The organism is Nocardiopsis listeri NBRC 13360, from assembly GCF_001570765.1.
GTDB classification, from domain to species: Bacteria; Actinomycetota; Actinomycetes; order Streptosporangiales; family Streptosporangiaceae; genus Nocardiopsis; species Nocardiopsis listeri.
Window position 1 is genome coordinate 1 of sequence record NZ_BCSH01000043.1, and the last position, 56451, is coordinate 56451.

Below are 56451 nucleotides of genomic sequence, written 5' to 3' on the forward strand. Positions count from 1 at the left end.
CCGGTAGGTCGGGCGACCGTCGTGGGCAATAGTGCCGGCGGCGCCGGTAACGCCCAGAGGTGCTACTTCAAGGTGTGGACACGCCGATACCCCCACCCCGCCCAACAATCCCAAGAACCAGAGACCCCGGCCACCCGCCTCCAGCCACCTCCACCCCTGGAATCACTCATCTAGATGTGGCGGCGAACCCGTTCGGCGGCGGTGGTGTCACCGATCCGCTCGTAGAGTCGTTCCGCCTGCACGAGATGCCCGCGCCAGTCGTCCTCCCGGTTCAGCTGCCCCAGACCCGCCAGGAGCTCGCACACCCGAGCGAACGGCGATACCTGGTCGTACTTCTCGAAGTCCTCGCGCGCCTCGTACAACTCCTCACGGGCCTCGGCGAAACGGCGCGCGGCGATGAACGCCCGGCCACGTTCCGATCGGACCTTGGCCGCGTTCACCTCGTCCGCTACGGTGCCCTCACCCGTACCGTCGAAGACCGCCATGGCCACGTCCAAGCGCTCCATGGCGTGCTCGAACCTGCCCGAGTTGAGCAGTGAGCGACCGACCAACAGTTCGAGGACGGCGATCCCATGCGGCCACTCCAACGCCTCCTTGAGTGGCCGGACGCGTTCGAACAGGGCCAGCGCCTCATCGTCCCTGCGGTCCCGCTGGGCGACGATGCCCCGTCCCTCCAAGGCGAAGGCGCGTCCGCGGTCGTCCCCATCGGCCTCGGCCAGTGTCAGGGCGGCCTCGAACTCCCGCTCGGCGCCGGTGAGTTCCCCGGTTTCGAGCAGCGTCAGTCCGAGCAGGTAGCGCGTGCGGGCCTGCCAGACCGTGTCCTCCATGTCGCGAGCGGAGGCCAGCGCGGCGCGCAGCAGATCCACCAGTTCCGGTGCGCGTCCGGTTCCACGCAGGTGGGCCTCCAACGACTCCGTGATCCGGCAGACCGTCAGATGGTTTCGGCTCTCCTTCGCCCCACGGGCGCAGGAGATCAGGGCTTCGGTGTTGGCGGCCATCCAGTTCCCGGCGTCCTTCGCGTCCGTGAAGACGGGAAGGTCGAGGTGGGTGGATTCGTCGGGCAGGGCCAGGTTCCATCGGCCGTGGACGAGGGCGGCGGCACGGACCGCGGCCTCGGTGAGGTGGTCCGCGAACACGGATTCGAGTGCCTCCCGGTCCACGGTCGGCTCGGGGTCAAGGCTCATCGGGTCAGGTCTCACCACATCGTCCCCCTTCAATGGTGAGCGCAGAGCATGCGGGGTGCGTCGGACCACGGAAAACGCGGATCCGGTGAACTTCGGGGAGTGTTCATCGACAGTGGACAGGCGGGAACGCCGCGCTCGGCGTGGGTGTCCCCCGCCGCACGCTTCCCTCCCTCGGTCCGAGGTGGGCCGGCTCCCTCTTTCCGGCCTGCGCCTCGGCGCTCGGTCCCAGAGAATCCATGATGGTGGAGGAGAAGGGGTTCCACCAGGGGATTACGGAATCCGTACCGGGCACCGCGATGACCATTCGTCGACCAAAGCCCGAACGACCTGTGGATTCGTCGATGGCGGCATCGGGGACGGCGTCCGCATCCGGCCACGTCAGGTGCGGGTCGCACCCTCGCCGAGAAGCCCTTCGACGGCGTCGGCGGCGGTCCCGACGCCGCCCGCCTCGTCGATCCGATCACGCATCCACCGCAGGCGTTCTCGGACGTTCGGGTCGTGGGCGACCTCCTCCACCGCCTTCCACAGGGAGTCGCCGTCGACCGTGTCCGGGTTCAGGGCGCGGCCGAGCCCGAGCTGTCGGATCCGATCGGCGTTGGCGCGCTGCTCGGCCATCTGGGGCAGGGCGACCAGGGGCACCTCGTTGACCAGTCCCTCCATCGTGCCGCCCATGCCGGCATGGGTGACGAATACGGTGGCGTGCCGCAGGATGGAGAGTTGGGGCACCTGGGCGTGGACCTCGACGTTGGGCGGCAGGTCGCCGAGTGCGTCGGGGTCCGATGCCCCGATCGACATGACCACGTGCCAGGGACGCCCTTGCGCGGCACGGGCGATCTCCCGGTAGAGCTCGGGGCGCTCGTTGTAGGCGGTGCCCAACGAGACCAACAGGACCGGGTCTTCGGTGGGCGGGGTCCACTCCCGTTGGAAGGAGCGGTCGGTCAGGGTCGGGCCGACGAACAGGTGGGTGTCGGCGAAGGATTCGCCCTCGTACTGGAAGGCCTTGGGCAGGGTGACCAGGCGCAACGCCGCGTTGGTACCCGTCATGAAGGCGCCCCCGTCGGTGTACCCCTGGGAGCGCGCGTAGCGGATCATCCGGAACACGGTGAGCAGGAAGCGCGGGTTCAGCGGGTTGATCCTGGTGTGGTCGTGGTGCAGCGCCCAGTACTTGTTGCTCACCAGATTGGGCCAGTTCTCCACGGCCGGAACACCCCAGCGGTGGGCGAGCAGCCGCCCCCACCAGGCCAGCGTGGCGTCGTGCACGACCAGGTCGGGGGCCTGCCGGTCGATCTGGTCGGCGTGGACGACCTTGATCTCCGTCAGCAACGATCCCATGGCACGGATCAGCTCCGCGCCGTGCATCTGGGGTGACTCGCCCTGTCCCTTCCAGGTCGTGGGGGTGGGCACGTGCTCGGCGCCGGTCTCGGTGATCGGGTCGGCGAATGCCTCGGGGGCGGCGAAGGTGATCCTGTGTCCGCGCCGGACGAGCTCGGTGGCCAGACCGAGGAGGGGGTTGACGTGTCCGTGACCGTTGGGGGCGAAGAAGGCGATGTGGGCCATTCGGCCAATTTACCCCGCTCCTTGTCGGGAGCCACTTGTTGGCAACACCGTGATGCGCCAGGGTTCTCAGGGTGGATTCCTGAACTGGGAGGGACGCATGGGATTGCGATTCGGACTGCTGGGCACCGGTTACTGGGCCCGCGAGACACAGGGCGCGGCGTTGGCCGCGCACCCGGAGGCGGAGCTCGTCGGGGTGTGGGGGCGAGACCCCGCCAAAGCCGCCGACCTGGCCGAGCACCTGGGCGCCCGACCCTACGACGACGTGGACGCGCTCATCACCGATGTCGACGCCGTCGCCATCGCCCTGCCGCCGAACGTCCAGGGGGACCTCGCGCTGCGAGCGGCCAGGGCCGGCCGCCATCTGCTGCTGGACAAACCGGTGTCCCTACGACTGGACGTGGCCGACGCGCTGGTGAGCGAGGTCGAGTCACGCGGACTGGCCTCGGTCGTGTTCTTCACCAACCGCTTCTCCGACAACGTTAACGAGTTCCTGCGCACCGCGACCACCGAAGGTGGTTGGCACGGCGCCCGGGCCACCCTGTTCGCCTCGATCTTCCAGCCGGGCAACCCTTACGGTGCCTCGCCCTGGCGTCGGGAGAAGGGCGGCCTGTGGGACGTGGGACCGCACCTGCTCTCGGTGGTGCTGCCCGTGCTCGGGCCGGTCGTGGAGGTCACCGCGTTGAACGGCCCCCGGGACAGCGTGCACCTGCTGACCCACCACCGGGACGGGGCCGTCGGATCCTTCTCGGTCACCCTGGACGCGGCCCCTGAGGCCAAGGCGTTCGACATCGACCTCTATGGGGAACCCGGTTGGCGTCCGGTCCCCGGAGGTGACCGGAGTGCCGTTGAGGCCTTCGGATCCGCGATCGACCGACTACTGACCCAGGCGGCCGGGGATCGGGGCGACCCGTGCGACCTGCGGTTCGGCCGCGACGTCGTGGCGGTGCTGGCCGCCGCCGAGGAGTCCGCACGCTCCGGTCGGACCGCACACGTGACCGAGGCCACCGGATCGGATCCGGTGACCTCGGACTGAGAATCGCGGGTGAGCGCGGGTGAGCGCCACCGGTCAGGCGGTCTTGCCCGCGTTCTTCGTGTACATCCCGTCGGCGAGATAGACGATCCCCGCCGCCACCAGTACCTGAATGATCAGGACCAGGAGCCAGGCGGAGGTGAAGAAACTGGCGATCCACCCGCCCAGGAAGGCGGCCACGATGCCCAGGACCAAGGTCAGCCAGATGGGCAGGTGCTGTTTACCGGGAACGATGAGCCGCCCCAGGGCACCGATGATGATGCCGACGATGAGTGCGCTGATGATGCCGGTGATCTCCACAAGACCTCCCACAGTTGGACGCACCCCCGTCGTTCCCGAACACACCGGAAGAACACTGATTCTTCCTCCCTGATTCGAACCCTTTGCCGCTTTTTGGACACTCCTCTTCACTTTTCCTTCTCCCGGGGAGCACAGCCCGCACCCGCCCGATCCCCTCTCCCCCGTTACGTGCCGTCCGTTGACCTCCACCGTGGCCGTCAGCGTGTTCGCCGTGCGGCTCGATTCCACCCGGACCCGCCGTGCCGACGAGTGCCGTAGCACGTTGCCCAGGGCCTCCTGGAAGATCCGGTACACGTCCACTCCCACCCGCGCCCATGCGCCCATGCACACGACCACACGGCCCTCCGAATCCGCTCGCACACCGCTCCGGGAGGGGCTGCAAACCCTGTTCCTCGACGGCAGGTTCTTCGCGATGCTCACCCCGCTGTTCGGCGTGGGCCTGGCCATCCAGTACAGGGCCCCACGGAGCGCGGTCGCCCTTGGCCGGGTCGCCGGCGTCGTCGTGCCCTCCTTCTGCTGATCGAGATGGTGGCCGCCTGGGCGGTGATCGGTCTGATTCTGGTGGCGAGTTCTCGCTGGTGGCTGTCGCGATTCTCGCGAGGCCCCATGGAGACCTTGCAGGTCCGGATCCTCGTTCTGGGCACCGAGGGCAGACGCGCCTCCGGACCTTCCCCCGTCAAGGGGTGAGACCCGCTTCGACGGGGCCGCTCGCGACTTCTGCCGTCCGCATAAGGCCACGGACACCTCTCCCCTTGGAGCGTTCGGCGGCGTAGTGTCGAGAAATCGGAGATCTCGACGGGGGAGGCATCAGATGAGCGAGAGCGTCCTACGCTCCCTGGAACAGGCGCGCAGGGGCCCGTCCGCCGCCGAGTCGACGAGCGAGCCGCTCATGCGCGACCTCATCGGTGATCTACTGCGTCGCACCCGTGTCGAACAGGGCCGAACCCTGCGCGAGGTCGCCGAGGACGCCCAGGTGTCACTCCCCTACCTGTCCGAGATCGAACGCGGGCGCAAGGAGGCCTCCTCCGAGCTCCTCGCCGCCGTGTACCGGTCACTGGGCCTGAGCATCACCGAGGTGCTCGGCGAGCTGTACCAGCGCACCACGCTGTTCCGCATGGAGCGGGCCGGTTCTCACCAGCCCCGTCTGGCCACGGCCCCCACCGCCCCGACCCAGCAGGCCCGCGTGCTCTCCCTCGCGGCCTGACCTGCCGTATCCCCCCACACCAGACGGCACCGCGTTTCAGCTCATCCCAAGGCGCGCGGCGCCCGGCGGTGGTTCCGGGGCGCTCTACCCGGAACCACCGCACCCCCGCTTCACGTTCCGCTAAGACTGTGGTCGTCACGTGTTCCGGGTGTAAGGGGACGGGAGAGAAATGACGGGCGACCTCGAAACGCTCCACGCCGCGCTGGTGAAGCGTCTCGACACCGATGAGACGATCCGTGCGGCGTTCGCCGTTCATCCCCGGCATCGCTTCATCCCCGACATGGTCTGGACCGACGCTCTCGGGCTACCGCTCCATCGGGCCTCTGATCCCGGCAGATGGGCGCGGCCGGTCTACGACTCCGACGCCGTCACCACCCAGGCCAACGACGGTGGTTCCGGTCCTCGCAACGAGCCCAGTTCATCGTCGTCCGCGCCCCAGGTCATGGCGGACATGATCGCGACCGCCAAGATCGACGAGGGCACGCGGGTGCTGGAAATCGGCACCGGAACCGGGTGGAACGCCGCGATCCTCTCGTCATTGGTAGGTGAGAAGGGGGCCGTCACCAGTGTGGAGATCGATCCGGGCGTGGCGGCCCTGGCCCGGGAACGTCTCAGCGGAACCGGTGTCACCGTCCGCACCGCCGACGTTCCTCCCACCCGGGAGGTATTCGACGCCGTCATCGCGACCTGCGCGACGACACGGATCCGGGAATCGTGGTCGGGTGCTCTGGCCGAAGGCGGCTCACTCGTGCTTCCGTGGAGCCCGAACCCCGCCGCGCACAGCACACCGATCGTCGCCCTGACCAAGGCCGATGGGCGATCGGCCGGTCCCTTCGTACGCGAAGCGGCCTTCATCCGCGACCGTGGTCAGCGCGCCGGTGATCTGCCGTTTCCCGGACCCGGTCGGCCGCCGACTCCGGCGGGCACCCTCCCGGTCGGCTCGGTCGACCTGATCGGCTCGGGGATGATGACCCCGCTCCTGCTGATGATGCCCGGGGTGCGCCTGGGCACGGGGGTGCGTCCTTTCCAAGGTGGACATGGGCGAATCGTGTGGATGGGGGCCGGGGAGTCGTGGGCGTACGTGTGGCCGGATGGTTCGGTCACCGGTGAGGGTGATCGTGCTCTGGGTTCGGAACTGGCCGACGCATACCGATGCCTGTCAGACGCGGGCCTGCCAGGACTGAGCGCCTTCTCGTTGGAGGTCGGCCCGGATCAAGGTTCGTACAAGGTCGAGTGCGCCCTGTCGGGTCGGCACTGGAACCACCCCATCGACTGATCGTCGCTTGCCACCCGGAGTTGTCCACAGGCTGTGGAAACCAGAGGTGACAAGCCCTACTCCGGTGACGCATCGTTGCTGTATCGGGGGAGCTCGATCTTCGCCGGCATCGTGCTGCCCACCTTTCGGTCAGCACGCGGTCACTACGGAAAAGCTTGCTGAACTTCGCCGCTTGGCGTGTACGGAGTAAACTCGTCAGTGGATGAGTACTCAGGTACTACAGATGAGGCCCCGGGGAGGGATACCCGGGGCCTCATCTGGTTCTTTCTCAGCGCTGATGCTGAACCGTCGCAAGGAACGCTCCCCATTCGGAGCCGGGAAGAAGGAAGTGGCCCTGCTCAGGGTTCTGGGAGTCACGCACTGCGGCGGAGCCTCCCCCTGCATCGGCGTACTCGACGCAGTTGTTCGGGTTGCTGTAGCTCGACTTGCGGAAGCGAAGCTCGTCGGTGGATGGGTACATCGGGTGTTCCTAGCTGATCAGGGACCGCAAGTAGGCGGAGACGCCATCCGGGTCCACCGACACCGCACGTAGGACACCCACGACCCCCGCGCGCCCGGGCCCTCCACCGACCCGCCCCGAGCACGCGGGACCCACCGACCTCGAATCAAACCGCGAGAGGTGCGAGCTCCCTCGTCGTGATCACGTTGTCCACCAGCCCGTACTCCTTCGCCTGCTCGGCGGTGAAGATCTTGTCCCGGTCGGTGTCGGCCCGGAGCCGCTCCTGGGTCTGGCCGGTGTGCCGGGACAGGATGTCCTCCACCTGCGCCCGAACACGCAGGATCTCCGTCGCCTGGATCTCCAGGTCGGCCGCCTGCCCCTGCCCCTCCGTGGAGGGCTGGTGCAGCAGTACCCGAGAGTGTTCCAGCGCGGAGCGCTTACCGGCCGTCCCCGCCGCCAGGAGCACCGCCGCGGCGGAGGCCGCCTGGCCCATGCACACGGTCGCCACGTCCGCCTTGACGAACCGCATCGTGTCGTAGATGGCGGTCAGCGCGGTGTTCGAGCCCCCGGGCGAGTTGATGTACAGCTGGATGTCGGTCTCGTGGCTCTCGTAGTCCAGGTGCAACATCTGAGCCATGATCACGTTGGCGACGTCGTCGTCGATGGGCGTGCCCAGGAAGATGATCCGTTCGGACAGCAACCTGCTGAACACGTCGAACGAGCGTTCCCCGTTCGGGGTGCGTTCGACCACCATCGGCACCGTGTAGCGCCCGCTCATCGCTTTCCTCCCCTCGGGCCGGCGAACCCGGGCGTGGCACCGCCCAGACGCATGCCGCCCTCCATCTGGTCCACGGTCTCCACGACGTGGTCGACGAACCCGTACTCCCGTGCCTCCTCGGCGGTGAACCAGGCGTCCCGGTGCTGGTCCTTGGCGATGGTCTCCTCGCTCTTTCCCGTGTGTTGGGCGATGAGCCGCACCATGGTGCTCTTGGTGTGCGCGAGGTTCTCGGCCTGGATGGCGATGTCCGCGGCGGTCCCGCCCAGCCCACCGGAGGGCTGGTGCATCATGATCCGCGCGTGCGGCATGCTGTACCGCTTGCCCGGAGCCCCGGTGCAGGCCAGGAACTGCCCCATGCTGGCGGCGAACCCCATGACCAGTGTGGACACGTCGTTGGGCACGAAGTTCATGGTGTCGTAGATGGCCAGACCGGCACTGATCACTCCGCCGGGGCTGTTGATCGCCAGGGTGATGTCCCTGTGCGGGTCCTCGTCGGCCAGCAACAGGATCTGCGCGCACACACGGTTGGCGCTCTCCTCGTCGACCTGGGTCCCCAACAGCACGATCCGGCTGCGCAGCAGGCGCGCGGCCAACTGGTCGTCGAACCCACCACCGGGCGCGTACTCGGTGGCGAGTGTGGGTTGTGGTGTCCGCATCGGTCCTCCTCATCACCGGTGTTCGTACCGGTGACCCCAGCCTGCGCCGGGCGGGACCTCGACCGCCACGATTTCGCCCGGGGGCAGATCTGCCAACGGCAGAGCCACCCCCGACCAACCTCCGAACATGACGAAAGGCCCCGGGCGGGGCCTTGGAGATGCGCGGACTCGGGGTCTTGGAGCCCTTGACGGCGGGGGGTGGGGAGGAGAGGGAAGGGGGATGAGGCTGGTCGATCAGGTGTCGTCTATGGCGGCGCGCAGGTCACGGAGCACGTCGAGCACCAACGGCCGAAGGGAGGGCCTTATGGCGTCGAAGACCTGCTTCTGTTTTCGCTCCAGGTGCTTGCGGCGCTCGGCGAGGACTCGTTCGCCCTCCGCCGTGACGGTGACCACGGTGCTGCGTTCGTCGCGTTCGGACCGGCGCCGGGCCACCATGCCCTTGCGTTCCAACTGTTGGATCATCCGAGTGGCGGACGGCGAGGAAACACCCACGATGTGAGCGACCGCACCGACACTCGGGTTGTCCATCCCACGTACCGCCTCCATCAGGAGCGACTGTGTCAGTGTGATCTCCTCTGCACCACGATGCCCATGCCCACCCCGAGAGCGGGCGTGTAGCGCCGCGTTGATGAGTTCGGTCCAGACGCGCTGGAACTCCTCGAGTTCAGCCGCGTTCGGATGAGCGCATTCCTGCTGCTCAGAGCAGGAATCGGGGGTCTCTTCGAGCAAGAAACGGTCCTCGCTGGATGGGCTCTGCGCACGGGTCCCCGACCCGCGCGGTGGTTTGACGTATGTGTAGTCTAGCTATTAAATAGCTTGCGCACGCAAGTTCAAGTAGATCCATGCCCCACCAAAACGGAAACGACACTCCCGTCCTCTGATCTGTTCCTGGACGGTCTCGTTCTCCACCGGGGTGGTGGACGTCCGCCCGGGCACGTCGGGCGGGCCCGGACCGGTCCGGGAGGGGCGCATTGACGACAGTGCTGGTCGCGCATTTCATAACAGCTGCGGTCGCGCCCTTAGTGATACGCCAGTGGGGCCGTAACGGTTTCTACGCGCTGGCGATCGTCCCCGGCCTGGCGACCGTGTGGACCCTGTTCCAGCTCCCGACCATCCTCAACGGCGGCACGCTGTCGGAGTCGGTGAACTGGGCCCCGGAGTTCTCCCTCCGGCTCGGCATGCACATGGACGCCCTCGGTCTGGTCATGACGCTCATCGCCGCGGGCGTGGGCACCCTGATCCTGGCCTACTGTGCGCGCTACTTCAGTGACTCCGACGAAGGTCTACCGCGCTTCGCGGGCGTGTTCGTCGCGTTCGCCGGCGCGATGCTGGGGCTCGTCCTCGCCGACGACCTCATCCAGCTCTTCATCTACTGGGAGCTGACCACCGTCTTCTCCTACCTCCTCGTCGGTCACAAGGCCGAGTCGAAGGACAGTAGACGGGCGGCGATGACGGCCTTGGTCGTCACCACGTTCGGCGGCCTGGCGATGCTGGTCGGCATGATCATGCTCGGCGAGACCGCCGGGACCTACGTGATCTCCGAGATCGTCGCGGACCCGCCCACGGGCGGAGCGGTGGTCAACTCGGCGCTCGCACTGATCATGGTCGGCGCGATGTCCAAGTCGGCGTTGTTCCCCTTCAGCCTGTGGCTGCCCGCGGCCATGCAGGCGCCCACCCCGGTCTCCGGTTACCTCCACGCCGCGGCGATGGTCAAGGCCGGTGTCTACCTGGTCGCCCGCCTCACCCCCGCCTTCGGCGACGTGACCGTGTGGACGACGATGGCGCTGTTCTTCGGTGTCATCACCATGGTCTTCGGCGGGTGGAAGGCGCTGCGCCAGTTCGACCTCAAGCTCGTCCTGGCCTACGGCACCATCAGCCAGCTCGGTTTCCTCATCGCCCTGCTCGGCACCGGAACCCGCGCCGGGGCCCTCGCCGGCATCGCGATGCTGGTGGCGCACTCCCTCTTCAAAGCTCCCCTGTTCCTCGTCGTCGGCATCATCGACCACAGCACGGGAACCCGGGACCTGCGCGAACTCTCCGGCCTGCGCAAGTCCATGCCTGGCACCTTCTGGATCACGATCGTGGCGCTGGCCTCGATGTCCGGTCTGCCGCCCACCGCCGGGTTCGTCGCCAAGGAACTCGCCTTCGGGGCCTACGAGGGCGGCGGCGTCGACACCCTGGTCCTGGCGGGCCTGGTCCTCGGTTCCGTCTTCACCGTGGCCTACAGCCTCCGTTTCCTCTGGGGCGCCTTCCTCGACAAGGAAGGCGTGCAGCCCAACGAGGTCCACTCCCCCGGCCCGCTCTTCCTCGCGCCCGCGGTGGTCCTCGCCGCGCTGAGCCTGGTCGGCGGATTCTTCTCCGGAGGGGTCGACCGACTCTTCGCCACCTACGCGGACACCGTCCCCATGGGGCCCGGCGAGGAGTACCCCACCTACCTGGCCCTGTGGCACGGCTGGGAGCCACCACTGCTGCTGTCCGCGATCTGCGTGGTCGGCGGTCTGGTGCTGTTCTACTTCCGGCACCGGGTCGCCTGGCTCGGCAACCGGCTGGCCTACGTCAACCCCGAGCGCAACTACCGGCGGCTGATGGCGGGCCTGGAGACCCTGGCCCTTCAGGTCACCGGTAGCACCCAGCGCGGTTCGCTCCCGGTCTACCTCGGCACCATCCTGGTGTTCCTGGTGGTCGCCGCCGGAATCCCGATGATCACGGGGCGCCTGTGGGAGGGCGACTACCCGACGCTGCGCCTGTGGGACACCCCGGTGCAGCTCATCCCCGCCCTGATCATCGTGATCACCTGCCTGATGATCCTGTTCGTGCGACGCCGCCTCTTCGCGGTGATCCTCGTCGGCATCGGCGGTTATGGCGTGGGCGCCCTGTTCTACCTGCAGGGCGCGCCCGACATCGCGCTCACCCAGTTCCTCATCGAGACCGTCAGCCTGGTGGTCTTCGTCCTTGTGCTGCGCCGCTTCCCGTCCCACTTCTCGGCGCCCGCGCTCAAGGGCCGCCGGATCTGGAACATGGTGATCGGCGTCGCCACCGGCCTGCTCGTGTCGGCCATGACGTGGTTCGCCCTGGCCGGTCGACAGGAACCCTCCATCGCGGTGGGCGGACCCGAGGGACCCTCCTACGTGGAGGCGGCGGAGGAGGCCGGCGGGGACAACCTCATCTCCGTACTGCTGGTCGACGTCCGCGCCTGGGACACCATGGGTGAGATCTCGGTGCTGGCCGCCGCCGCGGCGGGTGTGGCCAGCCTGATGTTCGTGCGACGCCGGGCCCAGCCCCGCAAGGCCCCCGGTGGTGTGATGGCCCTGTCCGTCACCCGGACACCACCCGAGCCCTCCGACGGGCATGACCGGCTGGACCTGGGCGACCTGAAGGTCGCTCCCCAGAACATGCACGTCAAGCCCAAGTGGAACCGTTCCTGGTTGCCCGCCGCCGAGGCGATGCCCACCGAACGCAGGTCGATCATCTTCGAGGTGGTCTCCCGCTTCCTCTTCCCGGTGATCATGGTGATCTCGGTGTACCTGCTGCTGACCGGCCACACCGACCTCGGTGGTGGTTTCGCCGGCGGCATCGTGGCGGGCCTGGCGTTCATCGTCCGCTACCTCGCTGGTGGTCGCTTCGAGCTCTACGCCACCGCGTGGGTGCAGCCGGGCGCTCTGATCGGTGCCGGCCTGGCGCTGGCGACGGGCACGGCGATCGGCGGGGCGATCTTCCTCGACGACGTGCTCGCCGGGGCCGACTACTACCTGAACTTCGGGATTCTCGGCGAAGCGCACGTCACGGTCTCGATGCTGTTCGACATCGGCGTGTACCTGCTGGTCATCGGACTGATCCTGGACATCCTGCGCAGTCTCGGCGCCCGCATCGACGAACAGATCGAACGAGACACCGCGCACTCGGAGGCCGTCGATCCGGGTACCTCCGCACGAACCGAGGAGGCCACCTCGTGAACGAGTCGCCAAGTCTGACACTCGTCATCGTCGTGGGTATCCTCGTCGCGGTCGGCGTCGTGCTGATGTTGGAGCGCAGCCTCACCCGTGTGCTGCTGGGCTTCATCGTGTTCAGCAACGGCGTGAACCTGATGATCCTGGCGATGGCCGGAGAACCGGGCGGTCCTCCGATCCGGTGGTTCACCGAAGACGTCAACGAGATGACCGACCCGTTGCCACAGGCGATGATCCTGACGGCCATCGTCATCACCCTCGGCATCACCGCGTTCCTGTTGGCGTTGGCCTACCGGAGCTGGCAGCTGGAGGGCAACGACGAGGTCCAGGACGACGCCGAGGACCTCCGTATCGTGCAGGGCGAGGGCCGTCGCGCCGTGCGCCAACGCTTCCTGCAGGAACGTCGCCGGCTGCGCGCGGACATCCGTAGGCAACGGGCCGAACTCCAGGCCACCATCGCCGCGGCCGACGCCCAGGAGCTGGCCGAACAGGCCCGCATCAAGGCGGAGATCGCGGCCGCCCAGGCCGAGCTCGCCAGGTTCGAGGTCGAGGCCGAGGACGGCGACATCGACGAGCAGTCCCAGGAGACCATGCGTCGTCTGACCCACCGTCGGCAGAGCATGGTCAACCAGGTGACGGAACTGCGCGGCCGGATCCGCATGGGGCGCAAGCGACTGCGGGAGCACAGGCGCGCCGACCGCGCCGCCGAACGCGAACTCTGGCGCGAGCTGCGCCGCCGCATCCGTTCGCAGCGGCGTCAGGCACGTCAGACCATGCGGGCCGAGCGTGAACGCTTGGCCCGCGCGGAAGACAGCGACCTGCAAGGGAACGACTGACCATGGAATGGGACTACCTCGCCGGAATCCTGCACTACCTCGTTCCCCTGCCGGTGGTGTTGCCGCTCTTCGCGGCCGGTGTCAAGCTCGCGATGGGTATTCGTTGGCCCCGTTTCCAGCAGTGGCTGAGCGTCATCGCGTTGACGCTGGTCCTGCTGATCGGTGCCGCGCTGATGGTGGGCGCCGACATGTTCGGACCCCAGGCCGTCCAAGTGGGCGGTTGGGAGACCCCGGTCGGCATCACGCTCGTGGCCGACCGGCTGTCCGCGCTGTTGGTGACGGTCTCCTCGGCCATCACCCTCGCCGTGCTGGTCTACTCGATCGGTCAGGGCATGGCGGGCAAGGGTGAGGTCGCGCCGCTCTCGGTGTACCAGCCGACCTACCTGATCCTGGTGGCCGGTGTCTCCAACGCCTTCCTCGCCGGTGACCTGTTCAACCTGTACGTCGGCTTCGAGATCCTACTGACCGCCAGCTACGTGCTGCTGACGCTCGGCGGTACGCAGTCACGGATGCGGGCGGGCGCCATCTACGTGGTGGTGTCGCTGGTCTCGTCGGTGCTGTTCCTGATCGGTATCGCGCTGGTCTTCGGCGCGACCGGTACCGTGAACATGGCGCAGCTGGGCGAGCGACTGCCCGAGATCTCCTCGGAGTTGGCGCTGGTCCTACAGGTCATCCTGTTGGTCGCCTTCGGCATCAAGGCCGCTGTCTTCCCGTTGGCCGCGTGGCTGCCGGACTCCTACCCCACCGCTCCGGCCCCGGTCACCGCGGTGTTCGCGGGTCTGCTCACCAAGGTGGGTGTGTACGCGATCATCCGGACGCAGACCCTGTTCTTTCCCGGCGAGCAACTCAACGACGCCCTGATGTGGGTGGCCCTGGCGACGATGATCCTGGGCATCCTGGGCGCGGTGGCACAGACCGACATCAAACGTCTGTTGTCGTTCACCCTGATCAGCCACATCGGCTACATGGTGTTCGGTGTGGCGCTCGGTAGTCAGTTGGGGATGACGGGCGCCGTTTACTACATCGCCCACCACATCACCGTGCAGACCACGTTGTTCCTGGTGACGGGGCTGATCGAACGAAGGGGTGGGTCGACGGCGCTGGACCACCTGGGTGGTCTGGCGAAGATGGCGCCGCTCCTGGCCATCCTGTTCTTCATCCCGGCGATGAACCTGGGCGGCATCCCACCGTTGTCGGGCTTCCTCGGCAAGGTCGGGCTGATGCAGGCCGGTGTGGACGCGGGCACCCCGTTGGCGTACGTGCTGGTCGGCGCCTCGGTGCTCACCAGTCTGCTGACGCTGTACGTCATCGCACGGGTGTGGAACTACGCGTTCTGGCGCACCCCGTCCGAGGGCATGGTCGCCGAGCCCGGCACGATCCTGGAGGACACCGAGGAGGAGGACGACTCCACCGCGGCCCTGGGCCCGGGTGAGGCCGTCGGTCCGAGCTCCCGGCTGAGCGACACCTCGACCGCGGCCACCCCGGTGGTGACCTCGGTGGTCCTGCCCAAGAGCATGGTGGGCGCCACGATCGGCCTGGTCGCCTTCGGTCTGGCCATGACCGTGTTCGCAGGACCGCTCATCGGCTACTCGTCGGACGCCGCGACCGACCTGCAGGAACGTACGCCCTACATCGAGGCGGTCCTCGGAGGGTCCCGATGAACGCTCTACAGATCAAGAAGAAGATCGGTGCGCGCGCCCTGCGCAGTCGCATCGGCAAGGTGCAGATCCCCGTCGCCCTCGGGATGACCGTGGTCTGGATGCTGCTGTTCGACGCCTTCCGGCTGCGCCCGGAGACGTTGGGCATCGCCGTCCTGGGCTTCGGGGTGTCGGTGCTCATCATGATGGTCTTCCCACTACCGCCGATCGTTCCGGGTTTCCGGTTCTGGCCGTTGCGGGGGCCCTACATGGTCCTGTACATCCTGGGCCAGATGTTCGTCGCGAGCCTCCAGGTGAGCTCCTGGGTGCTGCGTCCCGGGCCGCCGAAGAGCTCGGTGGTGGCGGTGCGCATGCGCACCGAATCCGACTTGATCATGGTGTGCGTGGCCATCGCCACCTCGATCATCCCGGGCAGTGTGATCGTGGAGGCCTCCCAACCCGAACGCATCCTGTACGTGCACGTGCTGGGCGCGCAGAACGAAGAGGAAGCGGTCGAGGCGAAGAAGGGCATCTACGTACTCGAGGAACGCATCGCCCGCGGAATCGGCACCCGGGAGAACATCGCCGAGTTGGAGGCCGCCTTGGCCACCGAGCGGAGGAACACGTGAACACTCTGTGGACCGTCATCGCCGTCCTACTCGGTGTGGCCGCGCTGCTCGGCACCATCCGGCTCCTGCTGGGACCGAGCATCCTCGACCGGGCACTGTCCGTCGACGCCCTGTTGGCCTTCGCGGTGACCGGCCTGGGCGCCTACGCGGCGTTCAACCGGGACCCCACGGTACTGCCCACCCTGTTGGTGCTGTCCCTACTGGGTTTCGTGGGTTCGGTCAGCGTCGCCAAGTTCGTCGCCCGCCGCACCCAGGAGGACGACGACGATGAGCAGATCGTGCTCCCCGTCGTCGAGAACACGGTCGAAGGGGAGGGGAAGAAGTCATGAGCGATCAGATCGTCCAGATCATGGACTGGGCCGGAATCCTGTGCATCCTGGCCGGGGCGCTGTTGTCCTTCATCGCCGGCATCGGTCTGGTCCGTTTCCCCGACCTGCTGTCCCGCATGCACGCGGCTTCCAAGCCCCAGGTGTTGGGTTTGCTGCTGGTGTTGGTGGGGATCGGGTTCCGGCTCCTTCCGGCGGAGGCGACCGGCATCTTCAGTCTCGGCACGCTGCTCCTGGTGGGACTGTTCCAGGTGGTGACGGTACCGGTGGCCGGGCACATCGTGGCCCGGGTGGGCTACCGGACCGGTCGGATCCGCCACGACCTGGTGAGCACCGACGAGCTGGCCGAGCGGCTGGCCACCCGACGCTCCGCCCCCGACACCTCCGAGGACACGGTTTCCTAGGCATGACCGGGGCCGGTCGGGTCCCCTCCTCCCGACCGGCCCCGGTTCCCTTATTCGGTAGTGGTCTGCGTGTCCGGTCGAATCGCCTCCTCGTCGCTCATCAACCGGGACCGGATCAGGAACCGCTGTCCGGTCGGGGCCTCCACGGAGAACCCCGACCCCCGTCCGGGAACGACGTCGATGGTCAGGTGGGTGTGGCTCCACAGCTCGAACTGCGAGCGGGACATCCACACCGGCACCGGCTCCGGCAGCCCCACGTCCAGGTCCGCGAGGTGCACGTCGGAGGCTCCGGTACGGAACTCCCCCAGCGGATAGCACATCGGTGAACTGCCGTCACAGCAGCCGCCGGACTGGTGGAACATCAGCGGACCGTGGTCGGCGGTCAGCTCCCGCAGCAGGGCCGCCGCGGGGTCGGTCACCGCCACCCGCTCCCCCGTGGTCTCGCCGCCGGAGGTGCCCATCAGAAGAACCCCATCGCCTGATCCGAGTAGCTGACCAGCAGGTTCTTGGTCTGCTGGTAGTGGTCGAGCATCATCTTGTGGTTCTCGCGCCCGATCCCCGACTGCTTGTAGCCACCGAAGGCGGCGTGCGCCGGGTAGGCGTGGTAGTTGTTCACCCACACACGACCGGCCTGGATGTCGCGGCCGGCCCGGTAGGCGGTGTTGCCGTTGCGCGACCACACGCCCGATCCGAGCCCGTACAGGGTGTCATTGGCGATCTTGATGGCGTCGGCGTAGTCGTCGAACCGGGCCACGGAGACCACGGGGCCGAAGATCTCCTCCTGGAAGATCCGCATGTTGTTCTGGCCCTCGAAGATCGTGGGGGTGACGTAGTAGCCGCCCGCCAGGTCGCCCTCCATCTCGGCCCGGCCGCCACCGGTGAGCACCTTGGCGCCCTCCTGACGGCCGATGTCGATGTAGGACAGGATCTTCTCCAGCTGGTCGTTGCTGGCCTGAGCGCCCATCATGGTGTCGGTGTCCAGCGGATCGCCCTGCTTGATGCGCCCCACCCGTTCCAGGGCGTCGGCCATGAATCCGTCGTAGATGGAGTCCTGAACCAGCGCACGGGACGGACAGGTGCACACCTCACCCTGGTTGAGGGCGAACATCGTGAAGCCCTCCAGCGTCTTGTCGTAGAACGCGTCGCGCTCGGCGGCCACGTCCTCGAAGAAGATGTTGGGGCTCTTGCCGCCCAGTTCCAAGGTGACCGGGATGAGGTTCTCCGACGCGTACTGCATGATCAGCCGGCCCGTGGTGGTCTCACCGGTGAAGGCGACCTTGCGCACGCGCGGGTTCGAGGCCAGCGGCTTGCCCGCCTCCACACCGAAGCCGTTGACGACGTTGAGCACGCCCGGCGGCAACAGGTCACCGATGACGTCCATCAGGAGCAGGATGGACGCGGGCGTCTGTTCGGCGGGCTTGAGGACGATGGCGTTGCCGGCCGCCAGGGCCGGGGCGATCTTCCAGACCGCCATGAGGATCGGGAAGTTCCAGGGGATGATCTGGCCGACCACGCCCAGCGGTTCCTGGAAGTGGTAGGCGACGGTGTCACCGTCGATCTGGGAGCTGTGGCCCTCCTGGGCCCGGACCGCGCCGGCGAAGTAGCGGAAGTGGTCGATGGCCAGCGGTATGTCGGCGGCCAGGCACTCACGAACCGCCTTGCCGTTCTCCCAGGACTCGGCGACCGCGATCCGTTCGAGGTTCTCCTCCATGCGGTCGGCGATCTTGTTGAGGACCAACGCGCGCTCGGCCGCGCTGGTGCGGCCCCACGCGGGCGCGGCTCCGTGCGCGGCGTCGAGGGCGAGTTCGATGTCGTCGGCACCGCTCTGGGCCACCTCGGTGAAGGTGCGCCCGGTGATCGGTGTGGGGTTCTCGAAGTAGCGTCCCTTGACCGGCTTGACCCACTCGCCTCCGATCCAGTTGTCGTAACGCGGCGCGTACTGGACGACGCTGCCGGCCTCACCGGGGGGAGCGTAGATCGCCATGGGTGTGCCTCCTTCGACGTGGGAGCGCCGGTGGTCCCCGCCCCGGCGCGGAATTCCCAGGGACGGTCGAGTGTGACGCTAGTTACGTCGAGGTTGCGACCACGTTGCAACGGTGCGCGAACCCGCGTTCAGCTTCCCGACCTGCGCAGACGGACCCGCAGTGTGGCGTGCCGGGGCGATCCCGGGTCGGTGGCGCGCAACGCGGCGTCGAGCACCCGAGGGTCCTCCCGCCACTCCGGCTGTTCCGACCACACCAGCAGGGTCCGCGGGTCGGCGTGCGTGGCGAGCACCTCGCACACCTCCGCCTGGAGTTCGTCGCGCTCCTCCACCACTCCCGGGGCCTCCGAACGCGGCAGCACGTGCCCTTCGTAGACGTTGACGGCCTGGCGGTAGTCGCCCTTACCCAGGTGTTCGCGCACCTCGTCCAGGTCGGTGCGTACCGGCCGGAGCAGCCGGTAGGGGCGGGAGGCGAGCAGGTCGTTGCCCAGCAGGCGGCGCATCCTCGACATCTCCGCCCGAATCGTCACCGGGGAGGCGTCGCGTTCGTTCAGCAGGACGCCGAGGGCGTCGCCGGTCAGACCCCGTGGGTGGCGCGTCAACAGCAGGAGGATCTCGGAGTGGCGGGTACTGAGCTCGACGGAGCGGCCGTCCACTTCGAGGAGTCCCTGGTCACGGCCGAGCACCCGGAATCGGGCCGGGGCGCGCGGGTCACGTGGAGTGGGTAGGAGCCCGCTGAGTCGACGGGCCCGGATCTCCATCTCGGCGGCGGCCGCCGCGGCCCGGACCAGCGCCAACGCCTGTGGCGAGGCCAGGTGGTCGCCGCCGGTGAGGTCCAGGACTCCCAGGAGCCCGCCGGTGTCGGGGTCGTGCAGGGGCGCGGCGGAGCAGCTCCAGTGCTGCACTCCCCGACTGAAGTGCTCGCTGGCGAAGACCTGCACCTCGTGGTCCAGGGCCAGGGCGACCCCGGGGGCGTTGGTACCGGCCGAACGTTCGTGCCAGTTCGCGCCCGCCATGAAGTGCATGTCCTCGGCCCGGGTGCGCAGCCCGGAGTCGCCCTCCACCCACAGCAGGCGTCCGGACACGTCGCCGACCGCGAGGATCTGGGGGCCCGGGGCGCCCTCGAGTAGCAGCCGTCGCAGCAACGGCATGGTGGCGGCGAGCGGGTGCGCGTCGCGCTGGTCGTCCAGGGCTGGTCCGGTGACTTCGAGCCGGGGAAGTGTCCGGTCCGGGTCGACCCCGTGTCGGGCGCTGCGCCGCCAGGAATCACCGACCACCGAGCGCACGCGAGAGCTGAGTCGGCCGGAGTCGGTGAAGCGTTCGTGCGCGACGGCCACGTCCCGGCGCACGCTGTCCGGGTCGGTCTCCCATGACCACGCGTTCCATGCCCTGGACATCGGTGGGTCCCTCCGTCGCGGTGGCTGCGCTCCCAGCGTCCATTCGCCTCTGGACCCTGATTGAATCCCCAGGTGAGGGTCTTGACAAGGGGTTCACCAGAACTACTGACGAGTTGCCCCGCTCACGACATGTATGTACCCGCCAGGCCCCACGTCCCACGGAGACCAAGGCGCTCGATTCCGCTTATGTCAGGGCGTTCTGCCACACTTCGTGTATGCCCAATCCCCCTCAGCACCCACATGGGAACCCCGTACCACCCGCGCCTTTCGCCGGCCCTGGTCACCCGGGTGGCCCCTCACCGGCACCGGCACAGAAGACGTCCGTTGTACGCGACTACCGGTGGTCCATCGGCCTCGCGATCGCCGCGGTGTTGTTGTTCGGTCTGTCCCTCCTGCTGAACGCGAACCCGATCAAGGTCTCTCCGAACATCACCGAACGGTTCACCAGCGACGACGACATGATCGAGCTCGAGATCGAGGAGGGAGACACCAAGACCTGGGCGCTCTTCTCGAGCAGCACCGATGAGTCCAGAACCTGCATTTACTACGATCCGGACGGAGAGCTGAACGGTCCCGATACGTGGTATCTCAATGCGGAGGGTTATGGCGATTGGGACACCCTCGGCCCTTTGGACACCTCCGAACCCGGTATTTATTGGATCACCTGCACAGATGGCGCTGACGAGTACGTTCTCGCGGGCGCGGGCCCCCTTCACGCCGTGAAGGCCCAGCTCTACGTGACCGCCGTCATCATCTTCTTCGTCGCCCCGCCCCTCCTCCTCGCGGCGATCGTGGTCGCGGGGGTCACCACCGTGCGTCGCCGTTCCGCCGCCCGACATCCCTGATCCGAACCAACAGGTACCCCCATGTCGCAACCATTCGAACCGTCGTCCCGCCCCGATTCCGGGGAGGAACGGCGACCGACCGGCCCACCACGCCTGGCCCCGCCCGCCCACCCGCGAGCGATGGCCCCCTGGTCCCCCGTTCAGCCCCCGGCGGCACCGCCACCTTCGTACGCGCACGGCGGGACGTGGGCTCACCCGGGACCCCCGCAACCACCGCCTCCCATCGCGTACGAGTACGGTCCGTCGCGCACCTGGTACTGGATGGTCCTCTCGGTCCCGCCCGGGTTCCTGGTGCTCGGCGCCCTCTCGGTCCTCCTGGGCGCCTCCTCCGAGACGGTCGGTCAGGCCTGGGCCGCGCTCTTCGTTCTCATCGGTTTCATTTCGACCGCGGCCCTCATCACGCTGTTCTCCATCCGGGCCCACAACAGGACCAGGAGGCAACGTTTGCACGCCCAACACCTCTGGCACGAGGCCTGCCTGCGCCGTGACCAAGCGATGCCGTACCCGAGTCCTCCGCTTCGGCCCGCCGCAAAGGACGTCCGACCCCGGCGGCTGTGGATCGTCGCGGGAGTGGCGCTCATGCCGATCGCGACGGTGCCGCTTCCCGGATACGGACAGTGGGCACCCCTGATCCTCTCCTTGTCTCTGCTGGTGTCCATGCTCTTGGTGTTCGGCACCGTCATCGCCCGCGCGGGACACCGCGGGCGCGCGGTGACCGAGCACATGGTCCGCGAGATGGAACAGGCCAGGGGACGGAGGCCGGTCCAGCCGTGACGCTCCTTTTGGAAACCACCGAGGCTCCCGAGGCCCTCGCTCCGGCCCTGGCCGGCCCTCCTCCCGGGTCACCACCGCCCGCACCACCCACCGGGCCACCCGGACCACCTGATCCCCCCGGCCCTCCCGACCCTCCCGGTCCGCCGCCTCCTCTTCCGTCGGGCCCACCACCCCGGCCGACTCCGCCGATCCCTCCGGTGCCGGACCCGAAGACGATCCGTCCGAGTCGGCGCTGGTACTGGGTCGGCGGCTCCCTGATGCCCGCGGCGATCGTCTTCATGGTCGTGGTGCTGACCCTCACCGAGTGGTTCGAGGTGCCCGCTTGGGTGGGCGTGCTGACCGTCCTGGTGCTGGTCCTGGCCATCTTCGCCACGTTCGGCATCGTCCTTGGCGTGTTCATCACCAGGTCCACGCGTCTGGCGCGGCTGAACGCCGTGCGCCACCAGGCGATCATCGCGGCCGAGCAGGCGCGATTCGGTTTCCGTCCCATGCCCGCGCCACCGCCGCGAGCACCCGCGACCCCGGCCAAGGACCGCCGTCCCCGACGCAGGTGGTTCTTCCTCGTCCCGCTCATCCCGCCCGCCTTCGTCGGCGTCGGGTTGCTGCTCTTCCACCTGTTCGGCGGCGGGCTCTCAGGCCTCGAAAGGACCCCCGAACTCGTCTCCGACGTGGTGGAGGGGAGCGGGTCCACCGAGTTCTACGTCCAGCCCGAGAACGTCGGGGAGCTCGGCCTGTACGCCTCCCCCTCGGAGCTCCACGTGGGGAACTGCGCCATCGACGGCCCCGAGTACCCCCGGATCACCGAACGCGAGGTCGGCCACGGCTGGGACGACTGGCGACTGGAGTACTCGGTGAACGTCCACACATCGGGCCTCTATACACTGACCTGCGACGGAGCCCTCGAACAGTCGCATGTGATCGCGGAGACCCGGACCGCCCACGAGGCCGATCGGCGGGGCATGCTCCTGGCGTTGACCGTCCTCGGGACCATCCTCCTCGGAGTCGTCACGATGATCGCGACGCTCGTCACCCTCGTGATCCGGCGGGCGACCTACACGGAGCGCATGGCGAGACGAGCACGCGGGGCGGCCGTCCGAAACGGTTGACCGGGTTCGTGCAACGAAGTCCGACCGGCGCGCGTCTCAACGAACAACCGCCGGCGGACCGCCCACCGGCGCTTTCACACCCGGTCGAGGTAGAACTGCGATGAGTCAGCACCCGCCTTACGGTCACCCCGGCCCCCACGGCCGACCGAACATCCACGTCGACGCGCGCGAGGTCCGGCCCGGAAGGGGCTGGTTCGTCATCGGCGCCCTCGTCATCGCCGGCGGCATCGCGACCGCGATCGTGGGTTTCGTGCTCTCCCTGGTATCCACGGTGAGCATCCCCGAGTTCGAGGCCCGGGTGACCTCGGGTCAGGAGAGCTCATTCACCGTGGCGGACCCCGGATTCCAGCTCGGTCTGTACTCGTCCTCGGGCGGCGGCGGACGAGCGTGCGTCCTGCTGCTGCCCGACGGCGGTGAAGCCGGCTTCGACAACCCGGGGTACAGCCACAACGTCGACACCGGCGCCGAGAGCTGGTCCCTGGTGGGGACGTACGAGCTCAGCGAGGCGGGCGAGTACACCCTGTCCTGTTCCGATGGCTCCACCACCACCGAGTTCGCGGTGACCGACAACGGGGACGGTGGCGCCGAGATCGTGCGAGGCGTGGGCTCGACCCTCCTGTGGGCACTCGTCCCGTCCTTCCTGGGCCTGGTGATCGGGTTGACGATCATCATCACCACGGCGGTGCGACGCGGCCGGTTCCAACGTCGCCTGATCGCCGAACGACAGCAGTGGTACTACGGTCACGGGCCCCGCTAGGACACACCCGCTCGCGCCGCGCACACCTTCGCATCCGCATCCCCCGGGAGTGCCCGTGACCACCGACGTTCCGTCCTTTCCTCCCCTGAAGCCCCGCGATCCCGTCGAGATCGGCGGGTACCGGACCGTGGGGCGCCTCGGCGCCGGAGGCATGGGCGCCGTGTACGCCGCTCGATCCCCCGCCGGTGAGTTGGTCGCCGTCAAGCTCGTCCACGGTGACCTGGCCACCGACCCCGAGTTCCGGGCACGGTTCCGACGTGAGGCCGACCTGGTCGGTCGGGTCGTCGGCCCGTGCGTGCCGAGGTTCCTGGCCCAGGACACCGCCGCGGACCAACCCTGGTTGGCCACCGAGTACGTGTCGGGGCCGACCCTGCGTCAACACGTCCGCGAACACGGCCCCCTCACGGGGGCGTCCCTGCACGCCTTCGCGACCGGTGTCGCCGAGGCGTTGCGGGCCATCCACGCCGCCGGGATCGTGCACCGCGACCTCAAACCGGGCAACGTCATCCTCGCACCCGACGGGCCCAAGGTGCTGGACTTCGGCATCGCCCGGGCCATCGACGAAACCGCCATCACCCGCACCGGTGGACTGTTCGGCACCCCCGGCTGGGTGGCCCCCGAACTCCTCAAGGGCGCCCCGCCATCGGTCGCCGCGGACGTCTTCGCCTGGGGTGGGCTGGTCGCCTACGCGGCCACCGGGCGTTCCCCCTTCGGGACGGGGTCGGCCGAGACGATGGCGGTGCGGGTACTGGACGGCAAACCGGACCTGGCGGGGGTTCCGGACTCGCTGATGCCCCTGGTACGAGCCGCGACCGGGCAGGATCCACGGCAAAGGCCCACCGTGGAGCAGACACTCGCGGAGCTGCTCGGCACGGACCGGGCCACGGTGGTCGATCCGGGATCGGATGCCACCGAACTCGTCACCCGGGTGCTGCGGCAGGGGTGGGAGGCACCGCCCCCGCCCACCGTGTTCACCGGGGACCCGGTCCCGCGTCGGCGTCCGAGACGGCGTCGGCCCCGACTCCTGTCGGGGGCCGCCGTGTCCGCGCTGGTGTTGGTGGCGTCGGCCGCGTGGGTGGCGGGCGACCGGTTCTCGCAAGAGCCGGTGGGAACGGACGTGGGGGCCGACGGAGGGGCCACCGAAGAAGTCGGTGACGGAGCCGGCGACGAGACCGGCGAACAGGTGGCGGTGGAGATCGCCTCGAACGGTCTGTTCATGGTGCACTCCGATCCCGATGGGACCCTCGACCTCACCCCCGGGTTCGACGGAGCCGGCTCCGCCCTGCCGGAGGGGGTGGACCGGGCGGAGTTCGTGGTGGCGAGCGTCGACGTCAACACCGTGTACGCCGACGTCCAGCGGCAGAGCGGCGTCAAGGTGATCGGTGAACTGGAGTACCTGGCGGACGAAGGCGAGTTCACCCTGCGGGCCGGCGACTTCGTCCTCCTCGAAGTGGGAGACGAGTGGGATCCGCTACCGGACGACCCCACCGTCGACGGACGTCCCGCGCACACCGCCCCGGGTGACGAAGTGGTCGCCACGGTCTCCACGGACACACCGAACGCGGAGTTCGAGGTGGACTTCGCCGACGCCCCGCAGAGCGGGCTGCTGACCTACCGGCCGGCCGCGAACGCCGTCGGCGGTACGGCCGAGGTGGCCGGTGTCTACACCTGCTACATGAACTGGCACCCCTACCCCCCGGTCGACATGACCGACGAGGAGTACGTGCCCTGTCCCACGGAGCGACCCGAATGAGCGGCCACACGACCACGGGCTTCTCCCCGTTGCGCCCCGACGACCCGGAGACCGTCGGCGGCATGCGCGTCGTCGGGCGGATCGGTACCGGTGGCATGGGCACCGTCTACGCCGGGATCGGGAGGCGGGGCCGGTACACGGCGATCAAGGTCATCCGCGAGGAACTGACCGAGGACCCCGGGCTGCGCGAACGGTTCACCCGGGAGATCCGGCTGCTCGGGCGGGTCGAGAGTCGTTGCGTACCGGCGCTGCTCGGGTCCGGTCGGGACGGCGGCGTGCCGTGGCTGGTCACCGAGTTCGTGCCCGGGTCGTCGCTCTCCGCCCACGTGCGAGAACACGGACCGCTGCCGCCGAACCTGCTGCGCGGGTTGGCCGGCGGGGTGGCGGAGGCCCTGGTCGCCGCGCACATCGCGGGGATCGTGCACCGCGACCTCAAACCGGGCAACGTCATCCTCGCACCCGACGGGCCCAAGGTGCTGGACTTCGGCATCGCCCGGGCCATCGACGAGACGGCCCTGACCCGTACCGGTGGGCTCGTGGGCACACCCGGATGGATCGCCCCGGAGGTACTGCGGGGAGCGCCGGCCACGCCCGCCGCCGACCTGTTCGGCTGGGGTGCCCTGGTGGCCTTCGCCGCGACCGGCCGGCCACCCTTCGGCGCGGGCTCCACCGAGTCCCTGGCGCACCGGGTCCTGGACCGGGCGCCCGACCTGGCGGGACTCCCGGAGGCTCTGTCGCCCCTGGTGACGGCGGCCCTGGACAAGGACCCCGCGCGCAGGCCCACTGCGGCGTGGCTCGCGGCGACACTGACCGGTCACCCGGGTGGGGAGGGGTTGTCGGACGCGGTGGGCGCGCTGCTGGACCGGGAGTGGACAGGGGTGGCCGCGGAGCCACCGGCTCCCCCGGCTCGTGGAGGCCGGAAGGTGCTGTTGGCCGCGAGCGCGACCGTGCTCGTGCTCGGTGCGGCGGGTGGTGGGCTCCTGGCCGCCCGGGCGCTCACCGACGAGGGAGGCGAAGGCGCGGCGGGGAACGAGTCCGCGGAAGGGACCGAGGTCGACGGCGAGGGGGCGTCCGAGGAATCCGGGTGGGAGCCACCGGCGCCGACCCCCTTCGGCACCAACGCGGAGTGGGAGGTCCAGACCTTCGTCTCCCCCGACGGGTACACGACCTTCCAGGCGACCCCGGACCGGTTCGAGACGCTCACCTACGTGTCGGTGACCTCCGTGGAGGACGTCGCCGAGGGGGTCCGGTTCTCGGTGAGCGTGCTCAACCTGGTGGAGGGGCACGACGTCCCCGCGATGCTCACCATCACCACCCCGACCGCTCCACTGGCACCCCTTGAATCACCCGGTCCGGTGGAGATCGGCGACGAACTCGACCTGACCTTCCCCGACGCTCCCGACCAGGGACGACTCACCTTCTCCGACGCCGACCACGCCCCCGGGGTGTCCGGGTTCCCACCGATCAGCCTCTGCTACGACGCCCCGGCCGGCACCCTGTCGCCCGACGCGCGGGACTGCGCCTAGGGTTCGGCGACCGGATACGGGGAGACGGTGCCGGCGTTCTCGTTGACCAGTAGCGCCCGACCCGCCGGCGGGAAGGCCCTCTGCGGGCAGGCGGGGCGTTCGCAGACCTTGCAGCCCAGGCCGATCGGGGTGGCGGCCGACGGGTCCTCCAGGTTCAGGCCGGTGGAGTAGACCAGGCGGTGGGCGTGCCGCAGCTCGCAGCCCAGGCCCACCGCGAAGGTCTTGCCGGGTGCCCCGTAGCCGCCATAGCCACGGGTGACGGTACGCGCGACCCAGAAGTAGGTGCGCCCGTCGGGCATCTGCGCGATCTGCCGCTGGATGACGTCCGGGGCGGAGAACGCGGCGTAGACGTTCCACAACGGGCACGTGCCGCCCGAGCGGGAGAAGTGGAAGCCGGTGGCGGACTGACGCTTGGACATGTTGCCGGCACGGTCCACTCGGACGAACGAGAACGGGACGCCCTTCAGGCCGGGGCGCTGCAACGTGGACAGGCGGTGGCAGACCGTCTCGAAGCCCACCCCGAACCGGTCGGCGAGCAGCTCGACGTCGTAGCGTTCCTGTTCGGCGGTCATCCGAAAGTCCCTGTAGGGCAGGATGAACGCGCCCGCGAAGTAGTTGGCCAGACCGATCCGTGCCAGGCGGACCGCCTGTTCGGTGGTGAGTTCCTCGCTGCGGGCGAGTTCGTCCAACAGGTCGCCGTGCTCCAGGAAGGCGAACTGGGTGCCGAGCTGGAAGGCCCGCTGGCCGGGGCGCAGGTGCCCCGCCAGTGACAACACGCGTCGTTCGGGGTCGAACGTCCGGTTCCTGGACGATTGGTCGACGGTCTCCACTCTGACCCCGTGCCGTTCGGCCAGGAGTCGGCTGAGGACCAGGTGCGCCTTGCCCGGTTCGACGCCCTCCCCGTGGGCCGGTTCCTCGGCGAGCTCGTCCAGTTCCCCGATGTAGTTGTGGCGTTCGTAGAAGAAGTCCCGGACCTGTTCGTAGGCCATGGGAGCCACGGATGTGGCGCCGCCGTCCCTGCCCTCCGCCAGCGCGGCGGCCTGACCGGCGACGTCCCGATAGCGACGGTGCAGGTCCACGAGGGCTCGGGCGACCGAGGGCATGGCGGAGGCGAGTTCGTCGAGTTCCTCCGTACCGACCTGGTCCCCGGTGGGCACGTCGGTGAGGGCTTCACGGAGTTCGGCGATCAGACGCGAGGTGTCGCCGGTCGCGAAGAAGCTCGGGTCCACCCCGAAGGCTTCGGTGATGCGAAGGAGGACGGGCACACTGAGCGGGCGTTGGTTGTGCTCCATCTGGTTGAGGTAACCGGCGGAGATGCCCAGCTCACGGGCGAGTTCGGACTGTTTGAGCGAGTGTTCCTGCCGCAGCCTGCGCAACCGCGGCCCCGCGAAGACCTTGCGCACGGCGATCGCCCCCTTCCATCCCCGCCAGACTAACCCGAAGGTGTCTCACCAGGCGTTAGCAGACTTAGCCGGAACGGGAGGAGGCCTTAGCCGAACTCAGCACACCGGACCACGGTGGCGAGGTCGTGCACGGCGTCACCCCGGCTCGACTCGGACCGGTCGGTGATGCCCGTGACCTCGTCGCCGTCGAGGAAGACGTGCGCGCTCCGCGGGCCTTCGTGCGTGAACGCCGCGGTCCAGGGCCGCGGCGCGGCCTCGCGAGGGGGTCGCACCCTTCCGGGAACCGATCGGATTCGGCGGGAACTCACCCTTTCCGGGATGACCTCCACTCGTCGGCGAGGAGGCCGAGCACCACCTCGTCCAAGAACTCGCCCAGCACCCAGGCCGACGAGCGCGTGACGCCCTCGCGCACGAAACCGTTGCGCTCGGCGGCGAGCAGCATCGCCGTGTTGTCGGCCAGCGTCTCGGCCTGGAGCCGGTGGAGGCCGCGCAGGACGAAGCCGTAGTGGCACAGCACCGCGACGATGTCGGTTCCGTAGCCCTTGCCACGGGCGGAGGACAGCACCCCCAGGCCGATGTGCGCGGACCGGCTGTGGTCGTCGATCCCCCAGAAGGTCGCCGTCCCGACCAGCGCGTCACTCTCCAGGTCCACGACGGAGAACGCGACGTACCCCTGTGCGCTGTCGTCCACCACGACCGGGGAGCTCCGCGAACCGGGCATCGTCGGCCGCCAGGGGCTGCCCTGGGCCCGTGAGTGGACGACCGGGTCGTCGTAGAGATCGGCCTGAAGGACCGGAATGTCTTCCTCGTGCCGAGCCCTGAGCCCGACCTTGTTACCTCTGAGCATTCAAGCTTTTCTATAGGTTCGAGCCGCCCAAGGGCAACTTCATTACTCGAAATTCCTTAACAGGATTAGCGAAATCACCCCCTCGACTTAGCGGAACTCAGCAGGTTTAAGGCCTTCCACCCGCATTACGCCCGTGCCAATCTCGGCTGCACAACAACCGCGTCGAGGGGATGAACATGGTGCAGCATCGCATCCGGACCCACCGGAGCTCCGAGGGACCCGCCAAGGAGGAACAGCTGGCCCACCGGATCGCGTCCGTGGCGACCGACCCGGTCGAGGTCGAACCCTCCGTGGTGGAGATGGTCGGTAACCGGATCATCGACAACGCCGCCGTGGCCGCGGCCTCCCTGCGCCGACGCCCCGTCCGCAGCGCGCGGGCGCAGGCCACCCGGCATCCGCTGGACCCGGGCGCCACGATCATGGGCACTCCGACCCCCACCCGGGTCTCACCGGAGTGGGCGGCCTGGGCGAACGGGGTCGCGGTTCGCGAACTGGACTTCCACGACACGTTCCTGGCCGCCGACTACTCGCACCCCGGCGACAACATCCCGCCGATCCTGGCCGTGGCCCAGCACCTGGGCAAGGACGGCCGCTCGTTGGTGCGGGGCATCGCCACCGGCTACGAGATCCAGGTGGCACTGGTCAAGGGCGTCTGCCTGCACGAGCACAAGATCGACCACATCGCCCACCTGGGCCCGTCGGCCGCCGCGGGCATCGGCACGCTGCTGGAACCGGACACCGAGATCGTCTATCAGGCGATCCAGCAGGCCCTGCACGTCACCACCACCACGCGCCAGTCCCGCAAGGGCGAGATCTCCAGTTGGAAGGCCTACGCGCCCGCGTTCGCCGGGAAGATGGCCGTGGAGTCCATGGACCGGGCGATGCGCGGAGAGGACGCCCCCTCACCCGCGTACGAGGGCGAGGACGGCTTCATCGCCTACCTGCTCGGCGGTCCCGACGTCGAGTACGTCGTGGAACTTCCCGCCCCGGGCGAGGTGAAGCGCGGCATCCTGGAGACCTACACCAAGGAGCACTCCGCCGAGTACCAGAGCCAGGCCCTCATCGACCTGGCCCGCCGGCTCGGCCCGAAGGTCGGCGACACCTCGAAGGTCCGCGCGATCACCATCCACACCAGCCACCACACGCACTACGTGATCGGCACCGGCTCCGGCGACCCGCAGAAGATGGATCCGAAGGCGAGTCGGGAGACCCTGGACCACTCCATCCCCTACATCTTCGCCGTGGCCCTGCAGGACGGGGAGTGGCACCACGAGCACTCCTACTCCCCCGAGCGGACCCAACGCCCCGACACCGTCGAGCTGTGGCACAAGATCTCCACGGTCGAGGACCCTGAGTGGACCGAGCGTTACCACGCCACCGACCCGAACAAGAAGGCCTTCGGCGGCCGGGTGGTCGTGGAGATGGCGGACGGAAGCGTCATCGAGGACGAGATCGCCATGGCCGACGCCCATCCGCTGGGCGCCCGTCCCTTCACACGTCCGGACTACGTCGCCAAGTTCCGCGCGTTGGCGGACGGCGTGGTCTCCCCGGAGGAACAGGATCGTTTCCTGGCGCTGGTGGAGCGACTCCCCCAGCTCACCGCCGAGGAGGTCCATCGGCTGTCCTTCACCGAGGACGCGGCCACCGTTCCGCGCGACCTGCCGACCTCCAAGGGGATCTTCTGATGTTGAACGCCACCGCCACACCGAACGCCAAGCGCCGCCGCCTGCGCGAGGACCTGGCCTCGGGCCGGTTGCTTCGGGTCCCCGGTGCGATGAACCCGCTCACCGCGGTCCTCGTCCAGGAGCTCGGCTTCGACGCCACGTACGTGTCGGGCGCGGTGATCGCCGCCGACCTGGCCCTGCCCGACATCGGCCTGACCACCCTGTCCGAGGTCGTCGGTCGCGGGCACCAGATCGCCCGGGTCACCGATCTGCCCACGATCATCGACGCCGACACCGGTTTCGGTGAGCCGATGAACGCGGCCCGCACCGTGCGGTCCCTGGAGGACGCGGGGATCGCCGGCTGCCATCTGGAAGACCAGGTCAACCCCAAGCGCTGCGGTCACCTGGACGGCAAGACCGTCATCGACACCGAAACCATGGTCCGTCGGATCCGCGCAGCCGTCAGCGCCCGCCGCGACGAGGACTTCGTGATCTGCGCCCGCACCGACGCCGCAGGCGTGGAGGGCTTGGACGCCGCCATCGAACGAGCCAAGGTCTACGTGGACGCGGGCGCCGACATGGTCTTCCCCGAGGCGATGCGCGGGCCGGCCGACTTCGAGGCGTTCCGCAAGGCCGTTGACGTCCCGCTGCTGGCCAACATGACCGAGTTCGGCAAGAGCGAGCTACTCACCGCCGAACAGCTCGCATCGCTCGGGTTGAACCTGGTGATCTACCCGGTCACCACGTTGCGTCTGGCCATGGGCGCCGTCGAGGACGGGCTGCGCACCATCCGCGACGAGGGCACCCAGGCGGGTCTCGTCGACCGGATGCAGACCCGCAAGCGCCTCTACGAGCTGCTCGACTACCCCGCCTACAACGCCTTCGACGGCGACGTCTTCAACTTCACGATCTGAACGGATGTGGTGAGCATGGCCGACACGGCGATTCGCAAGGGATTGGCCGGGGTGGTGGTCGACACCACCGAGATCTCCATGGTCGACGAGGCCTCCAACTCGCTGACCTATCGGGGGTACCCGGTGCAGGATCTGGCTGACTCGTGCACCTTCGAGGAGGTCGCCCACCTGCTCTGGTACGGGGAACTGCCCACGGCCGGACAGCTGCGCGAGTTCACCGCGCGTGAGCGCGCCAACCGCGCCCTGGACCGGCACACGCTGGAGCTGCTGCGGAAGCTGCCCGAGACCGCGCACCCCATGGACGTGCTGCGCACCGCCATCAGCTACCTGGGCGCGGACGACCCCACCGAAGACGACGGCTCGGTCGCCGCCAACCGGGTCAAGGCCGAGACGATGCTGGCCAAGCTGCCCACGGTCGTGGCCGCCGACCATCGACGACGCCGGGGCCTGGAGCCGATCCAGCCGGATCCGGGGCTGGGCTACGCGGAGAACTTCTTCCACATGTGCTTCGGGAAGGTGCCCGAGGCCGAGGTGGTGCGCTGCTTCGAGGTCTCGATGATCCTCTACGCCGAGCACAGCTTCAACGCCTCCACGTTCACCGCCCGGGTGGTGACGTCGACGCTGTCGGACATCTACAGCTCGGTGACGGCGGCGATCGGTGCGTTGAAGGGGTCCCTGCACGGGGGTGCCAACGAGGCCGTCATGCACATGCTCGACGAGATCGGTTCCGCGGAGCGCGCCGCCGACTGGCTCGACACCGCCTTGGCCGAGAAGCGCAAGATCATGGGTTTCGGGCACCGCGTGTACAAGCACGGGGACTCCCGGGTTCCCACCATGCGCGACGCACTGGACGAGATGGCCGCGATCAAGGGCGCCGACGAGCTCATGGAGCTGTACGAGGCCCTGGAGAAGGCGATGGTGGAGCGCAAGGACATCCATCCCAACCTGGACTATCCGGCGGGCCCGGCCTACCACCTGATGGGCTTCGAGGTCCCGACCTTCACGCCACTGTTCGTGATGGCCCGGATCACCGGGTGGACGGCGCACATCCTGGAGCAGCAGGCGGCGAACGCGCTCATCCGTCCGCTGAGCAGCTACACGGGTCGTGAACGCCGCCCGGTGCCGCTGCCCGCGCGGCGTCTCGCCGGCTGACCGGCGGCAGCGCCCACAAGATCGGCCCCGTCCTCCTCTGGGCCGGGCCGGGCCTTCAGGAGGGGACCGCCGGTTCCTCGGGCGGGGGATCCACGAGTATTGACCGGAAACGGTCACCCTTCGCCGGTCGTCCGCCACGGGCCGGGACCGCCGGATAGCCTCCCCGGAGAGTCGCAGCGGCATCACGAGGAGGTACCGATGGGTGAAGGGCACGGGAGCACCGAGGCCGCAAGGGATGCGGCCGGGCGGCTCTGGGACCTGGCCAGTCCGGTGACTCCGATGGCCATCCGGGCCGTGGCCACGCTACGGGTCGCCGACCACCTGGCCGAGGGGCCCCGCACCGCGGAGGAGATCGGCGCGAAGGTGGGCGCCGATCCGGACGGCCTGGCCCGGGTGCTGCGGTACCTGGCCCGACGAGGGCTGTTCGACCTGGAGGGCGACCGTTTCGCCCTCACCGAGGTGGGCGCGACCCTGCGCACGGACCACCCGTACTCGCGGCTCGGCTGGTTCGCGGGGGACGGCGCCCACGGACGGGCCGACGAGTGTCTGTCCGAGTTGGCAGAAGCACTGCGCACGGGCAGGAGCGCCTACTCACTGCACTTCGAGGGGTCGGACTTCTGGTCCGACCTGTCCGCCGATCCGGCGCGGTCCCGCTCCTTCGACGAGCTGATGGGAACCCGCATGGTGGAGAAGGCCCACACCCTGGCCGGCATGTTCGAGTGGAACGCCTTGGACCATCTGGTGGACGTCGGTGGTGGGGACGGCACCCTGCTGCGCACCCTGTTGGAGCGATTCCCCCGCCCCCGCGGAACCGTTCTGGACCTGGCCGGACCCGCCGAGGCCGCCCGTGCGAACTTCCACGCGGCCGGTCTGGACGGGCGGGCCGACGCGGTCCAGGGCAGCTTCTTCGAGCCCCTGCCCGAGGGCGGGGACGCCTACCTGCTGTGCTGGGTCCTGCACGACTGGGACGACGCTTCGGCCGTGCGGATCCTGCGTCGCTGCGCGGAGGTGACGGGGGCGGACGGCCGGGTCCTGATCGCCGAATACACCGGTGGTGACGAGGTGGGCGAACTCGACCTTCGCATGCTCGCCTACTTCAACGGCCGGGAGCGGGACACCTCGGCACTGGTGCGCCTCGCCGAACAGGCGGGACTCGGTCTCGCGGGGAACCATGTCTCGGAAGGCGTCTCCTTGCTGGAGTTCACCAGGGGCCAGCCTGTGTGATCTACGTCACCACCCACCCTCGTCACCACCGGTAACGCGCGCACCACTCGAACGACCGCACTCCACCCATTGACGCGCACTCACCTCCCCTGGCTCCATGGGTCCACCTCTTCAACCCGCTACTGAGGAGAAGTACGACTCATGATCAATCGCAGGCTCTTCCTGGGCGGGGCGTCGATCGCCGCCGCCACTCCCCTGCTGAGCACCGTCGGCTGCGCCGGACAACCTCAGGCGGCCAGACCGGTCAACAACGCCGCCAATGTGGGAGCGCTCCCGGTCAGCGTGACCAACAACAGCGGTCGTTACGGAGACGACGAGGTCCTCCTGTACATCGTCGGTACGGACCTGACGACCGACCAGCACTGCTGGGTCGACTCCAGTGGCACGCCCCATCCCGTCAGCGTCGACGACAACACCGACGACGGCTACACGGACTACTCGATCCCCCTGGGCGCCCTTCCCGCCGACATGACGCTCCCGTACATGTCCGGCCGGATCTACCTGGCCATGGGCGGCAAGCTCGGCATCCGCATCGTGGAGGACGGCAACGGGAACCCCGCCCTCCAACTGCCCGCCGGCTGGGTCGAGGAGGACGACTCCTTCGACGTCCTGCACGACACCGTGGAGTTCACCCACAACGAGGACGGGATGTTCTGCAACACCTCGATGGTGGACCAGTTCAGCGTGCCGATCGGCATCCGTCTTACCGGTGACGACGACCAGAGCACCGGGTTCCTCCTGCCAGGCGGCCGCGACGCGATCTTCGAGACGCTCGCCGCCGACCCGGATTTCTCCCCGCTCGTCTTCGAAGATCGCGTCATCGCGCCGGGACACGGTCTGAACAGCGGGATCTTCCCGACCGATTACTTCGATCCGTACATCGACCAGGTGTGGTCGCACTACGCGGGCACGGACCTGAGCGTGACCACCAACGCCGGCACCTTCACCGGGCGGGTGGAAGGCGACGAACTGCTGTTCGACGGCGGGGTCTCGCCCATCGCCAGGCCCAGCACCCGGGACGTGCTGTTCTGCGACGGCGCCCTGGCCGCCCCCAACGACGGGATCACCGGACCGGTCGCCGCCATCGTCGGTGCCGCGCTCAACCGTTCCACCCTGCTGGACTCCGCCCAGCAGCCCACGAACGACCCGGCCGCGTTCTACCTGAACGAGATCGCCAACCACTACGCCGCCGTCTTCCACGAGCACACCGAGGACGGCAAGGCGTACGGGTTCGCCTTCGACGACGTGGAGGACTTCGCCTCCTACGTCCAAGACCACGGGGCCACCGGCCTGGAGATCACCCTCACCCCGTTCTGACCAGGGACCGAGCGGAAAAGAGCGGCGCCCCGCCGGCCACGTCGATCTCACGTGGCCGGTGAGGCACCTCTCCCCTATGCCTCCGGCCGCGAGCGTTCGCGCACGGTCTCCACGATGGCGGAGAAGTCCCTCGGCTCACCGTCCAAGGCGTCGGCGAAGGCACGATAGACCTCGGCGGCCCGACCACCGATCCGCGCGTCCACCCCGGTCTGTTCCAACGCGCTCATGGCCAACCCCAGGTCCTTGGCCATGAGTCTGGCCGCGAATCCCGGCTTGTAGTCGTTGTTGGCCGGGCTGGTGGGTACCGGACCGGGAACCGGACAGTAGGTGGTCAACGACCAGCACTGCCCGGACGCGGTGGACATGACGTCGAACAACGCCTGGTGGGTCAGGCCCAGCCGTTCCCCCAGCACGAACGCCTCGCTCACCGCGAGCATGGACGCGCCCAGGACCATGTTGTTGCAGATCTTGGCGGCCTGGCCGCCACCGGGGCCGCCGCAGTGCACGACCCGCCCGGCCATCGCCGACAGCAACGGTTCGGCGACGGGCAGGTCGTCAGCCTCGGCCCCCACCATGAACGTGAGGGTCCCGGCCTCGGCGCCGGACACGCCCCCGGAGACGGGGGCGTCCACGGCGCGGTGCCCCGCTTCGACGGCGGACGCGTTGGCCGCACGGGCGTCGGCCACGTCCACCGTGGAGCAGTCCACGAAGAGCGTGCCGGGACGGGCCGCGGCCAGCAGCCCACCGTCGACCCCTTCTGCACCTCGGTAGGCGTCGAGCAGGTGGCGCCCGCCCGGCAGCATCGTGATGACCACGTCGACCCCGGACACCGCGTCGGCGGCCGACGAGGCGACCCGGACCCCGCTCCGCTCGGCGCGGGTCAGGGCGTCGGGGACCAGGTCGAACCCGACGACCTCGTGCCCGGCGGCCACCAGGTTGGCGGCCATCGGGCCGCCCATGTTGCCCAGTCCCACGAAGGCGACGGCACTCATACGCGGCCTCCGGGGTCCTTCAGACCGAGCGGACCGTCCTGCGCGGGCGCGAACGCCGATTCGACGACGGCCGCGTCGACCTCCGCCAGAGTGGCCGGGGACCACTTCGGCGAACGGTCCTTGTCGATGACCTGCGCCCGGATGCCCTCCACCAGGTCCGGCCAGGTCAGCGTGGCGCAGGAGACCCGGTACTCCTGTTCCAGGACCTCCTCCAGCGAGCCCAGGGCCCGGGCGCGGCGCAGCGCGGACAGGGTGGTCTTCACCGAGGTCGGCGACTTGCCCTCGATGGTGTCGGCCGCCTTTGCCGCCTCCGGGTCCGCGTGGGCACGCAGCCGTTCGACGATCTCCTCGGCGGTGTCGGCGGAATAGCAGGAGTCGATCCACGAGCGGCGGTCGGCGAGGGTGCCCGCCGGGGCGATCTCCGCGAAGCGGCCCACCACCTCGGTGACCGCGCTCCGTGAGTCCGGGCCGGCGAGCGCGGCGGTCAGCTCGGGCAACCGCTCGGAGGGCACGAAGTGGTCGGCCAGGCCGACGTACAGGGCGTCGGCGGCCCCGATCGGCGTGCCGGTCAGCGCCAGGTGGGTGCCGGTCTCCCCGGGCGCCCGTGACAACAGGAAGGTGCCGCCCACGTCCGGGACGAACCCGATGGTGGTCTCCGGCATGGCCACCTTGGAGCGCTCGGTGACCACACGGACTCCGCCGTGCGCGGACACCCCGACACCACCGCCCATGACGACGCCGTCCATGAAGGCGACATAGGGCTTGGTGTAGCGGGCGATGTGGGCGTTGAGGTGGTACTCCTCCCGCCAGAAGCGGGCGGCGCCGTCATCACCGTCGACGGCGCTGGCACGGATTGCGCGGATGTCGCCGCCCGCGCACAGGCCGCGATCGCCGGCGCCGTCGACGAGCACGACGGAGACGGACTCGTCCTTCTCCCAGGAGTCGAGGGCCTCCGCGAGGACCAGGAGCATGTCGTGGTCGAGGGCGTTGATGGAACGCGGCCGGTTGAGGGTGGCGTGGGCCAGCCCCTTGTCGACCCGTAGGAGCACCGTGGCGTCGGTGTGGGCGGTGGCATCGGTGGTGGAGTCGGACATCAGGCGGCCCCGGTGAGTCCGCGAGCGATGATCAGGCTCATGATCTCGTTGGTTCCTTCCAGGATTCGGTGCACCCTCAGGTCGCGCACGATCTTCTCAATTCCGTATTCGGCGAGGTAGCCGTACCCCCCGTGCAACTGGAGGGCGTGGTCGGCGACGGTGTAGCCGGCCTCCGTGGCGAATCGCTTGGCCATGGCGCACAGGTGCGCGGCGTCGGGGTCACCGGCGTCCAGAGCCGCGGCGGCCCGCCACAGCAGGGAGCGCGCGGCCTCCAGTTCGGTGGCCATCTCCGCCAACCGGAAACGCAGCGCCTGGGCGTTGATGAGGGGGACCCCGAAGGCCTCACGTTCACCCAGATAGGACACGGTGTCCTCCAGGGCTCGCCGGGCACCGCCCAGTGAGCAGGCGGCGATACCGAGACGGCCGCCGTTGAGGCCGTTCATGGCGATACGGAACCCGTCGCCCTCCGCGCCCAACCGCCGGTCGGCGGGCAGGCGAACCCCGTCCAGGAGGACCTGTCGGGTGGGTTGGGCGTTCCAGCCCATCTTCGCCTCGTCGCCCCCGAAGGACAGCCCGGGGTCGTCGCGGTGCACGATGAACGCGGAGACGCCGGTGGCCCCGTCGCCGCCGGTGCGGGCCATCACCACGTACACCTCGGAGGCGCCCGCCCCGGAGATGAACTGCTTGGTACCGGACAGTACGTAGTGGTCGCCGTCGCGGACCGCCCGGGTGGTGAGGGACGCGGCGTCGGAACCGGTTTCGGGTTCGGTCAGGCAGTAGCTGCCCAGGGCCTGCATGGTGCACAGGTTCGGCAGCCACCGAACGCGCTGGGCGTCGTCGCCGTAGCGATCGATCATCCAGGCGACCATGTTGTGGATCGACAGGTACCCGGCCACGGACGGACAGCCGGTGGCCAGCGCATCGAAGGCGAGGACACCGTCCATCCTGGTCAAGCCGGTGCCCCCGAACTCCTCGGAGACGTAGAGACCGCCCATACCGAGTTCGGCGGCCTTGCGGAGCACGTCGAGGGGAAAGTGCCTGGCCTGGTCCCACTCGACGGCGTGCGGTGCGAGGTGTTCGTCGGCGAAGGCGCGCGCGGTCTCGGTGAGGGCGCGCTGTTCGTCGGTGAGGGCGGCGTTCATCGCACGACCGGAATCGTGAACTCCGCGCCCTCCTTGACCCCGGAGGGCCAACGCGAGGTGACCGTCTTGGTCCGGGTGTAGAAACGGATCGAGTCCGGTCCGTGCTGGTTGAGGTCGCCGAAACCGGACCGCTTCCAGCCGCCGAAGTTGTGGTAGGCGATCGGCACCGGAATGGGCACGTTCACGCCGACCATTCCGGTGTTCACCCGGTGCGAGAAGTCGCGAGCGGTGTCTCCATCACGAGTGAAGATGGCGACTCCGTTGCCGTACTCGTGTTCGCTGGGCAGACGCAGGGCCTCCTCGTAGTCGGCGGCGCGCACCACCGACAGCACGGGCCCGAAGATCTCCTCCCGGTGGATCCGCATGTCGGGGGTGACCCGGTCGAACAGCGACGGACCGGCGAAGAAGCCCTCCTCGTGGCCGGGCACGGTGTGGCCGCGACCGTCCACCACCAGGTCGGCGCCCTCCTCCACGCCCGACGCGACGTATTCGTCGACCCGTTGGAGGGCTTCGCGCGAGACCAACGGGCCGAAGTCCGCGTCGGGGTCGTCGGAGGCGCCCACCCGGAGTCCCGCGATGCGGTCCTTGAGCTTGGCGACCAGCGCGTCGGCGGTCTCCTCGCCCACCGGGACCGCGACGGAGACCGCCATGCAGCGTTCACCGGCCGACCCGTATCCGGCTCCGATCAGGGCATCCGTGACCTGGTCCAGGTCGGCGTCGGGCATGACGATCATGTGGTTCTTGGCGCCGCCGAAGCACTGGGCGCGCTTACCGTGGGCGGTGGCCGTGGAGTACACGTACTGCGCGATGGGGGTGGAGCCCACGAACCCGATCGCGGCGATCCGCGGGTCGGTGAGCAGGGTGTCCACGGCCTCCTTGCCACCGTTGACCACGTTGAACACCCCCGGGGGCAGCCCGGCCTCGACGAATAGTTCCGCCAACATCAACGGCACGGAGGGGTCACGCTCGGACGGTTTGAGCACGAAGGCGTTACCGCAGGCCAGGGCGGGCGCGGCCTTCCACAGCGGAATCATGGCGGGGAAGTTGAACGGGGTGATGCCCGCGACCACGCCCAGGGGTTGGCGCAGGGAGTGCACGTCGATGCCGGTACCCGCGTTGTCGGTGAACTCGCCCTTGGACAGGTGCGGAACGCCGGCGGCGAACTCCACCACCTCCAGGCCCCGTTGCAGGTCCCCGTGGGCGTCGGCGACGGTCTTGCCGTGTTCTGCGGACAGGGCCTTGGCGATGTTCGCCCGCTCGTCCTCGACCAGTTGCAGGAAGCGGAGCAGGACCCGGGCCCTGCGCTGCGGACTCCAGGAACCCCATTCGACCTGGGCCCGCTCGGCGTCGGTGATGATCTGCTCGGTCTCGGTCCGATCCGCGAGCGGTACCCGCGCCTGGACCCTTCCGGTGTTGGGGTCGTAGACGTCGCCGAAGACGCCCGACCGGCCGTGGACCTTCTCGCCCTGCACGAAATGCGTCAGCTCACTGACCATACGTGTTCGCTCCATCCTCGTGGATCACACGGTTCCTTGGCCGCGGGCGGTGACCTGACTTCCGAGGAGTTCCCCCGATCACAGTGGCGGGACCGCGCCGGACTCGCACCGGCTTCCCCGCTCCGCGGTGGGGCCACCATATAGTTGGACGTCCTAATAAATCCAGACCCTCGACCCGGCACTTGGCGTCACCCCACTCGCGCCCGGTAGGCTCTGCGGCTTGTGACCGCCAAGGACGACACCCCCGCCGGCAGACCCCTCGCCCTCACCCCCGCGTGGCGCACCGCCCACGCCGACCTGCACGTTCTCCTGGTGGTCCACAGCCTCACCGCCGCCACTCGCATCGCCGACGTGCTTCCGGCCCTGTACGACCCGCGCGTGCAGCTCTACTGCACCCGGACCACCGGCGGGGTCTTCGCCAACGGTCTCGACGAATACCTCCGAGAAGCGCAGATCCGACACATTTCCTGGAAGGAGGCGAAGGAAACGGAATTCGACCTCGCGATCACCGCGAGCCTCGGGGACGACCTTCATGAATTAAAAACAAAAATCCTGCGGATTCCCCATGGAAACGGTTATAATAAAAAATGGTTGCAGGAGTCAGGAGTCAGGAGTCAGGAGTCAGGAGTCAGGAGTCAGGAGTCAGGAGTCAGGAGTCAGGAGTCAGGAGTCAGGAGTCAGGAGTCAGAAGGTCTTCGGGCTCTCCGACAACACCCTCAAACACCAGGGGCGGCTGGTCCCCAGCTCCATCGCCCTCTCGCACAGCGAACAGTTCGACCGCCTCGCCCAAGGCTGCCCCGACGCGCTCCCGGTCGCCTTCCTCTCCGGTGATCCCTGCTACGACCGGTTGCTCGCCGGGGTGCCCCATCGACTCACCTATCGAAAGGCCCTCGGCCTACGCCACGGCCAAAAACTCATCACCGTCAATTCCACCTGGAAGGACGAATCCCTCTACGGAAGCCACCCGAGCGTCATCACCGAATTACTCGCCCGGCTTCCCTACGACCACTATCGGGTCGCGCTCGTCCTGCACCCGAACGTCTGGTCCTCGCACGGGCCGCGCCAGATCAGAATCTGGCAGGACGAGGCCCTCCGCTCCGGCCTCCTCCTGATCCCACCCCACGAGGGCTGGCGGGCCGCCGTCATCGCCGCCGACCTCGTGCTCTCCGACCACGGGTCCGTGAGCGTCTACGCCGCCGCCCTCGGCCGGCCCGTCCTCCTCAGCACCGACGGCCGAGACTCCGTCGACCCGGAATCCGCCCTGGGACGGCTCTATGAGGTCGCCCACCCGCTCGATCCCCACGCGCCCCTCGTGCCCCAGTTCGAGCAGGCCGAGAAACTACGCGAACTCACCCACGAGACCGCCCTCACCTGGGTGAGTTCCGCCCCGGGTCGGGCCCTCGACCTCATCCGCGCCGAGGCCTACCGCCTCATGGGCGCCACTCCCCCGCCCGGCCGACCCCGCCTCATGGCACCACCGGAACCCGAGATCCAGAGCCCGGAGCCGACCTCCCTCTGGGTCCGGGTACGGCCCACCGACGACGGTCTCGCCGTGCATCGCGGTCCCGCGCCGGAACCCGGTGGCGTCCTCGTCTGCTCCGACGCCGAGATGGACCACCGACTCGCCGCGGCGGCCGACGTCCTCACCATCGCCGAAGAGGCGTTGCCCGCCGACGAACGCCTGTGGTCCGAGACGGTGTTCGCGCACCGCCTCGGCGCCCTGCTCACCGCCGTGTACTCGGCCGAGGAGGTCCGCCTGCGCACTCGCGACGGGTCACTCCTGTGTGTCCGCTTCACCGGCCCCGTCGACGACCCCGGCCTGGTCACCGGTGTGCTCGCCGAACGTCTGGTCACCTCCGGCCACGCACTCGCTCCGAAGATGCTCGCCGCACTCGCCCCGCTCCACCTGCGAGTTTCCGAGGAACGAACCCTCACGATCCCCTTCGAGACGGCCAAGGGCTGAGTTCTCCGTTCTACCGGACACGGGCCGGTCACTTTCTGTAGTTTCCTGTCATGCCCGGATTCGAACACGAGCTCCAGGTACGCCTGCTCCAGAACAGGCCTGAGCTCGTCCCCCTCATGCTCCGCGACACCATCGGCTTCCCCGTACCCGACTTCGCCCACGCGGAGCTCGGATGCGGTGATCACACCAGGTTGAAGCCGAAGTCGTTCAAGTCGGACAACGTGGTCGTTCTGTACGACGAGAGCGGCCGCAAAGTACTCGCCATCGTTTCGGAGGTCCAACAGGGCCGGGACGACGACAAGCCCTACACGTGGCCCCTGTACCTGGCCACCGTGCGTGAGCAGTTGCGCTGCCCCGTGCGCCTGATGATCGTCTGTCCGGACATCGGCACCGAACGATGGGCACGCCACCCCATCGAGATCGAGACCGGCGGCGCCACCCTCAGGCCGGCGGTCCTCGGTCCCGGCAACACTCCCTACATCGACGATCTGGAGAAGGCTCGGGCCTTCCCGGAACTGGCCGTACTCTCGGCTGCGGCCCATGGGTCGCACCTACCGGTCCTCAAAGCAGCCGAAGCCGCTCTGGACAAGCTGCCCGAACACACCCAACTTCTTTACAATGACTACATCGAGTCGAAGCTGAACGCTGCGGCACGGAAAATGTGGGAGGACCTGATGGCGACCGGCACCTACGAGTGGCAGAGCGACTTCGCCCGCAAGTACGTCGGCCAAGGCCGTGAAGAGGGTCGTCAAGAAGGCCGCGAAGAAGGCCGCGCGGAAGGCAAGCAGGAGACGCTGATCCGTTTCTTGGAAGCCACCTCGGCGACCATCAGTCTCGACTCACGGCGACGCATCGAGGAGTGCGACGACATCGGCCGGCTCGATGACTGGCTGGACAAGGCCTTCAAGTCCCGCATCACCGACGCCGACGAACTCTTCGACTGACCTGGCGCGGCCGGGTCGGTTCAGGCCCGGCCCTCGATCTTGTCCCGAACACGGCCGGCGGCAGCGGCGGCACCGACCAGCTCGAAGACCTCCACCGCCCGTTCCCACCGCTCCCCCGGTCCCCGACCGAGGTCGCCGAGGCGTTCCAGGACCTTGCCGACCTGGTAGGCGCGGTTGGCGGACACGAAACGGTCCAGGGCCTCCTCCAGCAATCCGATCGCCTGGTCGGGGTGTTCCTCTGCGATGATGCGGGCCTGGTTGACGAGGAGCTTGCCTCGTTGGCCTGGTCCCGCTTCCGGGTGACGGCGTGCTCGCGGAAGAACGACAACGAGGTCCGGTAGCACTCCAGGGCTCGTCGAGGCTCCTCGGCCAGAAGCGCCACGTCGCCCATGTGCATGTGGTGCAACCCGAGCGCTTTGGGGCGCGTGTGGTCGAGCAGCGGCAACGATTCCTCCAGGAGGGCGCGGGCGGCTCCGGCGTCGCCTTCACGACGCTCCAGGATCCCCAGCCATTCCAGGGCCGCGCCCTGACCGCGCGGGTCGGCCCCACCACCGCGAGCGGCCGCCAAGGAGCGTTCCAGGTACGTGCGCGCCTCGGCCAGGCGTCCCTGCCCGAGCATCGCCTCGCCGCGCTGGGCCAGGACCCGGGCCAGGGCGTCGCCGTTCCCCTCGGCGTCGCGTTCGGCCGCGTCCAGCAGGGTGAGCCGTTCGTCGACGCGCCCGTTGGCGGTGAAGTACCCGTTGGTGGCCTCGGCCATGACACCGGCGTATCCAGGTGCCGGGCGGGTGCCCCGCCAGATCCGTCCGGAGCGATGGACGAAGGCCAAGATGGCGTCCATGTTCGCCTCGAACCACTCGTCGGGGCTCGGAACGCCCACACCTTGTCGGGCACTGCGTTCACGGACATGGCGTCGGCGTTCGAGCCAGGCGTCGAAGCCCACCGCTTCGGCCTCGTGCTCGGTGGACCGGAAGTCCGGCAGGGAGCAGGGCGCCTGTGCCTCGTAGAGATCACTGACCCGCCAGCGGTCGGTGCGCACCCGGTCCGCGGCGACGGCACCGTACAGGTAGTAGTCGGCAAAGCGCCGGTGGACCTCCCGGCGTTCGGCGGGGTCCTCGCGCTCGGCGACCAGCCGCGCGTGTTCGTAGGTGAGGTCCTCCATGACGTAGCGACCCGCCCGGTCCACCTTGACCAGACCTCGGCGCAAAAGCGCGTCCAGGGCCGCTTCGCCCTTGCCGGTGTCTGCGGGGTCGGCGTCCCCGGGGAAGGCCGCCCGGGCGAGCCAACGGTCGAAGTCCCGAGTGGGGTGCACCCCCAGGGCCCGGTACAGCAGCCGGGCGTCGGGGGCGAGCTCCCGGTAGAACACGTCGAAGACGGCGGCCGGGCGGGTGACGGTCCGGGCGGCCTCCTCCAGGTGGGCCAGACGACCCGCGTCCTCCATCCGGGAGACCAGGTCGGCGATGGCGAGCCTGGATTCGTCGCTGAGCAGTCCACCGGTGTGGCCGGCCAGCAGCGGCACCCCGGCGCACAGTCGGACCAGCCGGGCGAAGGCCTCGGGTTCACGGGCCGGGCGTTCGTCTCCGATCAGGTCCTGAAGCAGCGCGGCGACGGTTTCGTCCGCGAGGGGGCCCAGGGGTAGGACCACGGGTCGGCGTTGGGCCAGCCCGGGCACGGGTTCGCGGCTGGTGACGACCACCACCATGCCTGCCAGGTCGGACAGGAACGGCTGCACCTGGGCTGCGGTGCGCACGTCGTCGAGGAGCACCACCACGGGTTGTTCGGCGATCTCCTGGTGGAACCGGTTGAGCTTGCCCTGGAAGGTGCCGAGCCCGGGGGCCTCGGTGTCCACCCCGACCGCGTGCAGGTACTGGTCGCACAGTTCCTCGATGCCGCGCCCCTGCCCCTCCCCGGGGTCTCCGCCGCAGGCCGCGGCGAGCTGGGCGTGGCCGAAACGGCGGCGGTTCCGCAGGATCCAGGTGAGCGCGGTGGTGGTCTTGCCGATGCCGGGCGGCCCGACCAGGTTGAGCAGCAGGCTCTGTTCGGACTCCAGGGCGTGGTCGAGTCGGGCGTCGAGCGCGGCCAGTTCGTCGTTCCGGTTCTGGAAGAGGGTGGTCTCGCGCTGAGGGACGATCCGGATGGCCTTCGCGGTGCTCTGACGGAGGTCCATCGAGGCATGGACCACACCCGCCTGGATGTGGACGCCTTGGTTCTGACCGTGGGAGGTGTTGTATGTGCCGCTCACAGCGCCCCATCCTGGCCGAGAAGGACGGCGCCCACCAGCCCCACAGGTCGGGACGGGTTGTCCGGTACCGGTCACGGTGTGTTCCCGGTACCCGACTCAGGCGGCACCCCTTGGCGGCGCATCCTCCCCGACCACCTGTTGGGTCGGACGCCGCCATGCGCACGGTGGTCTGGGGTATGAGCGCCGTGGGCATGGCGGCCGGTGGTGTCCTTCGGTCGTCGGCTCACCGATCTGGTGCGCGAGCACGACGTCTGAGGCGATGGCCCTCCGGCGGCTCAGCTCCCCAGGGTGCGGAGCATCCGGTGTGCCTCGTCCATGCGGTGTGGGAAGGCGTCCGGGCTGTCGGCCAGCTTCATGGCGGTCAGTTCACAGGCCATGGCGGTGTGCGCGGCCAGGACCGCGGTGCTCTCCTCCGTTCCCGCCTCGACCAGGGCTCCGGCGAGACGGAGCGCCCGTTGCTGCCGGGTGAGCAGGTAACGGGAACGCAGGTCCACGCTCTCCCGGAGCAGGCGGACCAACACCGCCGAGTGCGCCGGCGACAGTGACGCGTGGGGCCGGGCGACCGCGCCGGCCTCCCGGATCAGGCCGATCGCCGCGGCCAGGTCGGTGCCGGGCGAGCGCCCGGACTTGGCCCGAACATAGGCGCACATGTGATCCACCTCGGCGGCGTCGTCGGCGAAGAGGACCTGCTGCTTGTCGCCGAAGTACCGGAAGAAGGTGGTGCGGCCGACCTCGGCCCGCTCGGCGATGGCCGCGACGGTCACGTTGTCGAATCCGTGTTCGGAGAAGAGTTGGAAGGCGGCTGACACGATCGTGGCCCGCGCCTTACGTCGTTTGCGCGCGTGGAGCGTGTCCGGGGGGTGTTGCATGAGGCGACCCTATCGATGGGAACTCGGTCCTTCTTGGTACGCGGGGCCGTCCATAGGGACGGTGGTCCCGAAACGAACCAGGAGACCGAGAGAGCGGGAAATCGTCCGGGCTGTTGGAGGGGTGGGATACGACCGGCGACCGTGGGCCTGGGGGAGCTTCGGCTAACCACCGGTTGGCCCGGGATTTTATTGCAAAGAGGCATGGGAGTGGCAACCGCCTTCCTCTGACCGGGAACCCCTGCTCGGAAAGGGTTCCCCCCTGGCGGAAGTTATGCCTCTTGGGGCGCCCTTTTCCCAGGAGTTCCCCGAAACCTCGTATAAACCATCGAGGGTAAACCGTTCGGGTTCCTTACTATTAACTTTCCGAGACGTCCGGAAACCCTCCACACAGCGCGATCGATCGCCTGTCGGCACGTATCGGACACCCGGTCTTCACTTTCCGATGACCTCCCTCCAGTCGGGATCCCGGCTTGGCGGCGCCCCGCGCAACGGTGGAGACCTGGCTCACGCCACGGGGTGCCACATGGCATATCTCCTGCTCATAGGCACACGCAAGGGACTGTTCACCGCACGCGGCGAGGATCGACGCACGTGGGAACCGGACGGTCCGCATCGACTCGACGAGGCCGACGACGCCGACACCGTCTACGCGGATGTGGAACCGCACGCGCTGTTCCGATCCACCGACGGTGGCGACAGCTTCACCCTGGGCAGGGCCCTGTGGGAACACCCCCACCGTGCGGAATGGTTCCCCTGCGCGGGTGGCGGCGGCCTCCGACGGCTCGTTCTACGCGCAGAACCACCACGGGGTCCACCACAGCTCCGCCCCGCCACCGTTGGATGGAGCCGGATCGAGACCGGGCTGCCCACCGACCTCGGTTTCGCCGTGGTCGCCCACCCGCACCGCCCGGAGTCGGCGTGGAACCTCCCCGTGGTGAGCCAGGAGGTGCACCTGCCACCGGGCAACCGGCTGAGCGCCTACCGCACCGACGACTCCGGAGCCACGTGGCGGGCGGTCGACGACGGTCTGCCACAGGGTCCCTACTCGGGATCGCGCTGCGCGACGCGGCCTGCGCCGACGGAGCGAACGTGCCCGGTTCCTACTTCGGTACCCGCGACGGCGACGTGTACGCGACCACGGACGACGGCGATCGCCGGCACCAGGTCACCGCGCACCTTCCCGACGTGTTGTCCGTACGCGCGGTGGAGGTGTGAGATGCGGGTGACCGTACACCTGCCAGGGCTGTTGCGCGCCGCCGCCGACGGGGCCGCCCACGTGCCCTTGGAGGTCGATGACGACACCGTGCTGCGCGGGGTGCTGGACGCGCCGACCCACCGCCACCCGGGGCTGGACCGACGGATCCGGGACGATCGCGGTGAGCTGCGCCGATACGTGAACGTCTTCGTGGGAGAGGACGAGTGCCGGGCTTTGGGCGACCTGGACGCCCCGGTCCACGAGGGCGCCGACGTGCGGCTGCTGCCCTCCGTGGCCGGGGCTGAATCCTCACACCGAAACCATGGGACCCGCCGTTCTCACCTGCCCGGCACCGTCGCGGCGGGACTCTCGCAACGCAATTCCTGTGGGCGAAGGTAGGTGACGCTACGCCAGACCCATTCCAGGGGGCCCGGTCGAAGCCGGCTCAGCCACCAGCGGGCGGCCAGGGCCATCACCACGAAGTAGCCGGTGGCCAGCGCGTACTGCGCGAGCATGGGCACCTCGCCCTCGAAGGGCTTCATCAGCAGGAACACCGCGGTGCTGCCCAGGTAGACGGTGAGCGTCATCCGGCCCAGGGGCGCCAGCGCGCCCAAGGCTCGGGCCACGGCACCGTCACGACGCAGCAGCCACCACACCAGCCCGAGGTAGAACAGGGCCCCGCCCAGGCCGGTCAGCGTGGACGAGAGGTTGATCATCATCTCGGCCGGCAGCGGGGTCACCGGGACACCATCGGGGCCCAGGATGGGGATGCCGTCGGCATCGAACTCCCTCGGGAAGAGCAGGTCGGAGACGACCATCAGGCCCATCCCCGGGACCTGTCCGAGCAGTCCGCCCCAGATCATCGGGGCGATGAGCCGATTCGGTCCCGTGGAGTCCGACGAGAGTTCGGGGCGCCGTGCCAGCCACGCGCCCACGCAGAAGAACCCGAGGGTCTGTGGGATCGGTCCGATCACCATGCCCTGGATCAACCCCGAACCCATGAAGGGCTCGAACACCGGCGAGAGGAGGAACGCCCCGATCGCGAACCACAGCGGCCGGTTCTGCGACCCCGCCGTCATCAGCGGCAGCAGCGGGGCGAGGAACAGCGCGGCGAGCGCGTAGTGGGTGAGGATGTCCCCGCTGAACACCAGCAGGTGCGGGATCCCGAAGAGCACACCGAGGGCGACGTACCGGCGGAGCATGGTCGCCATGGGGCGCCCACCGCGTCGGGCGACCGAGCCCCAGGCCAGGACCGATCCCGCCCCCAGCAGCACCATCAACATGGCCCGGGCATCACCGGACATGAGCAGGTTCAGCCCGGTGTCCAGGATCGACGTGAGAACGCTCGGTTCACGTTCACCGGCCATCTCGGCCGGGAAGACGACGGCGGTCGCGTTCATCAGGACGACACCGATCATCGCGACCGCGCGGGCGACGTCGAGGAACGCCACCCGTCGACCGGTGTCCGACACGACCGGCGCGGAATCACCGCCGGCCGGCGCGGCGTCCGGGTTCGTGGCTGTGGTCAAGGTGGCGCCCCCTTCGGTTTCAACGAGGGGTCCAGCGTCGCCCGCGCACCGCTTCGCGCACATCCACCGAAAAGCCGAGACGACCGCCGGCTCGCCTCATACCTTCGGCCGACCCCCGCAGGGGAGCCGGCGACCTAACCTTGGGCGTCATGAACCGTGCCACCCTCACCAACAGGTTGTACGCCTTCGTCGAACGCAGATCCCGAACCCTGTCGTGGTTGGTGGCGGCGGGGCTGGTCGTCGCGATGCTCGTGGTATCCGTGGAGGACCTGCACGAGGTCTTCCGATCGCGTGCGATGGAGGACTGGTTGGGACCACCGCACTCCGCCATGGACTTCGTGCCCTGGGCATCGGGGGCCGTGTGCGCGCTGGTGGTCTCCCTGGTGGTGTGGCCACGGGTCGGTCCATGGGCCACCATGGCCGCCGGGATACTCGTGTCCACGGTGGTGCTCGGGGCCTCGGTACTGCTGTGGCCGTTTCCGATGGGAGTGTTCGGATACTCCATGGCCGGAGCGGAGATGCTCGGTCTGCTCATCATGCTCTCCCTGACCGCCCTGCGCTGTCGCCCTTGGCAGATCCTGTCGGTATCGGTCATGTGCTTCTTCGTGCCCCTGTCCGACTACCTGCGTGAATCCTTCATGCTCGAACCGACCGCCGCGTTGTCGATGGTGCTGATGGGGTTGGCGCCCGGTGCGTACCTGCGTTGGCGCGCGGCCGACCGGCGGACCCGGGTACACCGGGTCCGCGCCGAGGAACGGCTGGCGATCGCCCGGGACCTGCACGACGTGGTGGCGCACGAGGTGACCGGGATCGTGGTGCGGGTCCAGGCGCTGCGGCACGTGGCCGACCGCAGGCCCGAACTGGTCGGTGAGGCCCTGCCGGAGATCGAGGAGGCGGGTACTCGGGCCCTGGAGTCGATGCGCGGCATGGTCTCTCGGCTGCGCGGTCCGGAGGAAGCCCTCTTGACGTCCGACCCGGTCGACGGACTGCGGGCGCTCGCCGCACCGGCCGAACACGGACGCCCGGAAGTGTCGGTGCGGTTGGAGGGGCCGGTACCGGAACTGCCCGCGGCGGTCGGCACCGCGGTCTGGCGGATCGCGCAGGAGTCGGTGACGAACGCGCTGCGCCACGCGCGCGGGGCGTCCCGGGTCGACATCGACGTGCGGGCCGACTCCGACGAGGTGACGCTCCGTGTGGTGGACGACGGCCGGGGCGGGGCGAGGGGCCTTGGTCCCGCCGGGGGCGGTCACGGTCTGGTCGGGATGGGAGAACGGACCCGGGTGCTCGGCGGAGAACTGTCCGCCGGCCCCAGCGGACGGGGGTGGACGGTGTCGGCGACGATCCCGGTCCCCAGGAGAGGAACACCTTGACGATTCGGGTACTGCTCGCCGACGACCAGAGCATGGTCCGGACGGGTTTTCGCTACATGCTCGACGCCGAGGACGACATCGCGGTGGTGGGCGAGGCCGGTGACGGGGTGGACGCGGTCCGTCTGGCCCGGGAACTCCGCCCGGACGTGGTCCTCATGGACATCCGGATGCCCGGGATCGACGGGTTGGAGGCCACCCGTCGGCTTGCCGGGCCGGGGCTCGACGACCCGGTGAAGGTGGTCGTGGTGACCACCTTCGACCTGGATGAATACGTGCACGCCGCGTTGACCGGCGGCGCCGTGGGCTTCCTACTCAAGGACGCGGGGCCGGCGTTGCTGATCGAGTCGGTGCGGGCCGCGGCGCGCGGCGACGCCCTGGTGTCGCCACGGATCACCGTGCGACTGCTGCGGCACTTCACTCGGCCGACGGCACGGAGGGCCGAACCCGACCCGGGAGGGTTGACCGCCCGCGAACTGGACATCGTGCGCGAGGTGGCGCGTGGTCTCACCAACACCGAGGTCGCCGCGGAACTGTACGTCACCGTGAGCACGGTCAAGACCCACCTGGCCCGGGTGCAGGAGAAGCTCGGCGCCCGCAACCGGGTGGAGATCGCCATCTGGGCGCATCGCAACGGTCTGGTCGCCTGAGTCGCCTGAACTGTCCCGCTTGACAAAAAAGTGAGCGGGTTCTGACCCTTATGACCCGTGTCGCCCCCGTACGGACTCATGTGCGGAGCGTGATGATCGTGGGGAATCGCGTTACGACGACACGTCTGCGAGGAATACCCCATGGCCACCATGCGTGCGGCCCGGTTGAACATCACCGACCGGACCCTGAAGGTCACCGACGTCCCCAAACCGGTACCTGGTCGAGGACAGGTGCTGATCCGGGTGAGGGCCGCGGGGATCTGCCCGTCCGACGTACACCTGGTCGAGGGCGATCTGTCCCCGCTCTACCTTCGGGGGGATACCGTCACCCCGGGTCACGAGGTGTCCGGCGAGATCGTGGAGGTCGGCACGGAGGTCCTGGGCCACGAGGTCGGCGGCAGGGTGGCGCTCCGGACCGACGAACACGACCACCGTGGCCGGCTGCTCACCCGCGGGGTGGACTACGACGGAGGATGGGCCGAGTACGTGTTGGCCAACGAGGACACCCTCGTTCCGATCCCCGACGCCCTGCCGTTCGAACAGGGGGCGATCATCCCGGGCGCGGTGGCCACGGCCTGGGCCGCGGTCTCCGCCACCGGCGACGTGCGCGCCGCGGAGGCGGTGTGCGTGTGGGGCGCGGGCAGTCTGGGCGTCCACGCGGTCCAGCTGCTGCGGATGGTCGGCGCGGCCCCGATCATCGTCGCCGATCCCGACGAGATCGCGCGCAAGCGTTCCCTCGACCATGGCGCCGACGAAGCCCTCGATCCCACGGCCCCGGACTTCCTCACTCGGATCGGACAGCTCACCCACGGGCGCGGGCTGGACGTCGCCTTCGACTTCGCCGGGGCACCGACCGTCCGGGAACAGGCCACCCGTGTCCTGGGCGAACACGGGCGGCTCGTGCTGGTCGGACTGGCCGACAAGCCGTTGGAGGTCTCCGGCGGCACCCGCTTCGGTTACCTGCGCCAACGGATCCTGGGCCACCACGGTTCCGAGCCCGCGCACGTGGTGGAGCTGGTGGACCTGGTGCGCGCCGGACGGGTGGAGTTCTCCCGGTCCATCAGCGACACGTTCCCGCTGGAACGGGCCCCGGGCGCGGTGGAACGACTGGCCGGACGGTTCGGATCACCGGTCCGCCTGATCCTGCTGCCCTGAGCCCGCGACCTACCAGTCGCCGGTCCTGTAGTCCTTGAGGAAGCAGCCGTACAGGTCCTCGCCCAGCTCCCCGCGGACGATCGGGTCGTAGACGCGCGCCGCCCCGTCCTCCAGGTCGAGCGGAGCGTGGAACCCGGCCTCGGCGAGGCGCTCCCGGTCCGGGTGCGGGCGTTCGTCGGTGATCCATCCGGTGTCGACGCTGGTCATGAGGATGCCGTCGGACTCCAACATCTCCTCGGCGCTGGTCCGGGTGAGCTGGTTCAGCGCGGACTTGGCCATGTTGGTGTGCGGGTGCCCGGGCCCCTTGTAACCGCGACCGAACACGCCCTCCATCGCGGAAACGTTGACCACGTAGGTACGACGGGCCGGGGAGGCGGCCAGCGCAGGGCGCAGCCGGTTCACCAGGAGGAACGGGGCACTGACGTTGCACAGCTGGACTTCGAGCATCTCCACGGGGTCGATCTCCCCTGTCGTCCGCGTCCAGCTGTTGACCGGGGCCAGGTCGGGGACGAGACCACCGGCGTCGATCGCGCCGCCCGCACGGACCCGGTCGGGATGGGCGGCGCCGGTGGTCAACGCCAGTGAGGTGAGCATCTCGGGAGTGAGGGTGTGCGGCGCGACGCGGGCGATGTCCGCCTCGTCGGTGCCCTCCAGGGCTTGTGGGCGCACACCTCCGAGTACCAGGGGTTCGGGCAGGCCGTCTCCGGTGAGCGGTCGGGCCTCCGCGGCGATGAGCGGAGCGTAGGAGTCGGGCGAGCGCCGTACGGTCTGCGCGGCGTTGTTGATGAGGATGTCCAGGTGCCCGCGCTCGCTCACCGAGTCGGCCAACCGCAGGACCTGGCCGGGGTCGCGCAGGTCGATCCCGACGACGTCGAGCCGGTGCAGCCACCGGTCGCTGTCGGGCATCGCGGCGAAGCGGCGCACGGCGTCGTTGGGGAAGCGCGTGGTGATGGTGGTGTGGGCGCCGTCGCGTAGCAGCCGCAGCGCGATGTACATGCCGATCTTGGCGCGGCCACCGGTCAGCAGGGCACGGCGACCGGTGAGGTCGGTCCGGGCGTTGCGGCGTTCCCGGTTGAAGGCCGCGCACCCCGGACACAGCTGGTGGTAGAAGGCGTCGACCTCGCGGTACTTCTGCTTGCACACGTAACAGGGACGGGCCTTGCGCAGCACCCCGGCGAGTGCTCCGGTGGTGCCGCTGGTGAGCGCGCGACCGTTGGTCTCGTCGTCGATCCGGTCCGGCGCCGCGGTGGCCGTGGCGGCCATGACGGAGCTGTCGTGGAGCTTCTCCGCGGCTCGGCGTTCCTTACGGCGGCGTTCCTTGACGGCCTTGAAGAGACCGGAGGTGGCCCGTTGCAGGGTGAGCGAGTCCTCGTGGTCGGGAGGCAGCTTCTCGGCCTTCGCGAGGACCTCCAGGCACCTCCGAAGCTCCTCCGGGTCGATCCCGTCGGCCGTCACCCTGGTCATCGTCTCCGTCATCACCACACCCGCCGCTGTTCCTGATGCCCGCTTGGCCGGGCCAACAGGAACCTTATGCGCAGATTCGGACCGGGACGCCCGGCTCCTCCGACCACCTGATTCGTATTCGCGCCCATGAGAGGCGACCATGAGGGAGCATGTGGGAGTCAGCGTCGACATGTGCGGCACGAGAGGTGTCCGCCGATGAGGGAGGAACCATGTCCCGGCCCGTTTCCGGACCGAGTACGGCGGAGCGCGAATTCGTGGTGCTGCTGGACGAGGAGCACCGCCCCACCGGTTCGGCGGACAAGGCCGTCGTGCACACCGAGGACACCCCGCTGCACCTGGCGTTCTCCAGCTACATCTTCGGCCCGGACGGCCGGGTGCTCTTCACCCGTCGCGCACTGGGCAAGACCACCTGGCCGGGGGTGTGGACCAACAGCTGCTGTGGCCACCCGGCCCCGGAGGAGTCGATTCCGGACGCGATCCGCCGCAGGGCGCGACAGGAACTGGGGATCGGGTTGACCGAGATCACCGACGCCCTGCCGGACTTCCGGTACCGGGCGATCTCGGCCGAGGGCATCGTGGAGAACGAGTTCTGCCCGGTGTTCTGGGCACGCACCGAGGACGAACCCGCTCCGAACCCCGACGAGGTGGCCGAATACGCGTGGGCGGACTGGGATGGCGTGGTCGCCCTCGCCGAAGGCGCCCCCTGGACGATCAGTCCGTGGGCCGTCGAGCAGATCCCGCGTCTGAACGCGGTACGGAGGGGTTGATCGGGTTGTTTCAGGGCCTCCGCTAGCACTTCGTCCCGCCCATCACCCGCCACCAACCCTCAACGGACGCCTACGGCGCAGCCTTGTCGGGGGGTTCGGGGCCTTTGCAGAGGGATTCGGGTTTCAAGCGACACAGCATCGTCGTCCACGCCTGACGCTCGTTCCTCGCTAGCGGCTCGACTCCTCTTGCACAGTGTTGGAACAAACCCAGGCTCTCCGGCCCCGAACGGGTGACCCCCCGTGGTGCGGGCCCAGCGACCGTCCCCACCTGGGCGGTCAGTCCTCCCAGGTGGGGTCGTAGCGGGGGTGGCCTCGGTAGACGGCGGCCAGGTACTTCACCGCGAGCCGCCAGGCCAGCAATTCCGACCAGGGATCGCCCTTGACCTTCGCGGCCGTTCCGGAGGCGTCCAGGATGCGCATGCTCTCGGCGTGCGCCTCGGTGTAGCCCTGGACGATCTTGCGTTTGGCCGCGACTTCGGCCAGGGCTCTCTCCCGACCGCGCGAACCCACGGGTACGGCTTTGGACGCGCGTTCGTCCTCATCGAGACGTTCCTTCAGGAACTCGACGATGGTCAACGGACAACCCCTCCTCTGTCCCCCAATTCGCTACATAAGGTTCAGTATCTGCCATAAGGCTCATTCGAGCCACCCCGGCAGACCCCCGTCGACCGCTGTTCTCCGAGTGCTCTTCCCGCTTAGTCGCACCCCTCGAATTGGGGCACGCTGCGGACCACTTCGAGGCCGGTCTCGCCGAACCACTTGTCGAGCAGTTCGGACGCCGTCTCGTCCTGGTACATCTCTCCGACCGCCTTGTTCACGGCCTCACAGGCGGCCACGTCGCCATAGGGCAATCCGACCCCGTACTTCTCGTCGGTGAAGGGATTGTTGACCAGTCGGAAACCGTCCGGGTTCTCGGCGAGGTAACCGGCGAGGATCAAATTGTCGGTGGACACCGCGTCCACGTCCCCCTCGGCGAGACGCTCCACGCAGGCGCTGTAACTCTTCGCCTCCTGTAGCTCGGACACCTCGATCCCGAGTCCGTCGGTGATCCGCCGCACCGAGTTGGAGCCCTCCCCCTGACAGACGCTGCGCCCCTCGAGGTCATGGACCCCGGACACCTCGCTCTCGTCGGCGTGCACCAGGACGTCCTGCTTGGCCACGTAGTACGGGCCGCCGAAGGTCACCTCGGTCTTGCGGGCCGGGGTGATGGAGTAGGTCGCCACGACCATGTCCACCTCGCCACTGATCAGCTTGTCCTCGCGTTCGGCCGAGGTGACCCCTACCAGCTCCACGTCGGTGACACCCAACCGTTCGGCGATCTCTTGGGCCACGTCCACGTCGAACCCGACGATCTCCCCCTCCACGTCCAGGCCCAACCCGGGCTGGTCGGCCTTGACCCCGATGGTCAACGACTCCGCGTCCACCAGGGACTCCCGCACCTGCGCCGAACAGGCGGGGGACACCAGCGCCGCCGAGGCGACCAATGCCGCCACGGACCACGCGCGAGGACGTCCGAACCACATGTGCGTGTTCACCTCCATCCGACCGTTCATCTCGATCAGTCCGTCAGCGGTACTCGGCGAGCCGGGGACGGACCCCGACCACCACCAGTGTCAGCAGGATCAGCGCACCGACCGGAAGGCCCCAGGTCCACGGCGCGAGCGCGGCGTTGCCCCGTTCGATGCCGTCGGCGAACTCCTCCTGGTGCAGTTCGATCAGTCCGTCCAGGGCGTCCATGTAGGCGGGAAAGACCCCGTCCTCGGTGTGGGAGATCCCCATCCGGACGTCGATCGCGGTCTCCTGGTCGCCCTCCCGCGCGGCGGTGCGCAGGCTCTGGTCCTCGACCTGCAGGTCGTTGTAGGCCGCCAGCACCTCGGCGAGCGCGCCCTCGTGTCCCGAAAGCAGTGCGTCCCGTGCGTCCTGCCCCAGGTAGCCCAACGTTCCGGGGTCCTCGGGGTCCGAGCCGTCCGAGCCGTCCGAGCCGGGCAGGTTCGGGAACGCCTCGGGAACCTCGGCGATCCGCGCGTAGTAGTCGTCCAGGTTGCTCGCCGGGCGGAACAGCACCTGTTGGGACCGCTCCAGGTAGACCTGCTGGTAGTTGTCGGCGAGCGAGTCGTCGATCAGGTATCGGCTCTGGTCGGCCTGCATGTCCGTGGTGATGGCACCCGCTCGCGCCAACGCCATCGCGGCGTCCAACCCCTCGTCCTTGGCCTCTCCTTGGTGGCCGCCACTGCTGTTGAGCGCGAGCGTGACCCCGACGGTCAGGACCACGGCGCCGACGGTAGCGGCCAGGAGCGGGGCATTGAACCGACGGCGGAACCGCACCCGCAGGTACAGCTGGAGGGCGATGAGGGAGACGACGGTGGCCACCCCGGCTCCTCCGACCCACACCAGCCCCAGCGCGACCGAGGATCGCCCCTCCTCGTGGTTGGTGCGCACGATCGCCGAGGAGTCCAGTCCCAGGTTGAACGCCTTGGGCAGGAGTTCGGTGTGCATCAGCCGTGTGGCCTGCCGGTGGCTTTGCAGGGCCGCGGGGTCGACCTCCCCCGGCGGGGCTCCGGCCTCGTCGTTGAGCAGCAGGGCCTGCGCGGCCAACTGTTCGTAGGCACCGATCCCGTCCAGGACCGCCTGGACGTTGCGCTCCTCGACCGTTTCCCCATCGGTCGGCTCGGTCGGTTCGCTCGACTCGGTCAACGAGGCCGCGTGGAGCAGGGCCCGGCCG

General features: G+C 68.9%; 51 protein-coding genes, 2 pseudogenes and 1 riboswitch (1 of these 54 only partly in view). Of the genes and pseudogenes, 30 read left to right on the forward strand and 23 right to left on the reverse strand.

Annotation, left to right across the window (positions count from 1 at the left end):
- Nucleotides 1-170 precede the first annotated feature (170 nt).
- Together NLI01S_RS14130 and NLI01S_RS14135 are read right to left on the reverse strand one after the other, a co-directional pair.
- Entirely contained in the window at nt 171-1184 is a 1014-nt protein-coding gene (locus tag NLI01S_RS14130; protein ID WP_067604528.1) for a tetratricopeptide repeat protein, read from the reverse strand.
- Between the two features lie 378 nt (nt 1185-1562).
- Nucleotides 1563-2741: a macrolide family glycosyltransferase gene (locus NLI01S_RS14135; protein WP_067604530.1), complete on the reverse strand. Its 1179-nt coding sequence runs from the start codon at nt 2739-2741 to the stop codon at nt 1563-1565.
- Between the two features lie 97 nt (nt 2742-2838).
- Here NLI01S_RS14135 and NLI01S_RS14140 point away from each other — a divergent pair, with 97 nt between their 5' ends.
- Nucleotides 2839-3774, forward strand: coding sequence for a Gfo/Idh/MocA family protein (locus tag NLI01S_RS14140; RefSeq protein ID WP_067604629.1), 936 nt, complete (start codon nt 2839-2841; stop codon nt 3772-3774).
- Between the two features lie 33 nt (nt 3775-3807).
- On the opposite strand, the gene NLI01S_RS14145 is transcribed toward NLI01S_RS14140, so the two are convergent.
- Nucleotides 3808-4071, reverse strand: a complete 264-nt coding sequence (locus tag NLI01S_RS14145; RefSeq protein ID WP_067604532.1) for a GlsB/YeaQ/YmgE family stress response membrane protein — start codon at nt 4069-4071, stop codon at nt 3808-3810.
- Between the two features lie 178 nt (nt 4072-4249).
- Here NLI01S_RS14145 and NLI01S_RS26405 point away from each other — a divergent pair, with 178 nt between their 5' ends.
- The 4 genes from NLI01S_RS26405 to NLI01S_RS14160 all read left to right on the forward strand — a co-directional run bounded on the left by NLI01S_RS26405 (nt 4250) and on the right by NLI01S_RS14160 (nt 6551).
- Complete coding sequence (locus tag NLI01S_RS26405) at nt 4250-4591, forward strand: hypothetical protein (RefSeq protein WP_067604534.1); 342 nt, start codon at nt 4250-4252, stop codon at nt 4589-4591.
- Between the two features lie 5 nt (nt 4592-4596).
- A complete protein-coding gene (locus NLI01S_RS26750) occupies nt 4597-4758 on the forward strand; it encodes a DUF418 domain-containing protein (protein WP_084392594.1) in 162 nt (53 codons plus the stop codon).
- Between the two features lie 124 nt (nt 4759-4882).
- Nucleotides 4883-5275: a helix-turn-helix domain-containing protein gene (locus NLI01S_RS14155; protein ID WP_067604536.1), complete on the forward strand. Its 393-nt coding sequence runs from the start codon at nt 4883-4885 to the stop codon at nt 5273-5275.
- A 169-nt stretch (nt 5276-5444) separates the two neighbouring features.
- Nucleotides 5445-6551: a methyltransferase domain-containing protein gene (locus NLI01S_RS14160; protein WP_067604538.1), complete on the forward strand. Its 1107-nt coding sequence runs from the start codon at nt 5445-5447 to the stop codon at nt 6549-6551.
- Between the two features lie 268 nt (nt 6552-6819).
- Here NLI01S_RS14160 and NLI01S_RS25280 read toward each other — a convergent pair whose 3' ends face one another.
- The 4 genes from NLI01S_RS25280 to NLI01S_RS14175 form a co-directional block, all read right to left on the reverse strand.
- Nucleotides 6820-7011 (reverse strand): DUF397 domain-containing protein, encoded by a 192-nt coding sequence (locus NLI01S_RS25280; protein WP_084392596.1) that lies wholly within the window; start codon nt 7009-7011, stop codon nt 6820-6822.
- 145 nt (nt 7012-7156) lie between these two features.
- A complete protein-coding gene (locus tag NLI01S_RS14165) occupies nt 7157-7768 on the reverse strand; it encodes an ATP-dependent Clp protease proteolytic subunit (RefSeq protein WP_067604540.1) in 612 nt (203 codons plus the stop codon).
- Nucleotides 7765-8424: a ClpP family protease gene (locus tag NLI01S_RS14170; RefSeq protein ID WP_067604542.1), complete on the reverse strand. Its 660-nt coding sequence runs from the start codon at nt 8422-8424 to the stop codon at nt 7765-7767. Before NLI01S_RS14170 ends, NLI01S_RS14165 begins: the two co-directional genes overlap by 4 nt.
- Before the next feature lie 234 nt (nt 8425-8658).
- Entirely contained in the window at nt 8659-9153 is a 495-nt protein-coding gene (locus NLI01S_RS14175) for a MarR family winged helix-turn-helix transcriptional regulator (protein WP_067604545.1), read from the reverse strand.
- A gap of 251 nt (nt 9154-9404) precedes the next feature.
- Between NLI01S_RS14175 and NLI01S_RS14180 the strand changes: the two genes are divergently transcribed.
- Genes NLI01S_RS14180 through mnhG form a run of 6 tightly spaced genes read left to right on the forward strand, consistent with a single transcriptional unit; the run spans nt 9405 to nt 16203 of the window.
- Complete coding sequence (locus NLI01S_RS14180; RefSeq protein ID WP_067604547.1) at nt 9405-12377, forward strand: Na+/H+ antiporter subunit A; 2973 nt, start codon at nt 9405-9407, stop codon at nt 12375-12377.
- Nucleotides 12374-13207, forward strand: a complete 834-nt coding sequence (locus tag NLI01S_RS14185) for a Na(+)/H(+) antiporter subunit C (RefSeq protein WP_067604550.1) — start codon at nt 12374-12376, stop codon at nt 13205-13207. The genes NLI01S_RS14180 and NLI01S_RS14185 overlap by 4 nt, the downstream gene beginning before the upstream one ends.
- 2 nt (nt 13208-13209) lie before the next feature.
- On the forward strand, nt 13210-14868 hold the full coding sequence (locus NLI01S_RS14190; RefSeq protein WP_190318471.1) for a Na+/H+ antiporter subunit D: 1659 nt from the start codon (nt 13210-13212) through the stop codon (nt 14866-14868).
- Nucleotides 14865-15473, forward strand: a complete 609-nt coding sequence (locus NLI01S_RS14195) for a Na+/H+ antiporter subunit E (RefSeq protein WP_067604554.1) — start codon at nt 14865-14867, stop codon at nt 15471-15473. Before NLI01S_RS14190 ends, NLI01S_RS14195 begins: the two co-directional genes overlap by 4 nt.
- Nucleotides 15470-15802, forward strand: a complete 333-nt coding sequence (locus NLI01S_RS14200) for a monovalent cation/H+ antiporter complex subunit F (protein ID WP_067604555.1) — start codon at nt 15470-15472, stop codon at nt 15800-15802. The genes NLI01S_RS14195 and NLI01S_RS14200 overlap by 4 nt, the downstream gene beginning before the upstream one ends.
- Nucleotides 15799-16203, forward strand: coding sequence for a monovalent cation/H(+) antiporter subunit G (gene mnhG / locus NLI01S_RS14205; protein WP_067604557.1), 405 nt, complete (start codon nt 15799-15801; stop codon nt 16201-16203). The genes NLI01S_RS14200 and mnhG overlap by 4 nt, the downstream gene beginning before the upstream one ends.
- 50 nt (nt 16204-16253) lie before the next feature.
- On the opposite strand, the gene NLI01S_RS14210 is transcribed toward mnhG, so the two are convergent.
- From NLI01S_RS14210 to NLI01S_RS14220, 3 genes are all read right to left on the reverse strand, one after another.
- Complete coding sequence (locus tag NLI01S_RS14210) at nt 16254-16664, reverse strand: DUF779 domain-containing protein (RefSeq protein ID WP_067604559.1); 411 nt, start codon at nt 16662-16664, stop codon at nt 16254-16256.
- Nucleotides 16664-18187, reverse strand: coding sequence for an acetaldehyde dehydrogenase ExaC (gene exaC, locus NLI01S_RS14215; protein WP_067604561.1), 1524 nt, complete (start codon nt 18185-18187; stop codon nt 16664-16666). Before exaC ends, NLI01S_RS14210 begins: the two co-directional genes overlap by 1 nt.
- A gap of 128 nt (nt 18188-18315) precedes the next feature.
- Complete coding sequence (locus tag NLI01S_RS14220; protein ID WP_067604564.1) at nt 18316-19581, reverse strand: GAF domain-containing protein; 1266 nt, start codon at nt 19579-19581, stop codon at nt 18316-18318.
- Nucleotides 19582-19955: 374 nt separating this feature from the next.
- On the opposite strand from NLI01S_RS14220, the gene NLI01S_RS14225 reads away from it, so the two are divergent.
- From NLI01S_RS14225 to NLI01S_RS14250, 6 genes are all read left to right on the forward strand, one after another.
- A complete protein-coding gene (locus NLI01S_RS14225; protein ID WP_157091033.1) occupies nt 19956-20426 on the forward strand; it encodes a hypothetical protein in 471 nt (156 codons plus the stop codon).
- 261 nt (nt 20427-20687) lie between these two features.
- A complete protein-coding gene (locus NLI01S_RS14230) occupies nt 20688-21200 on the forward strand; it encodes a hypothetical protein (RefSeq protein ID WP_067604568.1) in 513 nt (170 codons plus the stop codon).
- 197 nt (nt 21201-21397) lie between these two features.
- Nucleotides 21398-22306 (forward strand): hypothetical protein, encoded by a 909-nt coding sequence (locus NLI01S_RS14235; protein ID WP_223809245.1) that lies wholly within the window; start codon nt 21398-21400, stop codon nt 22304-22306.
- A 100-nt stretch (nt 22307-22406) separates the two neighbouring features.
- Nucleotides 22407-23063: a hypothetical protein gene (locus NLI01S_RS14240; protein WP_067604570.1), complete on the forward strand. Its 657-nt coding sequence runs from the start codon at nt 22407-22409 to the stop codon at nt 23061-23063.
- Nucleotides 23064-23118: 55 nt separating this feature from the next.
- The gene (locus NLI01S_RS14245) at nt 23119-24816 is read left to right on the forward strand and encodes a serine/threonine-protein kinase (protein ID WP_067604572.1); all 1698 of its coding nucleotides are present in this window, start codon (nt 23119-23121) and stop codon (nt 24814-24816) included.
- Entirely contained in the window at nt 24813-26342 is a 1530-nt protein-coding gene (locus tag NLI01S_RS14250) for a serine/threonine-protein kinase (protein ID WP_067604574.1), read from the forward strand. Before NLI01S_RS14245 ends, NLI01S_RS14250 begins: the two co-directional genes overlap by 4 nt.
- Here the strand turns inward: NLI01S_RS14250 and NLI01S_RS14255 are convergent.
- Nucleotides 26339-27745 carry a short-chain fatty acyl-CoA regulator family protein gene (locus NLI01S_RS14255; protein WP_067604576.1) on the reverse strand — a complete coding sequence of 469 codons (1407 nt, stop codon included), beginning with the start codon at nt 27743-27745 and terminating at the stop codon, nt 26339-26341. The genes NLI01S_RS14250 and NLI01S_RS14255 overlap by 4 nt on opposite strands.
- 304 nt (nt 27746-28049) lie before the next feature.
- Nucleotides 28050-28592, reverse strand: a complete 543-nt coding sequence (locus NLI01S_RS14265) for a GNAT family N-acetyltransferase (protein WP_067604580.1) — start codon at nt 28590-28592, stop codon at nt 28050-28052.
- A gap of 176 nt (nt 28593-28768) precedes the next feature.
- Here NLI01S_RS14265 and NLI01S_RS14270 point away from each other — a divergent pair, with 176 nt between their 5' ends.
- From NLI01S_RS14270 to NLI01S_RS14290, 5 genes are all read left to right on the forward strand, one after another.
- Nucleotides 28769-30277: an MmgE/PrpD family protein gene (locus NLI01S_RS14270; protein ID WP_067604631.1), complete on the forward strand. Its 1509-nt coding sequence runs from the start codon at nt 28769-28771 to the stop codon at nt 30275-30277.
- Nucleotides 30277-31170, forward strand: coding sequence for a methylisocitrate lyase (prpB, locus tag NLI01S_RS14275; protein WP_067604582.1), 894 nt, complete (start codon nt 30277-30279; stop codon nt 31168-31170). Before NLI01S_RS14270 ends, prpB begins: the two co-directional genes overlap by 1 nt.
- 15 nt (nt 31171-31185) lie before the next feature.
- Nucleotides 31186-32322, forward strand: a complete 1137-nt coding sequence (locus NLI01S_RS14280) for a bifunctional 2-methylcitrate synthase/citrate synthase (RefSeq protein ID WP_067604632.1) — start codon at nt 31186-31188, stop codon at nt 32320-32322.
- Nucleotides 32323-32520: 198 nt separating this feature from the next.
- Complete coding sequence (locus NLI01S_RS14285; protein ID WP_067604584.1) at nt 32521-33546, forward strand: methyltransferase; 1026 nt, start codon at nt 32521-32523, stop codon at nt 33544-33546.
- Between the two features lie 141 nt (nt 33547-33687).
- Nucleotides 33688-34863 carry a beta-1,3-glucanase family protein gene (locus NLI01S_RS14290; RefSeq protein ID WP_067604587.1) on the forward strand — a complete coding sequence of 392 codons (1176 nt, stop codon included), beginning with the start codon at nt 33688-33690 and terminating at the stop codon, nt 34861-34863.
- 74 nt (nt 34864-34937) lie between these two features.
- Here the strand turns inward: NLI01S_RS14290 and mmsB are convergent, their stop codons facing one another.
- Genes mmsB through NLI01S_RS14310 form a run of 4 tightly spaced genes read right to left on the reverse strand, consistent with a single transcriptional unit; the run spans nt 34938 to nt 39587 of the window.
- Nucleotides 34938-35855 carry a 3-hydroxyisobutyrate dehydrogenase gene (mmsB, locus tag NLI01S_RS14295; RefSeq protein ID WP_067604589.1) on the reverse strand — a complete coding sequence of 306 codons (918 nt, stop codon included), beginning with the start codon at nt 35853-35855 and terminating at the stop codon, nt 34938-34940.
- Entirely contained in the window at nt 35852-36949 is a 1098-nt protein-coding gene (locus NLI01S_RS14300) for an enoyl-CoA hydratase/isomerase family protein (protein ID WP_067604591.1), read from the reverse strand. Before NLI01S_RS14300 ends, mmsB begins: the two co-directional genes overlap by 4 nt.
- Nucleotides 36949-38091, reverse strand: coding sequence for an acyl-CoA dehydrogenase family protein (locus tag NLI01S_RS14305; RefSeq protein ID WP_067604593.1), 1143 nt, complete (start codon nt 38089-38091; stop codon nt 36949-36951). Before NLI01S_RS14305 ends, NLI01S_RS14300 begins: the two co-directional genes overlap by 1 nt.
- Nucleotides 38088-39587, reverse strand: coding sequence for a CoA-acylating methylmalonate-semialdehyde dehydrogenase (locus tag NLI01S_RS14310; protein WP_067604594.1), 1500 nt, complete (start codon nt 39585-39587; stop codon nt 38088-38090). The genes NLI01S_RS14305 and NLI01S_RS14310 overlap by 4 nt, the downstream gene beginning before the upstream one ends.
- A 27-nt stretch (nt 39588-39614) precedes the next feature.
- Nucleotides 39615-39729: riboswitch (cobalamin riboswitch) on the reverse strand.
- Nucleotides 39730-40152: 423 nt separating this feature from the next.
- Here NLI01S_RS14310 and NLI01S_RS14320 point away from each other — a divergent pair.
- The gene (locus tag NLI01S_RS14320; RefSeq protein ID WP_157091034.1) at nt 40153-41550 is read left to right on the forward strand and encodes a hypothetical protein; all 1398 of its coding nucleotides are present in this window, start codon (nt 40153-40155) and stop codon (nt 41548-41550) included.
- A 50-nt stretch (nt 41551-41600) separates the two neighbouring features.
- On the forward strand, nt 41601-42494 hold the full coding sequence (locus NLI01S_RS14325) for a hypothetical protein (RefSeq protein ID WP_067604599.1): 894 nt from the start codon (nt 41601-41603) through the stop codon (nt 42492-42494).
- Here NLI01S_RS14325 and NLI01S_RS14330 read toward each other — a convergent pair.
- Nucleotides 42466-44733, reverse strand: coding sequence for a tetratricopeptide repeat protein (locus NLI01S_RS14330; RefSeq protein ID WP_067604601.1), 2268 nt, complete (start codon nt 44731-44733; stop codon nt 42466-42468). The two genes, NLI01S_RS14325 and NLI01S_RS14330, sit on opposite strands and share 29 nt — an antisense overlap.
- 275 nt (nt 44734-45008) lie before the next feature.
- Nucleotides 45009-45602, reverse strand: coding sequence for a TetR/AcrR family transcriptional regulator (locus NLI01S_RS14335; protein ID WP_067604603.1), 594 nt, complete (start codon nt 45600-45602; stop codon nt 45009-45011).
- A gap of 523 nt (nt 45603-46125) precedes the next feature.
- On the opposite strand from NLI01S_RS14335, the pseudogene NLI01S_RS25285 reads away from it, so the two are divergent.
- A pseudogene (locus tag NLI01S_RS25285) lies at nt 46126-46817 on the forward strand (hypothetical protein).
- A 1-nt stretch (nt 46818) separates the two neighbouring features.
- Nucleotides 46819-47097, forward strand: a pseudogene (locus tag NLI01S_RS14340) (molybdopterin synthase sulfur carrier subunit); the annotation flags it as partial.
- A gap of 38 nt (nt 47098-47135) precedes the next feature.
- On the opposite strand, the gene NLI01S_RS14345 reads toward NLI01S_RS14340, so the two are convergent.
- Complete coding sequence (locus tag NLI01S_RS14345) at nt 47136-48326, reverse strand: DUF418 domain-containing protein (protein WP_307601690.1); 1191 nt, start codon at nt 48324-48326, stop codon at nt 47136-47138.
- A gap of 149 nt (nt 48327-48475) precedes the next feature.
- Here NLI01S_RS14345 and NLI01S_RS14350 point away from each other — a divergent pair, with 149 nt between their 5' ends.
- The 3 genes from NLI01S_RS14350 (at nt 48476) to NLI01S_RS14360 (ending at nt 51498) form a co-directional block, all read left to right on the forward strand.
- Nucleotides 48476-49696, forward strand: a complete 1221-nt coding sequence (locus tag NLI01S_RS14350) for a sensor histidine kinase (RefSeq protein ID WP_067604605.1) — start codon at nt 48476-48478, stop codon at nt 49694-49696.
- Nucleotides 49693-50343, forward strand: coding sequence for a response regulator (locus NLI01S_RS14355; RefSeq protein ID WP_067604634.1), 651 nt, complete (start codon nt 49693-49695; stop codon nt 50341-50343). Before NLI01S_RS14350 ends, NLI01S_RS14355 begins: the two co-directional genes overlap by 4 nt.
- 141 nt (nt 50344-50484) lie before the next feature.
- On the forward strand, nt 50485-51498 hold the full coding sequence (locus NLI01S_RS14360; protein ID WP_067604607.1) for a zinc-binding dehydrogenase: 1014 nt from the start codon (nt 50485-50487) through the stop codon (nt 51496-51498).
- Between the two features lie 9 nt (nt 51499-51507).
- On the opposite strand, the gene NLI01S_RS14365 is transcribed toward NLI01S_RS14360, so the two are convergent.
- Nucleotides 51508-52974, reverse strand: a complete 1467-nt coding sequence (locus tag NLI01S_RS14365; protein WP_067604635.1) for an SDR family oxidoreductase — start codon at nt 52972-52974, stop codon at nt 51508-51510.
- Between the two features lie 197 nt (nt 52975-53171).
- On the opposite strand from NLI01S_RS14365, the gene idi reads away from it, so the two are divergent.
- The gene (gene idi / locus NLI01S_RS14370) at nt 53172-53729 is read left to right on the forward strand and encodes an isopentenyl-diphosphate Delta-isomerase (RefSeq protein ID WP_067604609.1); all 558 of its coding nucleotides are present in this window, start codon (nt 53172-53174) and stop codon (nt 53727-53729) included.
- A 276-nt stretch (nt 53730-54005) separates the two neighbouring features.
- On the opposite strand, the gene NLI01S_RS14375 is transcribed toward idi, so the two are convergent.
- From NLI01S_RS14375 to NLI01S_RS14385, 3 genes are all read right to left on the reverse strand, one after another.
- Complete coding sequence (locus NLI01S_RS14375) at nt 54006-54305, reverse strand: DUF6221 family protein (protein WP_067604611.1); 300 nt, start codon at nt 54303-54305, stop codon at nt 54006-54008.
- Between the two features lie 119 nt (nt 54306-54424).
- Nucleotides 54425-55252, reverse strand: a complete 828-nt coding sequence (locus tag NLI01S_RS14380) for a glutamate ABC transporter substrate-binding protein (RefSeq protein WP_067604636.1) — start codon at nt 55250-55252, stop codon at nt 54425-54427.
- Nucleotides 55253-55295: 43 nt separating this feature from the next.
- Nucleotides 55296-56451: the 3' portion of a hypothetical protein gene (locus tag NLI01S_RS14385; RefSeq protein ID WP_371850615.1), read on the reverse strand. 482 nt of this gene lie beyond the right edge of the window; only the last 1156 of its 1638 coding nucleotides appear in the window; the start codon falls outside the window, past its right edge; the stop codon is at nt 55296-55298.

What these genes read in the sequence shown, in the direction of transcription:
- NLI01S_RS14140 (WP_067604629.1), top strand. Translation starts at nt 2,839, where the DNA reads ATGGGATTGCGATTCGGACTGCTGGGCACCGGTTACTGGGCCCGCGAG.
- NLI01S_RS14170 (WP_067604542.1), bottom strand. Translation starts at nt 8,424, where the DNA reads ATGCGGACACCACAACCCACACTCGCCACCGAGTACGCGCCCGGTGGT.
- NLI01S_RS14265 (WP_067604580.1), bottom strand. Translation starts at nt 28,592, where the DNA reads ATGCTCAGAGGTAACAAGGTCGGGCTCAGGGCTCGGCACGAGGAAGAC.
- NLI01S_RS14220 (WP_067604564.1), bottom strand. Translation starts at nt 19,581, where the DNA reads ATGTCCAGGGCATGGAACGCGTGGTCATGGGAGACCGACCCGGACAGC.
- idi (WP_067604609.1), top strand. Translation starts at nt 53,172, where the DNA reads ATGTCCCGGCCCGTTTCCGGACCGAGTACGGCGGAGCGCGAATTCGTG.
- NLI01S_RS14380 (WP_067604636.1), bottom strand. Translation starts at nt 55,252, where the DNA reads ATGTGGTTCGGACGTCCTCGCGCGTGGTCCGTGGCGGCATTGGTCGCC.
- exaC (WP_067604561.1), bottom strand. Translation starts at nt 18,187, where the DNA reads ATGGCGATCTACGCTCCCCCCGGTGAGGCCGGCAGCGTCGTCCAGTAC.
- NLI01S_RS14135 (WP_067604530.1), bottom strand. Translation starts at nt 2,741, where the DNA reads ATGGCCCACATCGCCTTCTTCGCCCCCAACGGTCACGGACACGTCAAC.
- NLI01S_RS14305 (WP_067604593.1), bottom strand. Translation starts at nt 38,091, where the DNA reads ATGAACGCCGCCCTCACCGACGAACAGCGCGCCCTCACCGAGACCGCG.
- NLI01S_RS14285 (WP_067604584.1), top strand. Translation starts at nt 32,521, where the DNA reads ATGGGTGAAGGGCACGGGAGCACCGAGGCCGCAAGGGATGCGGCCGGG.
- NLI01S_RS14320 (WP_157091034.1), top strand. Translation starts at nt 40,153, where the DNA reads ATGGAAACGGTTATAATAAAAAATGGTTGCAGGAGTCAGGAGTCAGGA.
- NLI01S_RS14360 (WP_067604607.1), top strand. Translation starts at nt 50,485, where the DNA reads ATGGCCACCATGCGTGCGGCCCGGTTGAACATCACCGACCGGACCCTG.
- NLI01S_RS14250 (WP_067604574.1), top strand. Translation starts at nt 24,813, where the DNA reads ATGAGCGGCCACACGACCACGGGCTTCTCCCCGTTGCGCCCCGACGAC.
- NLI01S_RS14190 (WP_190318471.1), top strand. Translation starts at nt 13,210, where the DNA reads ATGGAATGGGACTACCTCGCCGGAATCCTGCACTACCTCGTTCCCCTG.
- NLI01S_RS14300 (WP_067604591.1), bottom strand. Translation starts at nt 36,949, where the DNA reads ATGTCCGACTCCACCACCGATGCCACCGCCCACACCGACGCCACGGTG.
- NLI01S_RS14155 (WP_067604536.1), top strand. Translation starts at nt 4,883, where the DNA reads ATGAGCGAGAGCGTCCTACGCTCCCTGGAACAGGCGCGCAGGGGCCCG.
- mnhG (WP_067604557.1), top strand. Translation starts at nt 15,799, where the DNA reads ATGAGCGATCAGATCGTCCAGATCATGGACTGGGCCGGAATCCTGTGC.
- NLI01S_RS14280 (WP_067604632.1), top strand. Translation starts at nt 31,186, where the DNA reads ATGGCCGACACGGCGATTCGCAAGGGATTGGCCGGGGTGGTGGTCGAC.
- NLI01S_RS14365 (WP_067604635.1), bottom strand. Translation starts at nt 52,974, where the DNA reads ATGACGGAGACGATGACCAGGGTGACGGCCGACGGGATCGACCCGGAG.
- NLI01S_RS14165 (WP_067604540.1), bottom strand. Translation starts at nt 7,768, where the DNA reads ATGAGCGGGCGCTACACGGTGCCGATGGTGGTCGAACGCACCCCGAAC.
- NLI01S_RS14310 (WP_067604594.1), bottom strand. Translation starts at nt 39,587, where the DNA reads ATGGTCAGTGAGCTGACGCATTTCGTGCAGGGCGAGAAGGTCCACGGC.
- NLI01S_RS14270 (WP_067604631.1), top strand. Translation starts at nt 28,769, where the DNA reads ATGGTGCAGCATCGCATCCGGACCCACCGGAGCTCCGAGGGACCCGCC.
- prpB (WP_067604582.1), top strand. Translation starts at nt 30,277, where the DNA reads ATGTTGAACGCCACCGCCACACCGAACGCCAAGCGCCGCCGCCTGCGC.
- NLI01S_RS14130 (WP_067604528.1), bottom strand. Translation starts at nt 1,184, where the DNA reads ATGAGCCTTGACCCCGAGCCGACCGTGGACCGGGAGGCACTCGAATCC.
- NLI01S_RS14335 (WP_067604603.1), bottom strand. Translation starts at nt 45,602, where the DNA reads ATGCAACACCCCCCGGACACGCTCCACGCGCGCAAACGACGTAAGGCG.
- NLI01S_RS14195 (WP_067604554.1), top strand. Translation starts at nt 14,865, where the DNA reads ATGAACGCTCTACAGATCAAGAAGAAGATCGGTGCGCGCGCCCTGCGC.
- NLI01S_RS14290 (WP_067604587.1), top strand. Translation starts at nt 33,688, where the DNA reads ATGATCAATCGCAGGCTCTTCCTGGGCGGGGCGTCGATCGCCGCCGCC.
- NLI01S_RS14210 (WP_067604559.1), bottom strand. Translation starts at nt 16,664, where the DNA reads ATGGGCACCTCCGGCGGCGAGACCACGGGGGAGCGGGTGGCGGTGACC.
- NLI01S_RS25280 (WP_084392596.1), bottom strand. Translation starts at nt 7,011, where the DNA reads ATGTACCCATCCACCGACGAGCTTCGCTTCCGCAAGTCGAGCTACAGC.
- NLI01S_RS14230 (WP_067604568.1), top strand. Translation starts at nt 20,688, where the DNA reads ATGGTCCTCTCGGTCCCGCCCGGGTTCCTGGTGCTCGGCGCCCTCTCG.
- NLI01S_RS14240 (WP_067604570.1), top strand. Translation starts at nt 22,407, where the DNA reads ATGAGTCAGCACCCGCCTTACGGTCACCCCGGCCCCCACGGCCGACCG.
- NLI01S_RS14160 (WP_067604538.1), top strand. Translation starts at nt 5,445, where the DNA reads ATGACGGGCGACCTCGAAACGCTCCACGCCGCGCTGGTGAAGCGTCTC.
- NLI01S_RS14325 (WP_067604599.1), top strand. Translation starts at nt 41,601, where the DNA reads ATGCCCGGATTCGAACACGAGCTCCAGGTACGCCTGCTCCAGAACAGG.
- NLI01S_RS26750 (WP_084392594.1), top strand. Translation starts at nt 4,597, where the DNA reads ATGGTGGCCGCCTGGGCGGTGATCGGTCTGATTCTGGTGGCGAGTTCT.
- NLI01S_RS14350 (WP_067604605.1), top strand. Translation starts at nt 48,476, where the DNA reads ATGAACCGTGCCACCCTCACCAACAGGTTGTACGCCTTCGTCGAACGC.
- mmsB (WP_067604589.1), bottom strand. Translation starts at nt 35,855, where the DNA reads ATGAGTGCCGTCGCCTTCGTGGGACTGGGCAACATGGGCGGCCCGATG.